The sequence below is a fragment of the Streptomyces sp. Q2 genome (assembly GCF_056820935.1).
Map to the genome: position 1 here is coordinate 12,293 of NZ_JBXEJE010000043.1, position 57,671 is coordinate 69,963.

Annotated in this window: 50 protein-coding genes (1 of these 50 cut by a window edge); 19 read left to right on the forward strand and 31 right to left on the reverse strand. The window is 70.5% G+C overall.

All coding sequences use genetic code 11. The annotated features are described in order from the left end of the window. Positions 1-11: 11 nt before the first annotated feature. The 4 genes from ACWBNA_RS37360 to ACWBNA_RS37375 all read right to left on the reverse strand — a co-directional run bounded on the left by ACWBNA_RS37360 (position 12) and on the right by ACWBNA_RS37375 (position 7,197). Positions 12-2,018, reverse strand: coding sequence for an ATP-dependent DNA helicase (locus ACWBNA_RS37360; protein WP_482708989.1), 2,007 nt, complete (start codon positions 2,016-2,018; stop codon positions 12-14). A 355-nt stretch (positions 2,019-2,373) separates the two neighbouring features. Next, positions 2,374-3,210, reverse strand: a complete 837-nt coding sequence (locus ACWBNA_RS37365) for a GNAT family N-acetyltransferase (RefSeq protein WP_482708991.1) — start codon at positions 3,208-3,210, stop codon at positions 2,374-2,376. A gap of 153 nt (positions 3,211-3,363) precedes the next feature. Then, on the reverse strand, positions 3,364-5,427 hold the full coding sequence (locus ACWBNA_RS37370) for an IucA/IucC family protein (RefSeq protein ID WP_482708992.1): 2,064 nt from the start codon (positions 5,425-5,427) through the stop codon (positions 3,364-3,366). Positions 5,428-5,622: 195 nt separating this feature from the next. Further along, on the reverse strand, positions 5,623-7,197 hold the full coding sequence (locus tag ACWBNA_RS37375) for an aminotransferase class III-fold pyridoxal phosphate-dependent enzyme (RefSeq protein ID WP_482708993.1): 1,575 nt from the start codon (positions 7,195-7,197) through the stop codon (positions 5,623-5,625). 1,213 nt (positions 7,198-8,410) lie between these two features. Here ACWBNA_RS37375 and ACWBNA_RS37380 point away from each other — a divergent pair. After that, on the forward strand, positions 8,411-9,640 hold the full coding sequence (locus ACWBNA_RS37380) for a trypsin-like serine peptidase (protein ID WP_482708994.1): 1,230 nt from the start codon (positions 8,411-8,413) through the stop codon (positions 9,638-9,640). A 279-nt stretch (positions 9,641-9,919) separates the two neighbouring features. Then, positions 9,920-11,122 (forward strand): trypsin-like serine peptidase, encoded by a 1,203-nt coding sequence (locus ACWBNA_RS37385; protein WP_482708995.1) that lies wholly within the window; start codon positions 9,920-9,922, stop codon positions 11,120-11,122. A 71-nt stretch (positions 11,123-11,193) separates the two neighbouring features. Here the strand turns inward: ACWBNA_RS37385 and hflX are convergent, their stop codons facing one another. The 6 genes from hflX to miaA all read right to left on the reverse strand — a co-directional run bounded on the left by hflX (position 11,194) and on the right by miaA (position 19,386). Further along, entirely contained in the window at positions 11,194-12,687 is a 1,494-nt protein-coding gene (gene hflX, locus ACWBNA_RS37390) for a GTPase HflX (protein WP_383866431.1), read from the reverse strand. A gap of 168 nt (positions 12,688-12,855) precedes the next feature. Continuing rightward, positions 12,856-14,358 (reverse strand): M1 family metallopeptidase, encoded by a 1,503-nt coding sequence (locus tag ACWBNA_RS37395; RefSeq protein ID WP_482708996.1) that lies wholly within the window; start codon positions 14,356-14,358, stop codon positions 12,856-12,858. Between the two features lie 138 nt (positions 14,359-14,496). After that, the gene (locus ACWBNA_RS37400) at positions 14,497-16,683 is read right to left on the reverse strand and encodes a RelA/SpoT family protein (protein WP_482708997.1); all 2,187 of its coding nucleotides are present in this window, start codon (positions 16,681-16,683) and stop codon (positions 14,497-14,499) included. Positions 16,684-16,890: 207 nt separating this feature from the next. Continuing rightward, a complete protein-coding gene (dapF, locus tag ACWBNA_RS37405; RefSeq protein WP_482708998.1) occupies positions 16,891-17,760 on the reverse strand; it encodes a diaminopimelate epimerase in 870 nt (289 codons plus the stop codon). Positions 17,761-17,835: 75 nt separating this feature from the next. Beyond that, a complete protein-coding gene (locus ACWBNA_RS37410; protein ID WP_482709038.1) occupies positions 17,836-18,339 on the reverse strand; it encodes a hypothetical protein in 504 nt (167 codons plus the stop codon). Positions 18,340-18,447: 108 nt separating this feature from the next. After that, positions 18,448-19,386, reverse strand: a complete 939-nt coding sequence (miaA, locus tag ACWBNA_RS37415; protein WP_482708999.1) for a tRNA (adenosine(37)-N6)-dimethylallyltransferase MiaA — start codon at positions 19,384-19,386, stop codon at positions 18,448-18,450. A gap of 183 nt (positions 19,387-19,569) precedes the next feature. Between miaA and ACWBNA_RS37420 the strand changes: the two genes are divergently transcribed. The 3 genes from ACWBNA_RS37420 (at position 19,570) to ACWBNA_RS37430 (ending at position 21,398) form a co-directional block, all read left to right on the forward strand. After that, the gene (locus ACWBNA_RS37420) at positions 19,570-19,908 is read left to right on the forward strand and encodes a hypothetical protein (protein ID WP_482709000.1); all 339 of its coding nucleotides are present in this window, start codon (positions 19,570-19,572) and stop codon (positions 19,906-19,908) included. A 24-nt stretch (positions 19,909-19,932) separates the two neighbouring features. Further along, positions 19,933-20,202, forward strand: coding sequence for an antitoxin (locus tag ACWBNA_RS37425; protein ID WP_482709001.1), 270 nt, complete (start codon positions 19,933-19,935; stop codon positions 20,200-20,202). Between the two features lie 107 nt (positions 20,203-20,309). Next, positions 20,310-21,398: a hypothetical protein gene (locus ACWBNA_RS37430; protein ID WP_482709002.1), complete on the forward strand. Its 1,089-nt coding sequence runs from the start codon at positions 20,310-20,312 to the stop codon at positions 21,396-21,398. Here the strand turns inward: ACWBNA_RS37430 and ACWBNA_RS37435 are convergent. From ACWBNA_RS37435 to ACWBNA_RS37450, 4 genes are all read right to left on the reverse strand, one after another. Then, positions 21,362-22,075 carry a class III extradiol dioxygenase subunit B-like domain-containing protein gene (locus ACWBNA_RS37435; protein WP_482709003.1) on the reverse strand — a complete coding sequence of 238 codons (714 nt, stop codon included), beginning with the start codon at positions 22,073-22,075 and terminating at the stop codon, positions 21,362-21,364. The two genes, ACWBNA_RS37430 and ACWBNA_RS37435, sit on opposite strands and share 37 nt — an antisense overlap. A gap of 192 nt (positions 22,076-22,267) precedes the next feature. Next, positions 22,268-23,785: a tRNA (N6-isopentenyl adenosine(37)-C2)-methylthiotransferase MiaB gene (gene miaB, locus ACWBNA_RS37440; RefSeq protein ID WP_482709004.1), complete on the reverse strand. Its 1,518-nt coding sequence runs from the start codon at positions 23,783-23,785 to the stop codon at positions 22,268-22,270. 405 nt (positions 23,786-24,190) lie between these two features. Further along, the gene (locus ACWBNA_RS37445; protein WP_482709005.1) at positions 24,191-24,862 is read right to left on the reverse strand and encodes a response regulator; all 672 of its coding nucleotides are present in this window, start codon (positions 24,860-24,862) and stop codon (positions 24,191-24,193) included. Further along, positions 24,862-25,812, reverse strand: a complete 951-nt coding sequence (locus ACWBNA_RS37450) for a HAMP domain-containing sensor histidine kinase (RefSeq protein ID WP_482709006.1) — start codon at positions 25,810-25,812, stop codon at positions 24,862-24,864. Before ACWBNA_RS37450 ends, ACWBNA_RS37445 begins: the two co-directional genes overlap by 1 nt. 197 nt (positions 25,813-26,009) lie before the next feature. On the opposite strand from ACWBNA_RS37450, the gene ACWBNA_RS37455 reads away from it, so the two are divergent. Both ACWBNA_RS37455 and ACWBNA_RS37460 read left to right on the forward strand, forming a co-directional pair. After that, positions 26,010-26,495 (forward strand): cation:proton antiporter regulatory subunit, encoded by a 486-nt coding sequence (locus ACWBNA_RS37455; protein ID WP_482709007.1) that lies wholly within the window; start codon positions 26,010-26,012, stop codon positions 26,493-26,495. A 4-nt stretch (positions 26,496-26,499) separates the two neighbouring features. Beyond that, positions 26,500-27,738 carry a cation:proton antiporter gene (locus ACWBNA_RS37460; protein WP_482709008.1) on the forward strand — a complete coding sequence of 413 codons (1,239 nt, stop codon included), beginning with the start codon at positions 26,500-26,502 and terminating at the stop codon, positions 27,736-27,738. 57 nt (positions 27,739-27,795) lie between these two features. Here ACWBNA_RS37460 and ACWBNA_RS37465 read toward each other — a convergent pair whose 3' ends face one another. Continuing rightward, positions 27,796-28,239 carry a pyrophosphohydrolase domain-containing protein gene (locus tag ACWBNA_RS37465; protein ID WP_482709009.1) on the reverse strand — a complete coding sequence of 148 codons (444 nt, stop codon included), beginning with the start codon at positions 28,237-28,239 and terminating at the stop codon, positions 27,796-27,798. 174 nt (positions 28,240-28,413) lie between these two features. On the opposite strand from ACWBNA_RS37465, the gene ACWBNA_RS37470 reads away from it, so the two are divergent. Then, the gene (locus ACWBNA_RS37470; RefSeq protein ID WP_482709010.1) at positions 28,414-29,403 is read left to right on the forward strand and encodes a TAXI family TRAP transporter solute-binding subunit; all 990 of its coding nucleotides are present in this window, start codon (positions 28,414-28,416) and stop codon (positions 29,401-29,403) included. 216 nt (positions 29,404-29,619) lie between these two features. On the opposite strand, the gene ACWBNA_RS37475 is transcribed toward ACWBNA_RS37470, so the two are convergent. Continuing rightward, positions 29,620-31,011, reverse strand: coding sequence for a sensor histidine kinase (locus ACWBNA_RS37475; protein ID WP_482709011.1), 1,392 nt, complete (start codon positions 31,009-31,011; stop codon positions 29,620-29,622). Positions 31,012-31,020: 9 nt separating this feature from the next. Then, positions 31,021-31,707, reverse strand: coding sequence for a response regulator transcription factor (locus tag ACWBNA_RS37480; protein WP_482709012.1), 687 nt, complete (start codon positions 31,705-31,707; stop codon positions 31,021-31,023). Positions 31,708-31,995: 288 nt separating this feature from the next. Here ACWBNA_RS37480 and ACWBNA_RS37485 point away from each other — a divergent pair, with 288 nt between their 5' ends. The 7 genes from ACWBNA_RS37485 (at position 31,996) to ACWBNA_RS37515 (ending at position 38,013) form a co-directional block, all read left to right on the forward strand. After that, the gene (locus ACWBNA_RS37485) at positions 31,996-32,772 is read left to right on the forward strand and encodes an amino acid ABC transporter ATP-binding protein (RefSeq protein WP_482709013.1); all 777 of its coding nucleotides are present in this window, start codon (positions 31,996-31,998) and stop codon (positions 32,770-32,772) included. Between the two features lie 91 nt (positions 32,773-32,863). Next, positions 32,864-33,709 carry a glutamate ABC transporter substrate-binding protein gene (locus tag ACWBNA_RS37490; RefSeq protein ID WP_482709014.1) on the forward strand — a complete coding sequence of 282 codons (846 nt, stop codon included), beginning with the start codon at positions 32,864-32,866 and terminating at the stop codon, positions 33,707-33,709. 93 nt (positions 33,710-33,802) lie between these two features. Further along, a complete protein-coding gene (locus ACWBNA_RS37495; RefSeq protein ID WP_482709015.1) occupies positions 33,803-34,477 on the forward strand; it encodes an amino acid ABC transporter permease in 675 nt (224 codons plus the stop codon). Further along, positions 34,474-35,382 carry an amino acid ABC transporter permease gene (locus ACWBNA_RS37500; protein ID WP_482709016.1) on the forward strand — a complete coding sequence of 303 codons (909 nt, stop codon included), beginning with the start codon at positions 34,474-34,476 and terminating at the stop codon, positions 35,380-35,382. Before ACWBNA_RS37495 ends, ACWBNA_RS37500 begins: the two co-directional genes overlap by 4 nt. Before the next feature lie 176 nt (positions 35,383-35,558). Next, the gene (locus ACWBNA_RS37505; RefSeq protein WP_482709017.1) at positions 35,559-37,187 is read left to right on the forward strand and encodes an FAD-dependent monooxygenase; all 1,629 of its coding nucleotides are present in this window, start codon (positions 35,559-35,561) and stop codon (positions 37,185-37,187) included. Between the two features lie 97 nt (positions 37,188-37,284). Next, complete coding sequence (locus ACWBNA_RS37510) at positions 37,285-37,356, forward strand: putative leader peptide (RefSeq protein WP_323186205.1); 72 nt, start codon at positions 37,285-37,287, stop codon at positions 37,354-37,356. 81 nt (positions 37,357-37,437) lie between these two features. Then, positions 37,438-38,013: a cupin domain-containing protein gene (locus ACWBNA_RS37515; protein WP_482709018.1), complete on the forward strand. Its 576-nt coding sequence runs from the start codon at positions 37,438-37,440 to the stop codon at positions 38,011-38,013. A gap of 115 nt (positions 38,014-38,128) precedes the next feature. On the opposite strand, the gene recX is transcribed toward ACWBNA_RS37515, so the two are convergent. From recX to ACWBNA_RS37535, 4 genes are all read right to left on the reverse strand, one after another. After that, complete coding sequence (gene recX, locus ACWBNA_RS37520) at positions 38,129-39,025, reverse strand: recombination regulator RecX (protein WP_482709019.1); 897 nt, start codon at positions 39,023-39,025, stop codon at positions 38,129-38,131. Positions 39,026-39,028: 3 nt separating this feature from the next. Then, on the reverse strand, positions 39,029-40,156 hold the full coding sequence (gene recA, locus ACWBNA_RS37525) for a recombinase RecA (protein ID WP_482709020.1): 1,128 nt from the start codon (positions 40,154-40,156) through the stop codon (positions 39,029-39,031). Between the two features lie 435 nt (positions 40,157-40,591). Then, a complete protein-coding gene (locus tag ACWBNA_RS37530) occupies positions 40,592-41,845 on the reverse strand; it encodes an AI-2E family transporter (protein WP_482709021.1) in 1,254 nt (417 codons plus the stop codon). Between the two features lie 60 nt (positions 41,846-41,905). Further along, positions 41,906-42,100, reverse strand: coding sequence for a DUF3046 domain-containing protein (locus ACWBNA_RS37535; RefSeq protein WP_482709022.1), 195 nt, complete (start codon positions 42,098-42,100; stop codon positions 41,906-41,908). A gap of 80 nt (positions 42,101-42,180) precedes the next feature. On the opposite strand from ACWBNA_RS37535, the gene ACWBNA_RS37540 reads away from it, so the two are divergent. Further along, positions 42,181-43,125 carry a hypothetical protein gene (locus ACWBNA_RS37540; protein WP_482709023.1) on the forward strand — a complete coding sequence of 315 codons (945 nt, stop codon included), beginning with the start codon at positions 42,181-42,183 and terminating at the stop codon, positions 43,123-43,125. A 123-nt stretch (positions 43,126-43,248) separates the two neighbouring features. Here ACWBNA_RS37540 and ACWBNA_RS37545 read toward each other — a convergent pair whose 3' ends face one another. The 3 genes from ACWBNA_RS37545 to ACWBNA_RS37555 are packed head-to-tail and all read right to left on the reverse strand — an operon-like array spanning position 43,249 to position 45,169. Continuing rightward, the gene (locus ACWBNA_RS37545; RefSeq protein WP_482709024.1) at positions 43,249-43,557 is read right to left on the reverse strand and encodes an AzlD domain-containing protein; all 309 of its coding nucleotides are present in this window, start codon (positions 43,555-43,557) and stop codon (positions 43,249-43,251) included. Continuing rightward, on the reverse strand, positions 43,554-44,279 hold the full coding sequence (locus ACWBNA_RS37550) for an AzlC family ABC transporter permease (RefSeq protein WP_482709039.1): 726 nt from the start codon (positions 44,277-44,279) through the stop codon (positions 43,554-43,556). The genes ACWBNA_RS37545 and ACWBNA_RS37550 overlap by 4 nt, the downstream gene beginning before the upstream one ends. An 11-nt stretch (positions 44,280-44,290) precedes the next feature. Continuing rightward, on the reverse strand, positions 44,291-45,169 hold the full coding sequence (locus ACWBNA_RS37555; protein WP_482709025.1) for an AraC family transcriptional regulator: 879 nt from the start codon (positions 45,167-45,169) through the stop codon (positions 44,291-44,293). Positions 45,170-45,503: 334 nt separating this feature from the next. Between ACWBNA_RS37555 and ACWBNA_RS37560 the strand changes: the two genes are divergently transcribed. The 3 genes from ACWBNA_RS37560 (at position 45,504) to ACWBNA_RS37570 (ending at position 52,244) form a co-directional block, all read left to right on the forward strand. Beyond that, positions 45,504-50,456, forward strand: a complete 4,953-nt coding sequence (locus tag ACWBNA_RS37560; RefSeq protein WP_482709026.1) for an ATP-dependent helicase — start codon at positions 45,504-45,506, stop codon at positions 50,454-50,456. A gap of 153 nt (positions 50,457-50,609) precedes the next feature. Beyond that, on the forward strand, positions 50,610-51,446 hold the full coding sequence (locus ACWBNA_RS37565) for an Fpg/Nei family DNA glycosylase (RefSeq protein ID WP_482709027.1): 837 nt from the start codon (positions 50,610-50,612) through the stop codon (positions 51,444-51,446). Between the two features lie 33 nt (positions 51,447-51,479). Further along, entirely contained in the window at positions 51,480-52,244 is a 765-nt protein-coding gene (locus ACWBNA_RS37570; RefSeq protein WP_482709028.1) for an SDR family NAD(P)-dependent oxidoreductase, read from the forward strand. On the opposite strand, the gene ACWBNA_RS37575 is transcribed toward ACWBNA_RS37570, so the two are convergent. From ACWBNA_RS37575 to ACWBNA_RS37605, 7 genes are all read right to left on the reverse strand, one after another. Beyond that, positions 52,192-52,470, reverse strand: a complete 279-nt coding sequence (locus ACWBNA_RS37575; protein ID WP_482709029.1) for a hypothetical protein — start codon at positions 52,468-52,470, stop codon at positions 52,192-52,194. The genes ACWBNA_RS37570 and ACWBNA_RS37575 overlap by 53 nt on opposite strands. Before the next feature lie 557 nt (positions 52,471-53,027). Then, on the reverse strand, positions 53,028-53,408 hold the full coding sequence (locus ACWBNA_RS37580; protein ID WP_030044087.1) for a helix-turn-helix domain-containing protein: 381 nt from the start codon (positions 53,406-53,408) through the stop codon (positions 53,028-53,030). A 109-nt stretch (positions 53,409-53,517) separates the two neighbouring features. Beyond that, positions 53,518-54,075, reverse strand: a complete 558-nt coding sequence (locus ACWBNA_RS37585) for a CinA family protein (RefSeq protein WP_482709030.1) — start codon at positions 54,073-54,075, stop codon at positions 53,518-53,520. After that, positions 54,072-54,896, reverse strand: coding sequence for a CDP-diacylglycerol--glycerol-3-phosphate 3-phosphatidyltransferase (gene pgsA / locus ACWBNA_RS37590; protein ID WP_482709031.1), 825 nt, complete (start codon positions 54,894-54,896; stop codon positions 54,072-54,074). The genes ACWBNA_RS37585 and pgsA overlap by 4 nt, the downstream gene beginning before the upstream one ends. Beyond that, a complete protein-coding gene (gene rimO / locus ACWBNA_RS37595; RefSeq protein WP_482709032.1) occupies positions 54,893-56,365 on the reverse strand; it encodes a 30S ribosomal protein S12 methylthiotransferase RimO in 1,473 nt (490 codons plus the stop codon). Before rimO ends, pgsA begins: the two co-directional genes overlap by 4 nt. 85 nt (positions 56,366-56,450) lie before the next feature. Then, complete coding sequence (locus ACWBNA_RS37600) at positions 56,451-57,293, reverse strand: helix-turn-helix domain-containing protein (protein ID WP_482709033.1); 843 nt, start codon at positions 57,291-57,293, stop codon at positions 56,451-56,453. A gap of 235 nt (positions 57,294-57,528) precedes the next feature. Further along, positions 57,529-57,671: the 3' end of a DNA translocase FtsK gene (locus ACWBNA_RS37605; protein WP_482709034.1), read on the reverse strand. 2,578 nt of this gene lie beyond the right edge of the window; only the last 143 of its 2,721 coding nucleotides appear in the window; its start codon lies beyond the right edge, outside the window; its stop codon occupies positions 57,529-57,531.

Genomic DNA, 57,671 nt, shown 5'->3' on the forward strand with positions numbered 1-57,671 from the left:
GCCACCCCCGGTCACTTAGCCTTGGCTTCAGCTTCAGCTGGCGCTTCCGATTCCGCCTTCTTCGCCGCCGCATCGATCGCGGCCAGCGACCTGCGGACCTGATCACGGTCCGTCGTGTACCAGAAGTCGGGCAGTGAAGCCTTCAGGTAGCTCCCGTACCGCGCCGTCGCGAGGCGCTGGTCCAGCACGGCGACCACACCGCGGTCCCCGGAAGCCCGTACGAGGCGACCGGCGCCCTGTGCCATGAGGAGGGCCGCGTGGGTGGCGGCGACCGCCATGAAGCCGTTACCGCCCGCTTCCTCCACCGCCTTCTGGCGGGCACTCATCAACGGGTCGTCCGGCCTCGGAAACGGGATCTTGTCCATGACGACCAGCTGACAACTGGGGCCGGGGACGTCGACGCCCTGCCAGAGCGACAGCGTGCCGAAGAGGCACGTCTGGGGATCGGCGGCGAAGTTCTTGATCAATTCGCCGAGCGTCTCCTCGCCCTGAAGGAGAATGGGGAACTCGGGGATGCGGGAGCGCAGCTCCTCCGCTGCCAGCTGGGCCGCCCTCATCGAGGAGAACAGGCCCAGGGTGCGCCCGCCGGCCGACCGGATCAGCTCGGTGAGTTCGTCAAGCATGTCCGAGCGGTCGCCGTCCCGCGCGGGACGCGCCAGGTGCTTGGCGACGTACAGGATGCCCTGCCTGGGGTAGTCGAAGGGCGAGCCGACATCGACGCCCTTCCACTGCGGAACGTCCTCGCCCTCTGTGCCCTCGGGGGCGAGGCCCAGGGAGGCACCGACGCCGTTGAAGTCGCCGCCCAGCTTCAGGGTCGCCGACGTCAGGACCACCGAACGGTCAGCGAAGAGCTTCTCCCTCAGCAGGCCCGAGACCGACATGGGGGCGACCCGCAGAGAGGCGCCGAAGCGGTCATGGCGCTCGTACCACACGACGTCCCACTCGGAGCCGTTCGTGATGCGCTCCGCCACGTCGTGCACGCTCTCCACCGAGGCCAGCGCCTGCTTGCGGACCGCGTCCTCGTCCTGGACGGACTTGTCCCGGGTCGCACCGATCCCGGAGATCACAGTGCGGCAGGCGTCACGCAAGGCCATCAGTGCGTAGCCGAGGTCCTCCGGAACCTCCTCCAGGCGGCCCGGGAGGGCGAGTTCCATCAACCGCTCGAAGCCCTCGGCAGCGGTCTGGAGCTGGTCGGCGGCCTTCTCGTTGACGAGCTTCGCCGCACGCCGGACCGCACGATTCACCTGGCCGGGGGTGAGCTCGCCGGTGGCCACGCCGGTGACCCTGGAGACCAGCTCGTGTGCCTCGTCGACGATCAGCACCTCGTGCTGCGGGAGGACCGGGGCGCCCTGGATGGCGTCGATGGCCAGCAGCGCGTGGTTGGTGACGACGACGTCGGAAAGCTTGGCTCGCTCGCGGGCCATCTCGGCGAAGCACTCGGCCCCGTACGCGCACTTCGAGGCACCCAGGCACTCCCGCGACGAAACGGAGATCTGTGCCCAGGCACGGTCGGAGACGCCGGGGGTGAGGTCGTCGCGGTCACCGGTCTCGGTGTCGTCCGCCCAGTCACGCATACGCAGCAGGTCCTGGCCCAGTTTGCTGGTGGGCGCGGCCGCCTCGAACTGGTCGAAGAGGCCCTCTTCCTCGTCCTGCGGGACGCCCTCGTGGAGCCGGTGCAGACACAGGTAGTTCGACCTGCCCTTGAGCATCGCGAACTCGGGGCGGCGGCGCAGCAGTGGGTGCAGTGCATCGACAGTGCGCGGCAGGTCCCGCTCCACGAGCTGGCGCTGCAGTGCGAGGGTGGCGGTCGCGACGACGACGCGCTCCCCGTGCGCGAGCGCGGGCACGAGATAGCCCAGCGACTTTCCGGTGCCGGTACCGGCTTGCACCAGAAGATGGGAGCCGTCGTCGATCGCGTCCGCGACGGCTTCGGCCATGGTCACCTGGCCTGGGCGCTCCGTGCCGCCGACGGCAGTGACGGCAGCATGCAGGAGTTCGGAGAGTGAGGGCTTCGTCATAGCGCGACCACCCTACGGCCCGGCACTGACAAACGGGTGATCAAGGCGGTGGCGAGGGGCGGGATCAAGACCTGGTGGTCCTCTGACGTGGATCGGAACGGACAGGTAGGGGCCAGGGTGGGCGCGTTCGGGTTCGGAGTGGCTCGCTCGTGGGACCGGATCGCTTCGGTTCTGGTCGATGCCAGGGCTGCGGCCTTTGGTGTCGGTCGGGGTGCCGGCGGAAATCGAGCCTGGTTACGGCGCACATCGGATCCGGATACGGCGGAGACCGACGCGGCTGGAAATCCGTGTGCCGGGAGTGGGAACCGGATCGGCGCGGGCGGTGTACCAAAAGTGATGACGCTGCGACGTGGCGTCACAGGAGATGGCGGAGGGACCGGTCTCGGACCATGAGGGCGGCTTGCTTGGTGGGCAGGTCGATCTCGGCGGCGAAGCCGAAGCCCGCGCGCAGAAAGGCGGCGATGGAGGGGATGTTGCGAAGGTCGGGTTCCGCGACCACGCGGGTACAGAGGAACCGCCTGTCGAGCACGAGATCGGCTACGGCTTTCAGCAGGGTGCTGCCAAGACGCCTCCCCCGGTCCGCGGCACCGCCGATAAGCAGGTGGATGCCGGTGTCGTGAGGTTGAGCGGGGTAGTGGCGTGCCAGTGGATCGAGGTCTGCCCGGTAGATCTCCCAGTAGCTCATCGGAACGCCCTCCAGCATCCCGAGGCACGGAATGCTGCGTCCGTCGCCGGAGAGCTGGGCTGCCAGGTGGTTCTCCGTGACGGACTCCGGTCCTGCCAAGTCCCAGAACCGTGCGACGGCGGGGTCGTTCATCCAGCGGCTGACAAGCGACAGGTCCCGCTCGATGCGTACGGGGACGAGGTGGAACACGCCTACGGAGGTGGCGGTCAGCCCCCACTCCCCGACCTGGTCGAGCAGGTCATCGGATGCTGATGGGACACCGGCGGGTCGGGCCACGCCCTCATGCCGGTCAAGGGCCGGCGCGACGTTGGTCCTCTTCCCCTCCTCCTCCCAGAGTTCGATGAGTCCGTCGGGCAGGCGCAGTTCCAGCGTGTCCTCGCTGTCCGGTGCCATGGGGACGCTCGCGTCGGTGCGGCGAGGGCCGACGGCAGGACTCGTGGCGGTGCCGATGTCAGCGAAAGGCGCGGTGCCGGCGGCGGCACTGGCAGTGGCGTCGGCCGGAGGCACGACGGTGCTCCTCTCAGGAGGGGGACGGTCATGTTCCTTGGGAGAATGGGGAGTTGGCGGTGTTCGCGCGTTCGTTCAGGGATGCGAGAAGGGGGCGGGGCTCACAGGCGGCAGTCAGGGGTGAAGGGGGTTGGCGATGGTCCCAGGCGGTCGTCAGCAACGAAGGGGGTTGGCGATGGTGACGTAGACGGACTGGGTGTCCACCGGGCCGACGAGTTCGTCGAGGCCGTGAAGGCGAGTGAGCAGGTTGGCCTTGCAGCGAAGGTCAGGGGAGTCGAGCAGACGGGAGGGCAGCGTGGTGCGTAGGCGGGCGGGCCCCGAGGCTACGTCGATGAGGAAGCCTCGGAAGGCAGCGAGTAGGAGCCGTTCGTCAGCGAGGCGCTGGGAACCGAACGCTCCGATGAGGCCGAGGACGTTGTTGATCGCGAGGTAGTACGCGAATCGTTCGTCGGTGACCTCGTCGGAGACGAAGGTCTCGCTGCGTTCGCCGATGCCGGGCAGGCGGGCGTCGAGTTCCGCGCGCCGGGACTCGCGGAAGTAGTAGCCCTGGTTGTCGCGGTAGCGGCCCCCGACGGGCCAGCCCTCGGCGTCGAGCAGGAGCAGCGTGTTCTGCTGATGCGCTTCCAGGGCGATTCCCGCTTCCCCATCAAGCCACAGCACCGGGCGGACGACCTGTTCGAGGTAGCGCAGGAACCACTCGGCGGCGACGGCCCCTCGGGGCCGGCCGGTCCGGTCTGCGAGGCGTGTGACGAGCTCTGCCAGTCGGGAAGACAGGACCGGTCGGTCGGCGTGACCATCACCTTCGCCGGCGCCGGGAGGCGCCTGGGGTCGGAGCGAGACGAGTCCGGCGACGCAGGAGGCATCGTCGTCGGGACTGAACGGGTTGTGCCGGATCACCACGTCGAGCCCGGGCAGGGGGTTGCCGTCCGGCCCGTCGACGGCGATCCAGGCGGGGTCGCGGACGATGTCGAACCCCGGATGGGCGGCCTGCCACTGCCTGGACAGGCCGCAGCGGAGCAGCCTGTGGACCTCTACTCCGCGGTGGAGTTCCTTGCGGAGGTTTTCGCGACGGGAGTTGGTGATGCGCAGGCCCAGCGACAGCTTGAGCATGGCTGGGGAGCTGGATCGGTGAACGGTTCGTACGGAGGAGGTGGGGTGCCACGGGGAACCGTGCGCGCCGAGGTTTCGGAGCAGTCCTGCTTGCAGCAGAGCCGCCGTCTCGGGGCGGTGCAGGACCTCGCGCAGTTGCCACGGGTGCAGGGGCAGGGCCGTGTGGCCGTCGGGTAGCGGGAGCCCTGCTCCGGCGAGCCGGGCGGTGAGCTGGGGTGCGGAGACCGGGCGACCGCGTTCGGTCCAGGCCGAGTCGGTGGCCAGTACGGAAGGAGCTACAGCCATCCAGTGGAGTGGGAAGGAGCCGCGCGACTCGGGTGAATACAACTGCGCTTCGGCCTCGGAGAGACCTTCACGGCTCTTCGGAGTCGGGTGCAGTGGATGTCCGAGCACGAGTGCCTGCTCGGCGGTGAGGAAGCGGTCGGGTTCGTCGGCAAGGTGCCTTCGACGCTCGGTGATGAAGGCGGTGGTTCGGCGAACGGAGTCGGCCACTCGGGCGACGAGATCGGCACCGGCGCCGACCGGAGCGAGCGCAGGATGCGTCTTGACCGGAGGGTGGCTTGGAAAGACCGGAGCGCTGTCGGTGGGCTTCTGCGCGCTGAGGATCTCCCGTGTGAGCAAGGCGGCGACTGTGATCGCGTCGGCGGCCGGGGCGTGCTCCGGGGCGTCTGCGAGGTACGGGAGGCCGAAGCGGTGCCAGCCTGTCGAGGACCAGTAGCGGACGGAAGCGAGGAGCGCCGTGCCGCTGGCGGGGAGGGGGATACGGAGGGTGCCGTTGTCGGGCGCGGCGAGGTCGGTCTCGCGTACCCAGCAGCGCAGGAGGTTCTCGACGGCGGCGGCGTCGGCTGCCGCATGAGGGTCGGGATGCTCCAGTGCGTCGGCGTCGGCCTCGGGGACCCCTTCGTCCTCGCGGCGCCCTCCCCGGGCGGGGACCTTCTCCTCCGACACCTCGGCAGTCGCCTCGTCCCGCTCCGCAGAAGCCACTCCCCACTGGCGGACGGCCGGAGTGGCGGTCGGCGCACGTCGTGGTTGTGGGGAGGTTTGGTCGCCGGAGGGCCTTTGGGTGTGTGGGTGGGCACGGCTGTCGGGTGCGGGGGTGGTGTTCAAGGGTGTGTTCCTCGCGGGGGGGCCTCGTGCCGCGGACGGGAAGCGGCTTCGTGCTGCGGTACGGGGTGCGCAGGGGCTTGGGTGTTCAGGAGGTCGTGCGATGAGAGGGATGGAGGTCAGGGATGTCAGGGGCGAGCTCGGCGGTTGAGGGTTGGGGAAGGAGACGTGCGGGCGTAACGACGCGCGAGGTCACGGTCACTGGGCTACCCCGCCCGCTCGGCGGGGTGGCCGGGCCGGCCCGTCGGTCGGTCGGTGGTGTGGGTGCTCTGGGTGCTGTGGATTTGTCTGGTCTCCACGAGTGTGGTCGTGGGCCACTGCCTCCACCGCGTCGGCCAGTCGGTCCAGTACCGCGGCCGCTTGCTCGTCGCTGATCGTCAGCGGTGGGAGCAGCCGTACGACACTCGCGTGACGCCCGCCCAGTCCGACGATCAGTCCGCGGCGCAGGCACTCCCTCTGCACGGCGGCCGCGAGTTCGGGAGCCGCGGGGCGAGGGCTTCGGACAAGGTCACTTACTCCGGCAAGTGCGCTCCCGAAGTCGGTCGAAGGCGTCCGACCACGACCGGCAGGCCCCGCTCCCGCTCGGGCGCCAGCTCCGGCCAAGGAGCCCATACCAGCACCAGCTACGATCCCCGGCCGGTGCCCGGCGCCAGTCACCGCCATAGCAGCGTCGGGACTTCCCCCAGTCTCGACCAGCTCGATCCCGAGCATCAGCCCTCGCCCCCGGACATCGCCAATGATGGGGAACCGCCGAGCAAGGGCCTGAAGTTGCCCGAGCAAGCGTGCGCCCAGAGTTCCGGCCCGTTCCGCGAGACGGTTTTCGCGGACGTAGGACAGGGTCGCCGTGCCTGCGGCCATGGCCAGTTGGTTGCCGGGGAACGTGTCGGCGGGGGTACCGGGTCCCCAGGCATCGAGGTCGTCTCGGTACACCAGAACGGCCAGGGGAAGACTGCCGCCGATGGCATGGGAGAGGATCATCACGTCGGGGGTGATGCCACTGTGGTCGACCGCCCAGAAGGCGCCCGTGCGCCCGGCTCCCGTCTGGACCTCGTCAGCGATCAGCGGTACGGACCGGGCGGCAGTGATCTGTCGCATGCGCCTCATCCACTCATCGGGGGCGGGGATCACACCGCCCTCGCTCTGTACGGGTTCGAGGATCATTCCGGCAGGCAGCGGCAACCCGGGCCGGGGGCCGTCGAGGACCGACTCGGCCCATCCGGCGGCGAGTTCGGCGCCGCGCACGCCGCCGACGCCGAAGGAGCAGCGGTAGTCCTGCGGATAGGGGAGGCGAATGACCCGCGGGTCGACGCTGTCTGCAGCCGAGCCGAAGGCCCCGTCGGTCGCCCCGCGGTGGGCGCCCGTGAAGGCGAGCAGGCCGCTGCGTCCGGTCGCGGCCCGAACGAGTTGGAACGCGGCTTCCACCGCGTCCGTGCCGGCCGGTCCGCAGAACCGCACTCGCGCGCGGTCGGCGAGTCCGGACGGCAGGGTGCGGAACAGTTCGGTGACGAAGGCGTCCTTGACGGGCGTGGCGAGGTCGAGGGCGTCCAGCGGGGCGCCGGAGTCGAGGACCTTGCGGATCGCCTCCAGCACGACGGGGTGATTGTGCCCGAGGGCCAGGGTGCCCGCGCCCGAGAAGCAGTCCAGGTAGCGGCGGCCGTCCGCGCCCTCGATGGTCAGCCCGCGGGCCCGCACCGGCACGATCGGCAGGGCGCGGGGGTAGGTACGCGCCGCCGACTCTCGCACCGACTGACGCCGCAGAACCCCCTCGTACACAAAGCGTCCGTCACCGGACGCCTCCCCGGCAGTAGACCCCTCCGCTACCCCCTCAAACGCCCTCACACCAGCCTCGCGAGCCCCGGTCACAACGACCTCCCGGCCCCGACACCGACTGTCTCTCCCCGCACAGGCCCGACGGTCCGTCCAACCCCGGACGAAGCGGCATCTCCAGCCCCGGCCATGACGGCACCCCCATCGCACTCAGCCCATGCCGCCATCCCCATCGCGCTCCACTTCACAGCCACGGCTCCCCGCTCTCCCGCAGTCCAGGGCAAGCCGCTCCTCGCCACCTCACCCGACTCGACATACGAAACCCCGCGAGCGTTCACTCGAAAACTCTCAAGGCTCACGGGAATTGGGCACAGGAACCGGGCCGGTCGTATCGGGGCCGGACCATCGGTACTGCGCTCCGTCGCTACCAACCCTGGAACGCTCAGCGGGTTACGGGCCGCATCAAGATCCTTTGCGGTCTGTCCCAGCCGCTGCGTTCGGCTCGCGCCCCACGGGCTTCAGGGAGACACGGGCTCGGTCCACGGCCCGGCGGCGCGGCGGGAGTCAGATGCATCGGGGACGTATGGGATTTCGCCCAGGAGGACCGCTTGGCACGAGCCTGGTCCAGCGGCCCCTCCCAGCTGGCCACCGCCAGGGTGGCGACCCCGTTGCCGACGAGGTCGCCACCGGCATCGGCGTCGCCCTCGCCCCATCCTGGCGTTGGAACGGATCGGCGGCGGCGTCCGCCTGCTGCCGCTGCAACCCCCCGGCCCGGTACGCCGCATCCTCATCGTCCGCATGTACGACCCCGCCCTCACCCCGCCGCCCAGCCTTCGCCGGCTTCCTCCGCGACAGCACCGCGTACCGCACGCCGTGAAGGTCGGCGTGAAGATCGGCGTGCGTAGCAGAACTCCGATGATTGCCAGGTCAGACAGCTCGTAGCGAAACCGTTGCCGTACAGCGGGAAGTCCCCCACAGCGAGCGCATAGTGTGTGGTGCCGTTCCCACACTCCGTGAGTTCAGCGCGCGAGCAAACCGATTGGACTCGGATCGCCCCGGATCAGCCCAGGTCGATCCGAACCAATCCGGATCGATCCGAATCAGCCTGATTCGATCCGGGTCGGTCGGCCCGAGTCGATCGGATCGCTCCATGTCGACCCGTCCGCGCCGGAGTTCACGGCTCAGCACCCAGTTCGTTCACCTCAGGGGGAGTCACACCATGCGACCCATACGGCCGTCCTTCACCGCTCGCCGAGGAAGGAACGCGCGCCGCGGAACCTCCCCTGCGCTGGCCGCCGTTGCCCTCGCCTCGGCGCTCGTGCTCACCGCCACCGCCTGCGACTCGGGCGCCGCCGAGGCCGGTGGTGACGCCTCCGCCTCCGCCGCAGCCCCGACCGCGGGCGACGACAAGATCACGATCCCGGACGACATCAAGGACAAGCTCAAAGAGCATGGGATCGACCTCGACAAGTGGAAGAACGGCGCTTGGAAGGACTGGAGCAAGGACGACTGGCTGCGCGAGGCCGACGAGTACATCAACCCGATCATCCAGGGCTTGTGGGATCCGGACCGGATGCGGGACGCCGAGGACCCCGACAACGCCGTCGACGACAGTGACCTCTCCGGTGACCAGGGCGTGACCGACCCGGAGCCCGCTCCGGTGGACGCCAAGGCCGTCACGCCTACCTACCATGCCAACGCCCCCGAGGCGGGCAAGGTGTTCTTCGACTCCCCCGAGGGCACGATGGTCTGCTCGGCGACGGTCGTGCAGGACCCGGCCCACCCCGGCAAGTCCAACCTGGTGTGGACGGCGGGCCACTGCGTGCACGCCGGCAAGGACGGTGGCTGGTTCCGCAACATCGCGTTCGTGCCGTCCTACAACAACGAGGGCCTGGCGACCGCGGCCTTGGAGAGCGCCACAAAGGAAGAGGTCACTCCGTACGGCGTGTGGTGGGGCGACTGGGCGCAGACCTCGGACCAGTGGATCGAGCAGGGCGGGGAAACAGGGGGTGACGGCGCCTCGTACGACTTCGCCGTCATCCATGTGACCCCGGAGGAGGGCAGTGGCGGCAAGTCGCTGGAGGAGACCGTCGGTTCGGCTCTGCCCGTGAACTTCAAGGCGCCGGCCGTCACGAAGGTCGCGAGCATCACGGCGACCGGTTACCCGGCCGCGGCGCCGTTCGACGGTCAGACCATGTACCAGTGCCAGGACAAGCCGGGCCGGCTGTCGATCAGCGCCCCGGACCCGACGATGTACCGCATCGGCTGCACGATGACGGGTGGTTCGTCGGGCGGCGGCTGGGTCGCGACCGGTTCGGACGGCAAGCCGGCACTGGTCTCCAACACCTCGATCGGCCCGGTGACCGCGGGCTGGCTGGCGGGTCCGCGGCTGGGTGAGGTGGCCAAGGGCGTGTACGACTCGGTGAGCAAGAAGTTCGTCGGCCAGTGACGACCTGCTGAGCAGGAACGGCGGTGCGGTGTCCCGGGAAACCTTCACCACCTCACCGCCGTTCACCCCCAACTCCACGGGCATAGTGGGGTGTCGCCCGCAAGGGAGATCCACAGAGGTCCCAGGTGATCCACGGGACCAAGGTGATCCACGGGATCCAAAAGATCGTCGGACCCACAAGACCCATCGGACCCGGGAATCATGAGGATCCGCGGAGCACCACCTCCTCACCCTGACAAGCACATGACATTCGTTCGTTCCCACGGGGGTTACCGCACCATGCGTTCCACACGTACGCCCGCAGCACCACGCCCCGGGCGGCGCACCCACACGTTCCTCACCGCCACCGGGCTCGTCGCAGCCCTCGCACTGACCGCGACCGCCTGCGGCGGCTCGGGCGAGGACACCGGCGGTGACAAGCCCGGCGCCACGACGTCCCAGGCCGCCGACGGCAAGGTCAAGATCCCCGCGGGCATCGCCGACAAGCTCAAGGAGCACGGCATCGATGCCGATGCCTGGGCGGCCGGAGGCTGGAAGGACTGGGACAAGGACAAGTGGCTCAGTGAGGCCAAGGACTTCGTCAACCCGGTGATCGAGGGGCTCTGGAAGCCCGAGCGGATGCAGTCCGCGAAAGAGGCCGACAAGACGGTCTCGACGAAGGACGCCGCCGCCGACCAGGGCGTCAGCGACCCCGAGCCGGCACCCGTCGAGGCCACGGCCGAGAAGACGCCGTACCACCAGAACGCGGCCCCGGTCGGCAAGATCTTCTTCGACTCCCCCGACGGTCCGATGGTCTGCTCGGGCACGGTCGTCAAGGACGTGAACCACCCCGGCAAGTCCAACCTGGTGTGGACGGCGGGCCACTGCGTGCACGCCGGCGGCAGCGGCGGCTGGTACCGCAACATCGTCTTCGTCCCGGCGTACAACGACCTCGGCAAGTCCGAGGCGCAGCTCGGCAAGGCCACGGCCTCGGAGATCGCGCCGTACGGCAACTGGTGGGCCGACTGGGCCTCGACGTCGAACGGGTGGATGCAGGGCGGTTCGGAGACCGGCGGCGCGGGTGCCGCGTACGACTACGCCGTGCTCCATGTGAACCCCGAGTCGGGCTCCAAGTCGCTGGAGGAGACCACCGGCGCCCTGGACGTCGACTTCTCCGCCCCGTCGGCGAGGGAGGTCGCCACGATGGGCGCCTGGGGCTACCCGGCCGCGCCGCCGTACAACGGTCTGCAGATGTTCAAGTGCCTCGACCGGCCCGGCCGGCTCTCGCTCAGCACGAGCCTGCCGACGATGTACCGCATAGGGTGCACCATGACGGGCGGCTCGTCCGGCGGCGGCTGGTTCCGAGTGCTGGCCGGTGAGACCAAGCTGGTCTCGAACACGTCGATCGGTCCGACCGACAACACCTGGCTCGCGGGCCCGCAGCTCGGCCAGGACGCCGAGGCGCTCTACGAGAACATGAGCAAGACGTACGGCGGCCAGTGATCCGCACACGCTGAAGGCCCGCCACCTGCGACGAGCAGGCGGCGGGCCTTCAGGCTGTCCGGGACGGACGGTCAGGCAAGCGGCGCCGGAACGTACGGCGCGAGATCCGCCGCCAGTTCCTCGTGCACCCGTGCCTTGAGCAGGGTGCCCTCCGGGGTGTGCTCCGCGGAGATCACCTCACCCTCGTCGTGGGCGCGGGCAACCAGCTTGCCGTGCGTGTACGGCACGAGCGCCTCGATCTCGACCGACGGCCGCGGCAGCTCGTTGTCGATCAGCGCGAGCAGTTCCTCGATGCCCTGGCCGGTGCGCGCCGACACCGGGATCGAACGCTTCTCGATCCGCATGAGGCGCTGAAGCGTCAGCGGATCGGCCGCGTCCGCCTTGTTGATCACGACGATCTCGGGTACGCCGGTGGCGCCGACGTCCCTGATCACCTCGCGTACGGCGGCCAACTGCTCCTCCGGGTTCGGGTGCGAGCCGTCCACCACGTGCAGGATCAGGTCGGACTCGCCGACCTCCTCCATGGTGGAGCGGAACGCCTCGACCAGGTGGTGCGGCAGGTGTCGGACGAAGCCGACGGTGTCCGCCAGCGTGTACAGACGGCCGCTGGGCGTCTCCGCCCGGCGCACGGTCGGGTCGAGGGTCGCGAACAGGGCGTTCTCGACCAGTACGCCCGCGCCCGTGAGGCGATTGAGCAGCGAGGACTTGCCCGCGTTGGTGTAGCCGGCGATGGCGACCGACGGCACCTTGTGACGCTTGCGCTCCTGGCGCTTGATCTCGCGGCCGGTCTTCATGTCCGCGATCTCCCGGCGCATCTTCGCCATCTTCTCGCGGATCCGACGCCGGTCCGTTTCGATCTTCGTCTCACCGGGACCACGGGTGGCGAGGCCGCCGCCCTTGCCGCCGCCCATCTGACGGGACAGCGACTGACCCCAGCCGCGCAGCCTGGGCAGCATGTACTGCATCTGCGCGAGCGCTACCTGCGCCTTGCCCTCTCGAGACTTGGCGTGCTGGGCGAAGATGTCGAGGATCAGGGCCGTACGGTCGATGACCTTGACCTTGACGACGTCTTCGAGATGGATGAGCTGGCCCGGGCTGAGCTCACCGTCGCAGATGACGGTGTCCGCGCCCGTCTCGAGCACGATGTCGCGCAGCTCTTCGGCCTTGCCGGAACCGATGTAGGTGGCCGCGTCGGGCTTGTCGCGGCGCTGGATCACGCCGTCGAGCACGAGTGCGCCCGCGGTTTCCGCGAGGGCGGCGAGCTCGGCGAGGGAGTTGTCCGCGTCCTGCGCGGTCCCCGAGGTCCAGACGCCGACGAGCACGACCCGCTCCAGGCGGAGCTGGCGGTACTCGACCTCGGTGACATCCTCGAGCTCGGTGGAGAGGCCCGCGACGCGGCGTAGGGCCGCGCGCTCGGAGCGGTCGAACTGGTCGCCGTCCCGGTCTCCGTCGATCTCGTGGCTCCAGGCGACGTCCTCTTCCATCAGGGCATCGGCCCGAAGACCTTCGGGGTAGGCATGCGCGAAGCGCTCAGTGTCCTGGGAAGAAGATGAAGAGGAGGTCATTGGGTCCTTACGTCGATGAGGAATGCGATAAAGCGGCGACAGAGCCGAAGCCGAACTTCTGAGCCGGCCGTCACTGCTCACAACGCACGAGAACCCCGGGAGATTCCCGTGTCCCGTGCCGCTCCGACCTGAGGATGGTCGCACGACACGGCCCGTCTCGTCACCGTCTTATTTCACGGCGGCAGGCTGCGGGGCGGCCGACTTCCACTCCGGGTGGCCGGGCATCGGCGGCGTCTTCTCGCCGTAGAGCCAGCCCTCGAAGAACCCGCCCAGCTCGCGGCCGGAGATCTTCTCGGCGAGCCCGACGAAGTCCGCGGTCGTGGCGACGCCGTCCTGGTGGCGGGTCACCCAGGCCCTCTCCAGGCGCTCGAAGGCGGGGCGGCCGATCTCCTGTTGCAGGGCGTACAGGGCCAGCGCGGCGCCGTCGTAGACGTTCGGCCGGAAGATGCTGATCTTCTGGCCGGGGTCGGGCGTCTTGGGGGCGGCGGGCGGTCCGCCGGCCGCCCGCCAGCGGTCGGAGGCGCCGTACGCCGCCTTCATCCGCACCTCCATGGGGCGGTCCGCCTTCTCCTCCGCGTACAGGGCTTCGTACCAGGTGGCGTGCCCCTCGTTCAGCCACAGGTCGGACCAGGTGCGAGGGCTCACGCTGTCGCCGAACCACTGGTGGGCGAGCTCGTGCACCATGATCGACTCGACGTACCACTTCGGGTAGCCGGGCTCGGTGAACAGGTCCAGCTCGAAGAGCGAGAGGGTCTGCGTCTCCAGTTCGAAACCGGTGTCGGCCTCGGCCATGAGCACGCCGTACGTCTCGAAGGGGTACCGCCCGACCTTGCCCTCCATCCAGGCGATCTGGTCGGGGGTCTTCTTCAACCACGGCTCCAGCCGCTCGCGGTCCTTGGTCGGCACGACGTCCCGTACGGGAAGCCCGTGCGGGCCGCTGCGGCGCAGCACGGTGGAGCGGCCGATGGACACCTGGGCGAGCTCGGTGGCCATGGGGTGCAGGGTCCGGTACGTCCAGGTCGTCGCCCGGCCAGCCCGGTCCACGCCGGTCGACAGACCGTTGGCCACGGCCGTGTAGCCACTCGGTGCGGTCACCCTGATGGTGAACATCGCCTTGTCGGAGGGGTGGTCGTTGCAGGGGAACACCAGGTGGGCGACGTCGGCCTGGTTGGCCATGGCGAGTCCGTCCGCGGTCCGCACCCAGCCGCCGTCCCGGTCCTCGGCGGACACGGGGTCGCTGGTGTGCCGCACGGTGACCCGCATCCAGCTGCCCTCGGACAGCGGATCCTCGGGCGTGACCACCAGATCCTCGCCGGCGCTCGTGAATGTCGCGGGCTCGCCGTCGACCTCTACCGAGTCGACCTTGCCGTGCGCGAAGTCGAGGTTCACGCGGTCCAGCGAGGCCGTCGTCCAGGCGTCGATCGTGGTGACCGCCTGGAGCGGCTTGCTGTTGGTGCCCGGATAGGTGAAGGAGAGGTCGTACGCCGCCACGTCGTACCCCGGGTTGCCCAGGTACGGGAAGAGACGGTCACCGACGCCCAGCGGGGTGGCCGGCGCGCTCGCGGCGAGGAGGCAGACGGAGACGGCGGAGGCGAGCAGGGCGGCGGCCCTTCGGCGCCGAGAGGGCATGACGCGGGCTCGGGGAGCCCAGGTTCGGGGGGTGAGCAGCATGCACCACGGCTATCAGCGGGCCCGTGCGGCATGGCGGCGGCGCGCGATCGGCCCACTCGAACGGGTAGATCGGCGGGACGACGGGTTGGTCGCACGCAAGAGCGCCCCACGCGCGCGTGCCGTCGCCGGCGGGCTTCCTCAGGCCCCCGGCATCTGCTCCCGGCTCACGTCGTACACCCCCGGCACATTCCGCATCGCCCGCATCAGAGCGGGCAGGTGTGCCGCGTCGGGGAGTTGGACCGTGTAGGTGTGGCGTACGCGTTGCTGGCTGGGCGGCTCGACGGTCGCGGAAACGATCTCGGCCCCCTCCGAGGCCATCGCTTCGGTGAGGTCCGCGAGCAGATGCGGACGGCCGAACGATTCGGCGAAGAGGGTGACCCGGCATCCGCTGGTGTCCCCCCAGCGCACACCGACCTCAGCACGCCCCGCGCTCTTCATACGCGCCACCGCGGCGCACTCCACGCGATGGACGGTCACCGCTCCCCCGCGAACGGCGAAGCCGATCACCTCGTCGGGCGGTACGGGCGTGCAGCAACCGGCCATCCGTACGCTCGCCCCGGGCTGGTCGACGACGGCGTTCGCGGTGGCGGGCCGGTCGGCAGGCGGGGAGGCGAGGCCTTCGGAGGCAGCCGCACCCTTCCCGGCGGCGGGCGGCCGGGGCGATGCCTCGCCGGCCTGGAGAGTCGGTACCGGCCCCGCCTCCTGCGCCTCGGCGGACGCCGGATGCGTCGTGAGCCACCGCTGGATGGCGATCCGGGCGGTGGGCGTGTGGGCGTGCTCCAGCCACTCCCTGGAGGGCTCGGAGGCGGGGTCCTGGCCCATGAGGAGTTGGACGGTGTCGCCGTCCTTCAGGACCGTGCTCAGGGTCGCCAGGCGGCCGTTGACGCGAGCTCCGATGCACGCGTGCGCGTCCTCGCCGTACTGCGCGTAGGCGGCGTCCACACAGGTCGCCCCCGCGGGCAGGCCCAGCCTGCCGCCGTCGGGTCGGAAGACGGTGATCTCGCGGTCCTGGGCGAGGTCCTCGCGCAGGGTGGACCAGAACGTGTCGGAGTCGGAGGCGGCCTCCTGCCAGTCGAGGAGGCGGGAGAGCCAGCCGGGGCGGGTCGGGTCGGCGCGCTCACCGTCACTCGAAACGGTCTGCTCCTCCGAAGGAGGAGCGTAGGGATTGCCCAGCGCGACGACGCCGGCCTCCGCGACCTTGTGCATCTGGTGGGTGCGGATGAGGACTTCGGTGACCTGGCCGTCCTCGCGGGCCACGGCGGTGTGCAGCGACTGGTACAGGTTGAACTTGGGGACAGCGATGAAGTCCTTGAACTCCGAGACGACGGGCGTCATACAGGTGTGGAGTTCACCCAGTACGGCGTAACAGTCGGCGTCCTCGTTCACCAGCACCAGCAGACGGCCGAAGTCGGCGCCGCGCAGCCGGCCGCGTTTGCGGGCGACGCGGTGCACGGAGACGAAGTGCCGGGGCCGGATGAGGACTTCGGCCGGGATGTCGGCGTCCCGCAGGACCGTGCGCATCTCGTCGGCCATCTCGGCGAGCGGGTCGTCCGCGCGGGAGGCGTTGTCGACGATCAGCTCGCGGGTGTGCTCGTACTCCTCGGGGTGGAGGATCGCGAAGACCATGTCCTCCAGTTCGGTCTTGAGCGCCTGGACGCCGAGCCGTTCCGCGAGGGGGATGAGGACGTCCCGGGTGACCTTGGCGATGCGGGCCTGTTTCTCGGGTCGCATCACGCCGAGGGTGCGCATGTTGTGCAGCCGGTCGGCGAGTTTGATCGACATCACGCGGACGTCGTTGCCGGTGGCGACGAGCATCTTGCGGAAGGTCTCGGGCTCGGCGGCGGCCCCGTAGTCGACCTTCTCCAGTTTCGTGACACCGTCGACGAGGAAGCGCACCTCCTCGCCGAACTGCTCACGGACCTGATCGAGCGTCACGTCCGTGTCCTCGACGGTGTCGTGCAGCAGAGACGCCGTCAGAGTGGTCGTCTCGGCGCCCAGTTCGGCAAGGATCAGGGTCACGGCGAGCGGGTGTGTGATGTATGGCTCACCGCTCTTGCGCATCTGACCGCGATGCGAGGACTCGGCCAAGACGTAGGCGCGGCGCAGCGGTTCGATATCGGCGTCGGGATGGTGGGCGCGGTGGGCCTCGACCACGTGGCCGATGGCGTCCGGCAGCCGGTCGCGGGCGGCGGGCCCGAGCAGCGCGGCCCGGCCGAGGCGGCGCAGGTCGATCCGGGGGCGGGCCTTCCTGCGTGGCACTGTCGGCAGGACCGGGCCTGCCGTGACCGGGCCTGGGCTCGCGGGATTCGTGGCCTCCGCACTCATGGGCACCTCCGGCTGCGTGGACCGGCGGACGGGGTGCCCCAGGGCGGACACGGCTCGGGGGATGGCATCAGTCCCCCGTCCGGGCCGGTGCTTGATGCTACCGAGCCCATCACGTGCGCCTCACCGCCTCTCGCCGAGCGTGAAAAGGATCACCCATTCGAGCGACGGTTTGCAGGTTTAGGTTCACATCCTGTGACCTGCGCTCGGTCAGCAAACGGAGCGTTCCAGCCACTCGGCGTCGATTTCCCCCTCGGCGACGATCACCGCGGGCCCGGTCATCTCGATCTCGCCGTCGGGCCGCTCGGTGATCACCAGGGTGCCGCCGGGCACGTCGACGGTGTACGTCACCGGGGTTCCGGTGACGGTCGGGTCGGCGCCGTCCCGGCGGGCTGTGGCCACGGCGACAGCGCACGCGCCCGTGCCGCACGAACGGGTCTCGCCGGAGCCGCGCTCGTGCACGCGTAGGGCTACGTGCCGGGGGCCTCGGTCGACCACGAACTCGACGTTCACGCCGTCGGGATAGGCGGCGGCCGGGCTGAAGGGCGGCGGGGAGTACAGGTCGCCCGCGTGCGCGAGGTCGTCCACGAAGGCGACGGCGTGCGGGTTGCCCATGTTCACGTTCCGCGCGGGCCAGCTGCGCTCGCCGACGCTCACCGTGACGTCCCCCTCAGGGAGCAGCGCCCTGCCCATGCCGACGGTGATGTCGCCGCCCTGGGAGAGGTGCACCGTCTTCACGCCCCCGCGCGTGGCGATCGCGAGGTCGCCCTCGTCGACATGTCCGGCGCGCTGGAGGTAGTGCGCGAACACGCGCACGCCGTTGCCGCACATCTCCGCGATCGAGCCGTCGCCGTTGCGGTAGTCCATGAACCACTCCGCCTCGGCCGCCATGTCCTTGGCGTCGGGGTGCGCCTCGGACCGCACCACGTGCAGCAGGCCGTCACCGCCGATGCCGGCACGGCGGTCGCACAGGGCGGCGACGGCGGCCGGGGGCAGGTCGATGGTGTTCTCGGGGTCCGGGACGATCACGAAGTCGTTCTCGGTGCCGTGCCCCTTGAGGAAGGCGATCCGCGTGCTCATTCCTCGATCGTACGGGGTGGGTCCGACAACCCACGCTCGCCTGGAGGCCGGCGCAGTCGACCGCTTCGGCGCTGCTCAGCGCAGCCGGGCCACACGCCACACGGCCAGCACGACCACCGCGGCGACCATCACGGCGTACGCGATCACGACCCGCCAGTCCGGACGGCGGCCGGAGCCCCGCTGCGGCAGCCCGGGCCACGTGTAACCAACGCGACGAGCGGCCATCATGCCCCAGCCGGCCGCACAGAAGCAGATCAGCAGGCCCAGCATGGCGATCACCGCCCCGCTGTCGCCGAAGTCGAAGGCGAGCGGGAACGCGAACATCAGGGAGCCGACCGTGGCCAGGCTCACGATGGGAGCGAGCTGCCAGATGCGCATCCGGCGCTGCGGGCGCAGCTCGACCTCGACCTCCGGGCCGCCCACGAACATCTCCTCGGGCTCCGGCCCGTCGGCGGTCACGCCGTCCTGCGTCTCGTCGGGCCCGTCGGGGCGCAGACGATCGCCGTCCTGCTCCGCTTCACCGCTGTCAGCGGTGAGGGGCTCGGTACCATGTGCGGTGTCGCGAGGGCCGGCCTCCATCGCCACGCGCCCTCCCAACTCGGACTCCACTTGGTCGATCGAAGCTCGATGATGGCACGGTGCCGAACGCCGCGATGACGGCCGGAGCGTCCCGATGCCAGGACGTGATCAGGCTGTAACCGGTCGTTCGACCAATGCCAGTGCAAGCTGCGGAAGTTCTGTGACATCCGCCGCAGCCCCACTCAGCCAATGCACCCGCGGGTCGCGCCTGAACCACGAATCCTGACGGCGCGCGAAGCGCTTGGTGGCTCGTACGGTCTCGACCCGCGCATCTTCGTCCGTGCACTCCCCTGCGAGCGCCGCAAGCACCTGCTGGTAGCCGAGCGCGCGCGAGGCCGTACGCCCCTCGCGCAACCCCTGCGCCTCCAGTGCGCGCACTTCTTCCACCAGCCCGGCCTCCCACATCCGGTCGACCCGGCGCGCGATGCGCTCGTCGAGCTCGGGCCGCGCCACGTCGACGCCGATCTGCAGGGTGTCGTAGACCGAGTCGTGGCCAGGAAGGTTGGCAGTGAAGGGCTTACCGGTGATCTCGATCACTTCGAGGGCCCGGACGATACGGCGGCCGTTGCTGGGGAGGATGGCGTGCCCGGCCTCGGGGTCGGCGGCGGCCAGGCGCGCGTGCAGCGCCCCCGAACCGCGCAGGGTGAGCTCCTCCTCGAGCCGGGCCCTGACCTCGGGGTCGGTGCCGGGGAACTCCAGGTTGTCGACGGCCCCGCGGACGTACAGGCCGGATCCACCGACCAGAATCGGCCAGCGGCCGTCCGCGAGCAGTGCGTCGATCCTGGTGCGGGCCAGTTTCTGGTATTCGGCGACGGAGGCGGTGACCGTGACGTCCCAGATGTCCAGGAGGTGGTGCGGGACGCCATCCCGTTCGTCGGGCGTCAGCTTGGCGGTGCCGATGTCCATCCCTCGGTAGAGCTGCATGGAGTCGGCGTTGACGACCTCGCCGCCGAGACGCCGGGCCAGAAAGACGCCCAGATCGGACTTACCGGCCGCGGTCGGTCCGACGACGGCGATGACTCGGGGGGCGGGGGGTGCGCTGCTCACTGCCCCAGTCTCGCAAACCTCGCGACCGCGCCTCGAACGAGTTACGTGACGGTACGCGCGCGGGGTCGTTGCCAGTTGCGAGGTTTTCCGCCGCCTGATCGCGGAGACGGCGACCCGGGCGGCGCAAACGGACGCACCGGACGACGCGGGGTTTCGCCCGCACGAGTAACATATGGAGTGGGTATGGGCGTTTTCGCACGACTTCTTCGCAGGTCAAAGACCACGGAAGAGGCGTCAACCTCCGAGGCGCAGGCCGATACGGCGACGGCCGAGCTTGCAGCTGAGGAGGCGGTGGAGGCGAAGGGGTCGGTCGAGGCCGAGGCTGGGACCGAAACCGGTACGACGTCCGAGCCGAAGGCTGACGCGAAGGCAGAGGCCAAGGTCGACGACGCGGGGGAGGAGACGGCGGCTGAGACGGCCGCCGATGACGGCTCCGGCTCCGGCGAAAGCGTCGAGATCCCCAAGCAGCAGTCCGCCGAAGAGGCTGCCGACAGCGAGGCCGGCGAAGGCGCTCGCACGTAACTGCCCCGCGAGGGAAGGTGGACCATGGGTCTCCTGCACAATTTGAAGGCCAAACTCAACCCGGCCAAGGACAAGGTCTCCGGCCTCGCCCAGCAGCACGGGGACAAGATCGAGCACGGCCTCGACAAGGCCGCCAGGGTCGTCGACGAGAAGACCAAGGGCAGGTACAGCGACAAGATCCAGTCGGGGACGGGCAAGGCCAAGGGAGCCATGGACCGGATCGCGCACAAGGACGGCACGGACCCGGACGGCGACATCGGTACGCCGCCGGCCTCCCCGCCGCCGACTTCCTGAACGACACGGCACACCGACGGACGGCCGCGGAGCACGACGCTCCCGGCCGTCCGTCGTTTCCGTCGGCTCCCTCGTAGCGCCGTTTTCGCGGTGGCGCCGTTTTCGCGGTGGCGCCGTTTTCGCGGTGGCGCCGTTTTCGCGGTGGCGCCGTTTTCGCGGTGGCGCCGTTTTCGCGGTGGCGCCGTTTTCGCGGTGGCGCCGTTTTCGCGGTGGCGCCGTTTTCGCGGTGGCGCCGTTTTCGCGGTGGCGCCGTTTTCGCGGTGGCGCCGTTTTCGCGGTGGCGCCGTTTTCGCGGTGGCGCCGTTTTCGCGGTGGCGCCGTTTTCGCGGTGGCGCCGTTTTCGCGGTGGCGCCGTTTTCGCGGTGGCGCCGTTTTCGCGGTGGCGCCGTTTTCGCGGTGGCGCCGTTTTCGCGGTGGCGCCGTTTTCGCGGTGGCGCCGTTTTCGCGGTGGCGCCGTTTTCGCGGTGGCGCCGTTTTCGCGGTGGCGCCGTTTTCGCGGTGGCGCCGTTTTCGCGGTGGCGCCGTTTTCGCGGTGGCGCCGTTTTCGCGGTGGCGCCGTTTTCGCGGTGGCGCCGTTTTCGCGGTGGCGCCGTTTTCGCGGTGGCGCCGTTTTCGCGGTGGCGCCGTTTTCGCGGTGGCGCCGTTTTCGCGGTGGCGCCGTTTTCGCGGTGGCGCCGTTTTCGCGGTGGCGCCGTTTTCGCGGTGGCGCCGTTTTCGCGGTGGCGCCGTTTTCGCGGTGGCGCCGTTTTCGCGGTGGCGCCGTTTTCGCGGTGGCGCCGTTTTCGCGGTGGCGCCGTTTTCGCGGTGGCGCCGTTTTCGCGGTGGCGCCGTTTTCGCGGTGGCGCCGTTTTCGCGGTGGCGCCGTTTTCGCGGTGGCGCCGTTTTCGCGGTGGCGCCGTTTTCGCGGTGGCGCCGTTTTCGCGGTGGCGCCGTTTTCGCGGTGGCGCCGTTTTCGCGGTGGCGCCGTTTTCGCGGTGGCGCCGTTTTCGCGGTGGCGCCGTTTTCGCGGTGGCGCCGTTTTCGCGGTGGCGCCGTTTTCGCGGTGGCGCCGTTTTCGCGGTGGCGCCGTTTTCGCGGTGGCGCCGTTTTCGCGGTGGCGCCGTTTCCGTCGTTGCACCGTTTCCGTCGTTGCCGTCCGCCTCCTCCGTGCGACGAGGGGCTACGACCAGGCCGCGACCACGTACCCCACCCCGTAGGGCGCGCCCTGGTACAGCAGCGTGCCGCCGAGGTCCGTGCCCTCCGCGGCGCCTGCCAGCACCTGCCAAGGGGCCCTGCCCGAGGCCTTCAGCTCGTACGCCAGGTCCGCGTCCAGCGCCTTGAGAGCCGCCACGTCCGCCGCGCCCAGCGCACGCGTGACCTCCGCGTCGAAGGGTGCGGCCCGCTCGTCGAGATAGCCGGGTGCCTTGAGCGTGCGGCACGCGCTGGCGTCGCCCATCACCAGCAGCGCCATCCGTTCGGCCCGGGCGGCGATTTCCCCTCCGACTTCAATACACCGCTCAGCCGCGAGAGGTTCCCCCACACCGAGTCCCTCGATCGGGGCATCCGCCCACCCGGCACGCTCCAACAGCCACGCGGCCACCGCCAGCGAGGGCGGGAGCGGGCGCTCGGTCCCTGTGCCCCGGTCCACGCCCAGGCGTACCTCGAGGTTCACACCGAAGCCGCGAAACGAGCCCCGGGTGCCCTCAGGATGCGTCCCGCGTCCGCTCTGTTCGGCCGGGCCGACGACCACGAGCCGGTCGGGCCGGGCCGCGGCGAGGACACCGAGCGCGTCCGTGCACGCGGCACGCGCGGCGTCCAGCTCGGGTGCGGCACCCGCGGCGACCTCGGGCACGAGCAGAGGCGGGCAGGGGCAGACTGCGACGGCGACAAGCATGATCGGCAGGGTAACCCTGACGAGCGGCATGACGGGAGCCGAGAACTGGGGAACGGCCGTACGCCTCCGCGGACCGTCGCCGCGATTCACCCGTATCCCCGTCAGGTCCCGTCAGGCCCATCCACAAGCCCGTCAATGCCCTCAAGCCAGCCCTCGAGCTCTCAAGCCCTCAAGCCTCACCCCCGCAAGGCGTCAGTCGCAGCCGCAGCCGCTGCCCGTCGTGGCCGGGAGCGGCTCTGGGACGCCGATCTTCGGGAGACCGAGCATGACGCCGGCCGGCGCGGCGGCCTTCTCGGCGTTGCGCTTCTCCCAGGCGTCTCCCGCGCGCGTGGGGCGCACGGCGAGGGTGGGTCCCTCGGCGAGGAGGTGGTGCGGGGCGGCGTACGTGACCTCGACGGTCACCACGTCGCCGGGGCGGACTTGCTGCTCCGGCTTGGTGAAGTGGACGAGGCGGTTGTCGGGGGCGCGGCCGGAGAGGCGGTGGGTGGCGCCGTCCTTGCGGCCCTCGCCCTCGGCGACCATGAGGTCGAGCGTGCGGCCGACCTGCTTCTTGTTCTCCTCCCAGGAGATCTCCTCCTGGAGGGCGACGAGACGCTCGTAGCGCGCTTGGACGACCTCCTTGGGGATCTGGTTCTCCATGGTCGCGGCCGGGGTGCCGGGACGCTTGGAGTACTGGAAGGTGAAGGCCTGCGCGAACCGTGCCTCGCGGACGACGTGCAGCGTCTCCTCGAAGTCCTCCTCGGTCTCGCCGGGGAAGCCCACGATGATGTCGGTGGTGATCGCCGCGTGCGGGATGGCGGCGCGCACGTTCTCGATGATCCCGAGGTAGCGCTCCTGGCGGTAGGAACGGCGCATCGCCTTGAGGACCGTGTCCGAGCCGGACTGCAGGGGCATGTGCAGCTGCGGCATCACGTTCGGCGTCTCGGCCATGGCCGCGATCACGTCGTCGGTGAAGTCACGCGGGTGCGGGGAGGTGAAGCGGACACGCTCCAGGCCCTCGATGGCGCCACAGGCCCGCAGCAGCTTGCTGAAGGCCTCGCGGTCGCCGATGTCGGAACCGTACGCGTTGACGTTCTGGCCGAGCAGCGTGATCTCGGATACGCCTTCGGCGACCAGGGCCTCGATCTCGGCCAGGATGTCGCCGGTCCTGCGGTCCTTCTCCTTGCCGCGCAGGGCGGGGACGATGCAGAAGGTGCAGGTGTTGTTGCAGCCGACGGAGATGGAGACCCAGGCCGCGTAAGCGCTCTCGCGCCGCGTCGGCAGCGTGGAGGGGAACGCTTCGAGCGACTCGGCGATCTCGACCTGCGCCTCTTCCTGGACGCGGGCGCGCTCCAGGAGGACGGGCAGCTTGCCGATGTTGTGCGTGCCGAAGACGACGTCCACCCAGGGCGCCTTCTTCACGATCGTGTCGCGGTCCTTCTGCGCGAGGCAGCCGCCGACCGCGATCTGCATCCCGGGACGACTCGCCTTCCTCGGGGCGAGGCGGCCGAGGTTGCCGTACAGCCGGTTGTCGGCGTTCTCGCGCACCGCGCAGGTGTTGAAGACGACGACGTCCGCGTCCCCGTCCGACCCCTCGGGCGCGCGCACGTACCCGGCGTCTTCGAGCAGCCCGGACAATCGCTCGGAATCGTGGACGTTCATCTGGCACCCGTAGGTGCGCACCTCGTATGTCTTCACGCCCACTGCCAGGCCCCGGTCGCTGCTGCTCATGCGACAAGGGTAGGCGGTGCGGGGAGTACGCCCTGCCCCTGCACTGCCGACGAGGGATCCGTCGCGGGCATGACCGGACGAAATCGCGCCCTCGCCCGTTCGGCCCCAGCGGGGCCGCGGGGGCCGGCCCGCGAGCCGGCGGTGAACACCGATCCGAAGGCGGGCAGGCCGAGAGCAGTACGTTGGCCGGCTTCGGGTCGCGATGGACGATCCCGTGCCGGTGGGATGTCACGCAGGGTTTCCTCCGACTGCCTGGCGGGCGGGCGAGGTGCGAGGGCGGCCACGGCCAGGGGGCGGTTGGAGCGCACGCGCGCGGAGCGACTCGCCGAGCACTTACTTGGTGGCGGCCAGGGCGGATCGCCGTCCCGCCCGCACCTGGCCGGAAGCCGACGTCCGCTGGTCGGCTCAGGGATCGATGAGGCCCGCCCGGATCGCGTACCGGGTCAGTTCCAGGCGGTCGCGCATGCCCAGCTTCTGGAGGAGGTTCGCGCGGTGGCGTTCGACCGTCTTGGCGCTGATGAAGAGGAGTTCGCCGATCTTCTTCGAGGTGTGGCCCTCGGCGACGAGTTTGAGGATCTCCTCCTCGCGCTCGGTGATGGCCCGCTCGGGCAGACCGTCGCCACGGTGGAGTCGTTCGAGGTAAGAGCGGACGAGGGCCCGTTCGGCCCCCGGGTAGATGAACGGCTCGTCCCGTACGGCCGCCCGGCACGCCTGGACGAGGTCGCGGTCGGCGACGGACTTCAGGACGAAGCCCCCGGCGCCGGCCTTGAGGGCCTCGAAGAAGTACTGCTCGTTGTCGTACATCGTGAGGATGAGGATGCGCAGGTCCGGCAGGCGGCGGGAGAGTTCGCGGGCCGCCTGGAGACCGGTCATCCGGGGCATCGCGACATCGAGGACCGCCAGATCGACATCACGCGCGCGTGCCAGAGCGACCGCCTCCGCCCCGTCGCCGGCCTCGGCCACGACGGTGAGGTCCGGCTCATTCTCGAGGATGAGACGTACGCCTCTGCGTACGAGTGTGTGGTCGTCGGCGAGCAGGACGCGGATCGGGGTCTTCAACGGCGGCCGGGGCGCCATCAGCGGTTCGTCCCGGTCGCCGCCGGAATGCGCAGCCTTATGTCCGTACCCTGCCCCGGGGCCGGTTCCAAGGAGAGAGCGGCGCCTATGAGGAGGGCGCGTTCGCGCATGCCGCTGATGCCCGAGCCCTCCGGGGCGCCGCCGAGGCCCTTGCCGTTGTCGCGTACGAGGAGTTCGACGCCGTCGGTGACCGGCCGCAGCCGGACTTCCGCGCGGTCGGCGGCGGCGTGCCGCGCGGTGTTGGTCAGACCCTCCTGGGCGACGCGGTAGACCACGAGTTCGGACTCCTCGGTCAGCCGCGGCAGATCGCCGGGGACGTGGTGACGCACCGTCAGTCCGTGCGTGGTGAACTCGGCCGCCAGGGAGCGCAGGGCGCTCGGCAGCCCGAGCTCGTCCAGGACGCCGGGGCGCAGCCGGCGGGCGATGCGGCGGATCTCGTCGAGGCCGGCGCGGGTGGCTTCCTGGGCCTGGCTCACCTCCTCGCGCAGTTCGCCGGGCACCCGGTCGGCGACGCGCTTGAGCTGGAGGAGGACAGCGGTCAGGGTCTGGCCGACCTCGTCGTGGAGTTCGCGGGCGATGCGGTGGCGTTCGCGTTCCTGGGCGGAGAGCGCGCGGGCGGCGCCGGTGGCGCGTTCGGCCTCCAGACGGCCGAGCATCGTGTTGTACGTCGTGATCAGCGCGGCCGTCTCCGCGGGGCCGGCGACGGGGGCACGGGCCCCGGGACGCAGCAGGTCGGCCGTCGCCATGGCCCGCCCCAGCCGTTGGAGCGGGGCGAGGCCGATGCGCAGCACGAGTGCGTTGGCGGCGAGCAGTGCGGCGAGGCCCGCCACGACGGCCAATGCCTCGCCCGGCAATACGGGGGTGGACACGGTGACCGGGCCCAACAGCAGGGCGGCGGCCGCGAACAGGCCGACGGCGTTGAGCGAGAAGATCCGCCAGAACAGCGACACGGTTCTGTTCCCGCTCCTTCCCGTCCTCGCGTGCGGCCCGTGGGTACCCGCGTACGGCACCGTCGCGGCCAGCCTCGCCGCGCGCCTTCGGCCTCGTATATCCGTGACGACACCCATGTCGTCACCGTACGGGTCGATGACAGCATGCGAACTTGGCAACCGCGAACACCGCATCACGACGAGCAAGGGGAAGAAACGTGTCTGCTCCGCGCCTGAGGGCGACGCCGCTACCGGGAATCGGGGTCCAGTACGACCTCGTCACCCGGGAAGACCGTCATCTGTCCGTGGTGGCACACCGCGACGGCGCCCGCACGGTGAGCGTGTACGAGGCCGACGATCCGGACTCCTGCGCCCAGTCGCTGCGGCTGACCGGTTCCGAGGCGGGCGCCCTGATCGACGCGCTGAAGCCGTCCCACCACAGCGCGAGCCTGCTCTACACCACGGACCTGGGGCTGGTCGCCGAGCGCGTCGAGGTCGCCGCCGGTTCGCGGTGGAACGGGCGGGTGCTGGGCGAGACCCGGATGCGGACCGAGACGGGCGCGTCCGTCGTGGCGGTGCTGCGGCGGGCCGAGGCGATTCCCTCGCCGGCGCCGGACTTCCGGCTCGTCGGCGGGGACACCCTCATCGTGATCGGCACCCGTGAGGGCGTCGACGCCGCCGCTGCGATACTCGGGCGGGAGTGATCCGGTGCACTCCGCGGTCCTGCTGATCGAGTTCGGTTCCATCATCCTCGCCCTCGGCCTGCTCGGCCGGTTCGCCGCCCACTTCCGGCTCTCCCCCATCCCGCTGTACCTGCTCGCCGGACTGGCCTTCGGTGAGGGCGGGCTGCTGCCGCTCGGGGCGAGCGAGGAGTTCGTCGCCACCGGCGCCGAGATCGGCGTCATCCTGCTGCTGTTGATGCTCGGCCTGGAGTACTCGGCCGGCGACCTGATCACCAACCTCAAGTCCCACTACCCGTCCGGTCTCGTCGACTGTGCGCTCAACGCCCTGCCGGGTGCGGCGGCGGCGCTGCTGCTGGGCTGGGGGCCGGTGGCCGCGGTCGTGCTGGCCGGCGTCACCTGGATCTCGTCGTCCGGCGTGATCGCGAAGGTGCTCGGCGACCTGGGCCGGGTGGGCAACCGGGAGACGCCGGTGATCCTCAGCGTCCTCGTCCTGGAGGACCTGGCGATGGCGGTGTACCTGCCCATCGTCACCGCGCTGGTGGCCGGCGCCGGGCTGCTGGCCGGGAGCGTGACCCTGGCGATCGCGCTGGGTGCGGCGGGTCTCGTGCTGTTCGTGGCGGTGCGTTACGGCCGGCTGATCTCCCGGTTCGTCTCCAGCGACGATCCGGAGAAGCTGCTGCTGGTCGTGCTGGGACTGACGATCCTGGTGGCGGGGGTCGCCCAGCAGCTCCAGGTGTCCGCCGCGGTGGGCGCGTTCCTGGTCGGCATCGCGCTGTCCGGCGAGGTCGCCGAGGGCGCGCACACGCTGCTCAGCCCCTTGCGGGACCTGTTCGCCGCCGTCTTCTTCGTCTTCTTCGGGCTGCACACCGACCCGGCCAGCATCCCGCCCGTACTGCTGCCCGCCCTCGCGCTGGCGGTCCTCACGGCCGCGACGAAGATCGCCACCGGGTACTGGGCGGCCCGGCGCGCAGGGATCTCCGTCAAGGGACGCTGGCGCACGGGCGGCGCGCTGGTGGCCCGCGGCGAGTTCTCGATCGTCATCGCGGGGCTCGCCGTGAGCGCCGGCATCGAACCGTCCCTCGGCCCCCTGGCAACGGCGTACGTCCTCATCCTGGTCGTCCTCGGCCCCCTCACCGCCCGCTACACGGAGCCGCTGGCGTCCTGGTGGACCCGCCGCGCCGAGGACCGCCGGGAAACCCGGGAAGCCTCGTCGCAAGCAGCGGCCGAGACGGAGGCGGGGGCGTCGGTGGGCAGCGGCGACTGAGCGACGGGCCGCGCCGCCGCCCTGGTGGGGCACGGACGGCAGCGGGGCGAGGCGGTCTCAGTCGGCGGCAGCCGATCCCCCGGCACCGGGACGCCCCGCCACTCCGCCCGGCACCCACCCCTGGCGGCGCAGCACGCCCGAGACGTCCGGTGCCTCGTAGTGGTCGCCCTTGAGGACCTTGCCGTCGGCGCGGCGGGCGACGCGGCCGTCCGGGCCCCGCTTGGTCATGTTGGAGCGGTGGATCTCGGCGATCACCGCGTCAAGGTCGATGCCGTGGACCAGGGCCGTGCCGTAGGCGACATAGACGACGTCGGCGAGCTCGTGCGCGAGCCGGTCCAGCGGGCCGGTGACGGAGACGTCGGCGACCTCCGCGGCTTCCTCGGCGAGCAGCTCACCGCGATGGGCGGCCAGTTCGGGCGAGACCTCGGTGGGCGTACTGCGGGCGGCGAGCCCGACGGCGAGGTGGAATGCACGGACCAGGTCGACGGGCGAGGAGCTCATAACGGCGACTCTAGCGACCGCCACGGACAACGCCGACGGCGAATACGGCAACGTCGGCGCCCCTCCAGGCCCCGCTCCGGCACCCCGCCAAGACCCGAGCCGGAATCCTCACGCCCCGCCCCCGGTGACGCCGCCCCTGGTCAGCACCGCGCCCCGGCTGGCAGGATCGCCCGCATGTCCAGAGTGCTCCCCCGTATCGGCAGGCGCAGGGCCCTGCAGGGCGCGACCGCCGGATTCGTCGCGCTCGGGCTGCTGCTGTGGTGGCTGCTGCCTCTGGGCGAGGCACCTCCGAGCGGGACGATCACGTTCAGCACGGGGACGAAGGCCGGCGTCTACCAGGAGTACGGGTGGCGGCTGCGCAAGGAGCTGGACAAGGACATGCCGAATCTCAAGGTGCGGCTGCTGACCAGTGACGGCTCGCAGGAGAACGTCGCGCGCGTGGCGACCGGCCAGGCCGACTTCACCATCGCGGCGGCCGACGCCGTGGAGACGTACACCGGCGCCGGCGCCGACGGGCTGCGCGGTGTCGCCCGCCTGTACGACGACTACGTACAGCTCGTCGTACCGAGCGACTCGAACGTCCGGTCGGTCGCGGACCTGAAGGGCAAGCGGGTCGCCATAGGGCTGCCCCACTCCGGCGTGCGGCTGATCGCCAACCGGGTGCTCAAGGCGGCGGGCATCGACGCGAAAAAGGACATCACACCGCTGTCCGACGGGATCGACACCGGTCCGGCCCGGCTCAAGCGGGGCGAAATCGACGCGTTCTTCTGGTCGAGCGGGCTGCCGACGGCGGGTCTGAAGAAGCTGTCCACCACCTACGCCTTCCGGTTCGTGCCGATCGGCACCGACCTCGTCGCCAAGCTGCACCAACAAGGCGGTGCGTCCCGCTACTACCGCGCCACGAACATGCCGGAGTCGGCCTATCCCCCGATCCAGAAGGGGGCCACGGTGGCGACGATCGCGGTGTCCAACCTGCTGATGACACGCAAGGACGTGGACCCGAGGCTCACCGAGTGGCTGACCCGGACCGTGCTCAGGAGCAGGGACGGCATCGGAGAGCGCGTCCACTCCGCCCAACTGGTCGACGTACGCACGGCGATCTACACGGACCCGTTGACCCTGCACGACGGTGCGCGGCGCTACTACCGCTCGGTCAAACCGTGAACGCCGTGAACGCGTTGAACGCGTTGAACGCGTTGAACGCCACAGACGCCGTAGACCCCATAGACGAGGCCACGCGCGCGTCGTAGGAGATGCCGCGCACGCGCCCTACGAACGTCTCGTGGGTTGTCGCAGGAAGCCGCACCGCGCGATCCGGGCACGCACCCCTCGAGGAAGCGGTGCGCCTCAGCCATCCGCCGTAGCCCGCCGTACCGAACCTCACGCAGTGGGACCCGACCGGGGCACTCGTACCGTCACCGTCAGCCCGTGCGGCTCGTGGTGGTCGTACATGATCGAGCCACCGCCCGCGGCGAGCAGGGCGCGGGAGATGGACAGGCCGAGGCCGGAGCCCTTGATGTTCTGGTGGCGGCCGCTGCGCCAGAAGCGGTCGCCGACGCGGGTGAGTTCCTCGTCGGTCAGGCCGGGGCCGTTGTCGGTGACCACGACGGTGGAGGTGTTGCCGTCGGAGGCCACCGTGACCTCGACGGTCTCGTCCTTCGGCGTGAACTTCACCGCGTTGTCGATCACCGCGTCCAGGGCGCTGGAGAGGGTCACCGGGTCGACCCACGCGGTGGTGGGCGGGCAGGTGCCCACCAGTCGTACGCCCTTGGCCTGGGCGGTCGGTGTCCAGGCCGCGACGCGCTCGGTGGTGAGAGCACCGATGTCGGTGATCCTGAGGTCCGCCTCGGTGTGTTCGGCCAGGGCCAGGTCGAGCAGGTCGTCCAGGACCTGTGCCAGACGCTTGCCCTCGGCCTGGACGGAGGCGATCTCCTCATTGCCCTCCGGGAGTTCGAAGGCCAGCAGTTCGATGCGCAGCAGAAGCGCCGCGAGGGGGTTGCGCAGCTGGTGCGAGGCGTCGGCGACGAAGGCACGCTGCTGCTCGAGGACATCCTCGACGTTGTCCGCCATCTCGTTGAACGACCGGGCCAGGCGCCTGAGTTCCGGCGGTCCGCCGGCGACCGCGACCCGCGACTTCATGACCCCGCTCGTGATCGCGTGGGTGGTGGCGTCCAGGACGCGCACAGGCCTGAGGACCCAGCCCGTCAGCCGTAGCGCGGCACCCACGGCCAGGAGCATCGCGGCGATCTCACCCGCCCCGATGACCAGCCAGCCGTGCAGGATCCGCGAACGCATCTGGCCGGTGGGCGAGTCCGTGACGACGACCGCGACGACATCGCCGTCCCGGATGACCGGCGAGGCCACGACCAGGCGGTGCCGCTGCCAGGGCCACACCTGCTTCGGATCGTGGCTGCGCCGGCTGAGCAGCGCCTCACCGAACGCCTCGCGGACCTCACCCTCCTTGGGGAGGACGAAGGTGGAGGGCGCCTTGGCCATGGGAGTGGCATTGCGGTAGAAGACGCCCGCCCGGATGCCGTAGACGTCGCGGTAGCTGGCGAGTTCGATCCCCAGTGTGTCCTTGCGCTCGTTCGTCTCGCCGGGCGGGTCGGTCACGTACTGGGCGAGTGCCGCGAAGCGTGCCGTGTCGTCGATCCTGTCGACGATCACGTCCTGCTGCTGGGCCGCGGCCACGCTGATGGCCAGCGGGACACCGAGAGCAAGCAGTACGGCCGCCATCAGGACGATGAGCAGCGGGAGCAGACGTGTGCGCACCCGGCCCCGCTACGCGCCCGGGGCGACGAGCCGGTAGCCCACGCCGCGTACGGTCTCGATGAGTGCCGGCATCCGCAGCTTGGCGCGCAGGGACGCCACGTGCACCTCCAGGGTGCGCCCGGTCCCCTCCCAGCTGGTGCGCCACACCTCGCTGATGATCTGCTCCCGGCGGAAGACCACACCGGGGCGCTGGGCCAGCAGGGCGAGGAGGTCGAACTCCTTGCGGGTCAGCTGGACGACCGAACCGTCCACGCTGACCTGGCGGGTGGGCAGTTCGATGTGCACCGGGCCGAGGCGCAGCCCGGTCTCGCTCGCCCCCGAGGTCTCGTCGTGGGCGGTGCGCCGGGCGACGGCATGGATGCGGGCCAGCAGCTCTCCGGTGTCGTACGGCTTCACCACGTAGTCGTCGGCGCCGAGGTTGAGGCCGTGGATGCGGGAGCGGACGTCGGAACGCGCGGTCACCATGATCACCGGGGTGCTGGTGCGCTTGCGGATCTTGCCGCAGACCTCGTAGCCGTCCTGGTCGGGCAGGCCCAGGTCGAGAAGGACGACTCCGAAGCCGTCGACTTCCGGGACCAGGGCCTGCAGGGCCTCCTCGCCACTGCGGGCGTGGGTGACGTCGAAACCGTGCCTCGCCAGGACCGCGGCCAGGGCGGCCGCCACATGGTTGTCGTCCTCGACGAGGAGCAGTCTCATCCGGGCCCCCTTCGGTTCATCGGACGTACGATCAGGATGTGTACAAAAACGTGGGCACGCGCGCGCGTGCACATGGCAGTCACGCTGATGGATGAGGACGACGTCAAGAGGGTTCCGGTTGCGCGCAGCTTCCGTTACCCGGCCGATACGCGCCCAGCTCGCAAGTGCTACGACACGTGTCCGATTGCTATCGGATCGTGATGCTCAGATTCCCCTCAGATGTAATGACGCTGGTCGCGAGTGGTTACTACTGTCCTCCGAAACCGAGGAGGACGGAGCCCTAAAGCGATGACCGAAGTATCGGTGGCCAAGGAAGATGCGGCCGCGACCGGAGAACTGGTCGTCCTGAAGAGCGTCAACAAGCACTTCGGCGCGTTGCACGTGCTCCAGGACATCGACCTGACGATCGCCCGCGGCGAGGTCGTCGTGGTCATCGGACCCTCCGGGTCCGGGAAGTCCACCCTGTGCCGCGCCATCAACCGCCTGGAGACGATCGACTCCGGCACGATCGCCATCGACGGCAAGCCGCTGCCCCAGGAGGGCAAGGCGCTCGCCCGGCTGCGCGCAGACGTGGGAATGGTCTTCCAGTCCTTCAACCTGTTCGCGCACAAGACCGTGCTCGAGAACGTGATGCTGGGCCAGGTCAAGGTCCGCAGGACCGACAAGAAGGCGGCCGAGGAGAAGGCCCGCTCGCTGCTCGACCGAGTGGGTGTCGCCAACCAGGCGGACAAGTACCCCGCACAGCTGTCCGGTGGCCAGCAGCAGCGTGTCGCCATCGCGCGCGCCCTGGCCATGGGCCCCAAGGTCATGCTGTTCGACGAGCCCACCTCCGCGCTCGACCCGGAGATGATCAACGAGGTGCTGGAGGTCATGCAGCAGCTCGCCCGCGACGGCATGACCATGATCGTCGTCACCCACGAGATGGGCTTCGCCCGTTCGGCCGCCAACCGGGTGGTGTTCATGGCGGACGGTCGGATCGTCGAAGAAGCTGTGCCGGACCAGTTCTTCAGCAACCCGCGCAGCGACCGCGCCAAGGACTTCCTGTCGAAGATCCTGCACCACTGACGAATCCGCACCCGGCCGCGACCGCGCCACCGACGGCCCGCGCCACCCGCAACGACGGCATTCTCCTCACCACACAAAAAGGATGTTCACCATGAAGCTCAGCAAGGTCTCCGCCGCGGCGGCCACCGCGCTCGTCCTCGCCCTGACCGCCACCGCCTGCGGCAGCGACGACGGCGACAGTGACAGCGGCTCGGGCTCCAGCGGAGGCTCCAAGATCAAGGTCGGCATCAAGTACGACCAGCCCGGTCTGGGCCTGAAGGAGGCGGGCGGCTCCTTCTCCGGCTTCGACGTGGACGTGGCGACGTACGTCGCCAAGGAGCTCGGCTACAAGCCCGACCAGATCGAGTTCGTCGAGACCAAGAGCGCCGACCGCGAGAACGCGCTCGCCCGCGGCGACGTCAAGTTCATCGCGGCCACCTACTCGATCAACGACGAGCGCGCCAAGAAGGTCGACTTCGCCGGCCCGTACCTGCTGGCCCATCAGGACCTGCTGGTCAAGGCCGACTCGGACATCACCAAGGCCACCGACCTCAACGGCAAGAACCTGTGCTCGGTGACCGGCTCCACCTCGGCGCAGAACGTCCACGACACGATCGCCCCGAAGGCGAACCTGAAGGAGTACAGCGGCTACTCGGAGTGCATCTCCGGTCTGCAGAGCGGCTCCGTGGACGCGGTGACCACGGACGACTCGATCCTCGCGGGCTTCGCCGCGCAGGAGCAGTACAAGGGCCAGTTCAAGCTCGCCGGCCTCAAGCTCAGCAACGAGAACTACGGCATCGGCGTGAAGAAGGGCGACACCGCGACCGTGGACAAGATCAACGCCGCTCTCGAGAAGATGGTCAGCGACGGCGCGTGGGACAAGGCGGTTGCGGACAACTTCGGTCCGGCCAACTACAAGAACGAGCCGGCGCCGAAGATCGGCAACATCGTCAAGTAGCACGGTTCCCCGGCGTGCCGTCGCCGATTGCGATCAAGGCGGCGGCACGCGGTGCTGTCCACGTAAGCCACCCACCCGGAAGCGCGGGAGATCGTGTTCGACTTTCTTTCAGACTATGACGACCCGAGCATTTGGGGCGCGTTCTGGATGACGGTGAAGCTCACCGCCCTCTCCGGCGTCGGCTCCCTGGTCTGGGGCACTCTCCTGGCCGCGATGCGGGTCAGCCCGGTCCCGCTCATGCGCGGGTTCGGCACCGCCTACGTCAACATCGTCCGGAACATCCCCCTGACGGTCATCATCCTCTTCACCTCGCTCGGTCTCGCCGACATCTTCGGCGTGACCATGGGTGCCTCCGATTTCAAGATCCAGGGCTTCCGGCTGGCCGTGCTCGGTTTCGTCGCCTACACCGCGGCGTTCGTCTGCGAGGCGATCCGCTCCGGCATCAACACCGTGCCACTCGGTCAGGCCGAGGCAGCACGTGCCATCGGCCTGAGCTTCAGTCAGACCCTGTCGCTGATCGTCCTGCCGCAGGCCTTCCGCTCGGTCATCGGCCCGCTGGCCAACGTGCTGATCGCGTTGACCAAGAACACCACCGTGGCCGCCGCGATCGGCGTGGCCGAAGCCGCCTACCTGATGAAGGAAATGATCGAGAACGAGGCCCAGACGTTGCTCATCGGTGCCGTCTTCGCCTTCGGGTTCCTGGTCCTGACCCTCCCGACCGGCCTTATCCTGGGCTGGCTGAGCAAGCGCCTGGCGGTGAAGCGATGACCTCCGTCCTCTACGACACTCCGGGGCCCAGCGCCAAACGGCGCAACGTCCTCTTCTCGGTCGTCTTCTTCGTCCTGCTGGCCCTGCTGCTGTGGTGGATCTGGCAGACCATGGACGACAAGAACCAACTCCGGTGGGCCCTGTGGAAGCCGTTCACCGAGTCGGATGCCTGGACGACGTATCTGCTGCCGGGACTGGCCGACACGCTGAAGGCGGCAGGTCTGTCCATGGTGATCGCCCTTCCGCTGGGCGCGATTTTCGGCATCGCCCGCCTCTCCGACCATCGTTGGGTGAGGGTTCCGGCCGGTGCGGTGGTCGAGTTCTTCCGGGCCATCCCGGTGCTGCTGCTGATGCTGTTCGCCAACGAGTTCTACGCCCGCTCCACAGGTGTCAGCACCGAGGACCGGCCTCTGTACGCGGTCGTCACCGGCCTCGTCCTCTACAACGCGGCCGTCCTCGCCGAGATCGTGCGGGCCGGCATCCTCTCCCTGCCCAAGGGCCAGTCGGAGGCCGCCATGGCGGTCGGGCTGCGCAAGGGGCAGACGATGTCCAGCATCCTGCTGCCGCAGGCCGTCACCGCGATGCTGCCGGCCATCGTCAGCCAGCTCGTGGTCATCGTGAAGGACACCGCTCTGGGCGGCGTGATGATCGGCTTCACCGAGCTGCTCAACACGCGCACCGCGCTCGCGGCCTACTACGCCACCGTCGTCCCCAGCTTCATCGTGGTGGCGCTGATCTACATCGTGCTCAACTTCATCCTCACCACCTTCGCGGGCTGGCTGGAGCGCAGACTGCGGCGCAGCAAGAAGAGCACGGGCGCCGTCCTGGGCAGGGACGACGTGGAGGAGCTCAACGCCGCCGAGGTGGGTGGCTCCTTCGGAACCGGTGCCGGCGGCAGCATCTGATGATCAGTCAAGTGACATGAGTCTGCACGGAGGCAGTGGCATGATCGCCACTGCCTCCGTCACTTGACGCAAGCACCGGCAATGGGTTGCATACGTTCTGTGATCGTGCACCCTGCTCAAACTTCCTGTTCACCCACGTCTCTCGGGACACCGCTGCGGGCAGGGGGCGCCGCGTCGTGGACCCGGTGATCATCGTCGGCGCGGGGCCCGTCGGGCTCACGCTGGCCCTGGCTCTGGCCCGTCAGGAAGTACCGTCCGTCGTCCTCGACGAAGGGCCGGGCAAGGACGAACCGCGCCTCGCGCGCACCGTCGTACTGCGCGAGGACACCGCCGCCCTCATGGAGCGGCTGACCGGCGTGCCGCTCGCCGAGGCAGGCGCCCACTGGGCCGGATGGCGGTCGATGCGGCGCAAGCAGGTGATGCGCGAGGTCACGTTCGGGGGCGACATCCAGGCCGAGGACGATGCCGGTCCCGCTCCCTTGCACATCGCCCAGCACGTGCTGACCGGCGCCCTGCGCGCCGCCCTCGCCGGCGAGCGTCTCGTCAAGATCGCCGTGGACAGCCGCCTCGACGCCATCGAGCAGGAACCCTCGGGCGTCACGGCACACACCCGTGGCCCCAAGGGCACCTGGTGGCGCGGCAGTTACCTGGTCGGCTGCGACGGCACCCGCTCCACGGTGCGCAAACTCCAGGACATCCGCTTCCCGGGCCGTACGGCGGTCGAACGACACGCCGTGGCGGCACTGCGCACGGAACTTCCCTGGCCCGACCAGGCCCTGCTCCACCGGATGCCGCCGTGGCGCACGACCGGCCCCTCGGCCGCCGAGGTCACCGGGCGCCCCCTGCCGGACGGAGTATGGCGTCTCGACTGGCTGCTGCCGCCGGGCAAGGACCTGGTCACGCCCGAACTGCTGGTGGCCCGTGTCCGGGAGACCCTGGCGGGCTGGACCGGCGGCCCGACACCGCCGTACGAGCTCCTGGACACCGGCGTCCACACCGTCCATCACCGCCTGGCCCGTCGCTGGCGTGCCGGTCGGGTCTTCCTCGCCGGGGACGCCGCGCACCTCCTCGGCGCGCTCGGCACGCAGGGCCTCGACGAAGGGCTTGAGGACGCCGACAACCTCGCCTGGAAGCTGGCGCTGGCCTGGCACCACGGGCCGCACGAGGCGCTGCTCGACAGCTACCAGGCGGAGCGGCGCGCGGTCGTCGCCGCCCGGCTGCGCGCCGCCGACCAGGCCCTGCCGCTGCTGCGCGGCGCCGGCAACCTGCGCGCCTACGTCCCCGGCTCGGCCCGCGGCCACGACGCGCTGCTCACGGACGGCCACTTGGGGCGCGGCGCACTCGGTGCGCCGGGGGCGTACGCCGATTCACCGCTCGCGCCCCGGCGCCTCGAAGGAGAGGCCCTCGTCGCCACGGAGCCCGGTGCTCCGGTCACCGACGTGCGGGTGACGGCGGAGGACGGCTCCTTCGTACGACTGCGGGACCGCCTCGGCCGCGGCGCGCTGCTCGTCGTACTGATCGCGCCGGGCACCGGCGTGTGGGAGCGCAAGCACTGGGTGACCGCCGGGATCATGCCCCGGCTGGCGGCGGCGGTGAGCGCGCTGCCGCACACCGCCGAGCTGCTCGTCGCCGAGGAGTACCCGGGCGCGGCCCCGCACACCGTCCTTCTCGTACGGCCCGACGGTCACCTCGTCACGGCGCTGGCCGGGGTCCGGCCGGCCGACCTGTACGCGGCGGCCGAGGCGGCACTGGGCGGGCCTGCACGGCCGGCAGCCGAAGCCAAGGCGGGCGCCGCCTCACGGTGATCTACTGGTGCTCACTGTCACTGTGCGTCCACATCGTGACAGCGAGTTGACCGGTCTGCACCGTCGTGGTGTACTCCGGATCGTGACTGACACCTGCGTGCACCTGTGGCGGAAGGTCCATGTGGACCTGGTCCGCTACGCGGGCTGCATGTGTCGCCCGTCCTGCTGAATTCGCATTCCTCTTCACCTTGGCGCGCGCCGCTTCTGCGTTGACGCGCGCCCCACGCGAACGCTCTTCAGGACGGTGCCCGTGTCTGTCTCCCCTGCTGTCTCCTCCGGTTCCGCTGTCGACTCTCGATCCGCCGTCGCCTCTGGTTCCGCCGTCTCCGTGCCCACGCCCACTCAGGCGGATCTCCTCGAATTCGTACGGCGTACGGCTGCCGACGCCGAGCTGATCGACTCACTCCCCCTCCATCCGGAGGGCCGCACCTGGGTGCGGCTGGAAGGGCCGGGCGGCAGTGAGGCCTGGCTGATCGGCTGGCCGCCCGGCAGCGGCACCGGCTGGCACGACCACGCCGAGTCGGTCGGCGCCTTCCTGACCGCGTCCGGTGAGCTCAAGGAGCACTCGCTCGCCGCCCGGCTGCCCTCCGACGGCTGGAAGACGCTGGAACTCAGCGAAGGTGTGGACCGAGAGCGCCGACTGACCGCCGGGCAGGGCCGCGCCTTCGGCCGGCACCACGTCCACGAGGTCCTCAACGAGTCCACCGAACACCACGCGATCTCCGTCCACGCCTACTACCCGCCCCTGCCGCAGATCCGCCGCTACAGCCGCAGCGGACCGATCCTGCGCCTGGAGCACGTGGAGCGTCCGGAGGACTGGCAGTGAGGTCGGCCGTCACATCGGAGGCGGGCCGCCCGGTCTGACCCACTCACCCGAACGCGGTGGCGCCCCTGCGCGTCCACGCGGGCGGGGCGTGAGCCACCCCACCCCGGAGAACCGTTCAGAACCCCTCGTCTCCGAGGAACTCGGTGTCCTCGCCCTCCTCCTCCAGCGCCTCCCGGACCACCCTCAGGGCCAGGCCCTGGGAGTAACCCTTGCGGGCGAGCATGCCGGCGAGGCGTCGCAGCCGTTTGTCGCGGTCGAGGCCGCGGGTGGAGCGCAGTTTGCGGGCGACGAGCTCGCGCGCGGTCGCCTCCTCCTGCTCGGAGTCGAGTTGTGCGACGGCTTCGTCGATCAGCGTGGAATCGACGCCCTTGGTCCGCAGTTCCTGGGCGAGCGCCCGCCGGGCGAGCCCTCGTCCGTGGTGCCGGGACTCCACCCAGGCCTCCGCGAACGCGCTGTCGTTGATCAGCCCGACCTCCTCGAACCTCGACAGCACCTCCTCGGCGGCGTCATCCGGAATCTCCCGCTTGCGCAGGGCGTCCGCGAGCTGTTTCCGCGTGCGCGGGGTCCCGGTGAGCAGACGCAGACAGATCGCCCGTGCCTGCTCGACCGGATCCCTCGGGGGCTCTTCCTTCGCGTCCTTCGACGAGAAGGAGGCGCCCCCGCCCTCTCCGGGCGACTCCGCGCGGCCGCGCCGGCGACGCCCACGTGAGCCACTCGGACCCCGTGACCCGCCGCTCCGGCGCGAACCGCCCGCGGGCGAATCCGCGCCGAACGCCGAAGAGCCGCCATCCGCCCCGTCCCCGAGAACCCCGTCAGGCCACTGTCCCCCGCCCGGCTCGTCGTCGTACGACCCCCTCGTGCCGTACGACGCCGTGCGGGCGTAGTCCCCCTGCGTGTCATGGACCGCGTCGTCGCCGCTCATACCGGCGAAGCCCCCGTCGCCTCCGCCACCCCGCTCACGCGGAGCGTCCGCGTGGGCGGCGTACTCGGTCCAGTCGGTTCGCCGTGTCACGGATCAGCTCTTGGCCGCCGCGGCCTTGGTCTTGGCTGCCTTGGCCACCACCGGAGCGGGCACCGCCTTCCCGGCGTCGTCCGTGGCGGTGGAGACCACCGCGTCCGCGCCCGGCTCGGCGGCCGGATCCACGGGCCGGACCCCGACGCCCAGCTTGTCCTTGATCTTCTTCTCGATCTCGTTGGCCAGGTCGGGGTTGTCCTTCAGGAAGTTGCGCGCGTTCTCCTTGCCCTGGCCGAGCTGGTCGCCCTCGTACGTGTACCAGGCGCCCGCCTTGCGGACGAAGCCGTTCTCCACGCCCATGTCGATCAGGCCGCCCTCGCGGCTGATGCCCTGCCCGTAGAGGATGTCGAACTCGGCCTGCTTGAAGGGCGGAGCGCACTTGTTCTTGACGACCTTGACGCGGGTGCGGTTGCCGACCGCGTCGGTGCCGTCCTTCAGCGTCTCGATACGTCGGATGTCGAGCCGCACCGAGGCGTAGAACTTCAGCGCCCGGCCACCGGTCGTGGTCTCCGGCGAGCCGAACATCACGCCGATCTTCTCGCGGAGCTGGTTGATGAAGATCGCGGTGGTCTTGGACTGGTTGAGCGCGCTGGTGATCTTCCGCAGGGCCTGGCTCATCAGACGGGCCTGGAGACCGACGTGACTGTCACCCATCTCGCCCTCGATCTCCGCGCGCGGGACGAGTGCGGCGACGGAGTCGATCACGATCAGGTCGAGGGCGCCGGAGCGGACCAGCATGTCCACGATCTCCAGGGCCTGCTCGCCGTTGTCGGGCTGGGACAGGATCAGGTTGTCGATGTCCACGCCGAGCTTCTTCGCGTACTCGGGGTCGAGGGCGTGCTCCGCGTCCACGAACGCGACCTGGCCGCCGGCCTTCTGAGCGTTGGCCACGGCGTGCAGGGTCAGGGTCGTCTTACCGGAGGACTCCGGCCCGTACACCTCCACGACACGGCCGCGCGGCAGGCCACCGACGCCGAGGGCGACGTCGAGTGCGGTCGACCCTGTGGGGATGACCTCGATGGGCTCGTTCGGCCGCTCGCCCAGGCGCATGACTGCGCCCTTGCCGAATTGCCGTTCAATCTGTGCGAGTGCGGCGTCGAGCGCCTTCTCGCGGTCGGTTCCTGCCATGGGTTCCACCCGGTTTGCTTGAGTCGATCGCTTCACGTCAAAGACGCTAACGCCTGCCACTGACAATGCGCCTCGACGCCCGTCCGGCCTGTGGATAACTCGGGCACTTCTCCACCAAAACCGGGCCGAAAGCCCCGTCGAGAGTCTCGCCGGAGCCCCCATAAGAATGGATGTTCGATTTTTGTGTCAAGCGCACCACGCGGCACCTCCGAGGCTACGTCTGGGTGATTGCCGCCGGGCTACCGACCGCCGGTGGGCGGTGGTTTCGGGTGTCTTCGTGACCCAGTCGAGCGGACCACACTGGCGCGGGACCGCACTGGCGCCGGTCCGCACGGGCGCCGCTCCCCTGTCACTGGGCGAAGAAGCGGTCCGTGAGCGGTGAGGATCTGAGCTCCTGGCCCGGCCTCGACCTGTACGCCGCCCTTGGCCCCGCGATCAGGAGGAGCCGTCGCGGGAGTCCTCCGGCCCCGGTCGCCGTGTCCACAGCGCACGCAGGCGCGTGAACGGGCTGACCCCCGCCCCGCGTCTGCGGTGCCCGTGGACCCGGGGGTCGTCCGTGACGGCGTACCGCTTCACGTATGCCCCGAGGAAGGCCTGCAGTGTGGCGATCGCCGGGATGGCGATCAGCGCGCCGACTGCGCCAAGGAGGGCGGTGCCGGCGATGACGGACCCGAAGGCGACCGCGGGGTGGATGTCGACGGTCTTCGAAGTCAGCTTCGGCTGCAGCACGTAGTTCTCGAACTGCTGGTAGACCACGACGAAGATCAGCACCCACAGCGCGTACCAGGGGTCGACGGTGAAGGCGATCAGCATGGGCAGGGCGCCCGCGAGATACGTACCGATCGTGGGGATGAACTGCGAGACCAGCCCCACCCACACGGCGAGGACGGGCGCGTACGGCACGCTCAGCGCCTCGAGCAGGATGTAGTGCGCGACGCCGGAAATGAGGGCCATCAGGCCGCGTGAGTAGATGTAACCGCCGGTCTTGTTCACGGCGATCTCCCACGCGCGCAGAACCTCGGCCTGCTTGGCGGGCGGCAGGACGGAGCAGAGCGCGCGGCGCAGCCGCGGGCCGTCGGCGGCGAAGTAGAACGAGAACAGCGTGATCGTCAGCAGCTGGAACAGTCCGCCGAGGACCTGGGCGGACACGTCCAGCACGCCGGTGGCGCTGTTCTGCACGTAGTTGCGCAGCCAGTCGGACCGGAGCAGGCCCTCCTGGACGTCCACGCGCTTCAGCTCGGTGTTGAAGTGCGTGTTGATCCAGTTGATGACGGAGTCGAGGTACTGGGGGAAGTCCTCGACGATCTTGATGATCTGGCCCGCCAGCATGGAGCCGAGCAGCGTGACGAAACCGGCCGCCGTGATCATCACGCCGAGGAAAACGACGGCAGTGGCCAGTCCGCGGCGCAGCCCGCGCGAGGCCATCCAGCTCACCGCCGGCTCGATGGCCAGAGCCAGGAAGAACGCGATGAGGATGTTGATCAGCAGGTTGGTGAGCTGGTGGAAGGCCCAACTGCCCAGCTGGAACACGGCGATGAGGGTGAGCGCGAGCACCATGGCGCGGGGAAGCCAGCGTGGCATGCGGGCGTTCGGCCCGGTGGCGCCGGGGGCCGGGGGCCGGTTGGGCGGCGTCGTGCCGAACGGGGATGCCTGCTCGGTGACCTGGTCGGACTCGTCAGTTGGTGCCACGGTGCAAGTCTCGCCCACTCGACTGACAATCGTTTGCCGTCGTGCGATCTTCGTGACCGATCAGTGCTTCTCCCACGGAACGTTCATGACCGTGCAGACCACACGCCACACGTCCTTGGCGTCCCAGCCGGCGTCCAGCGCCTCGTGCACCGTGCGCCCGCCGAGCTCCGTCATCACGTGATCACGCGCGAAGGTGTCGGCGTAGCCCGGCCCGAAGTGGTCCGTCATCCGCTCCCAGAAAACCGTCAACCGCATGACTTCAGTATCCCGCCCCTGAGAGTGGGCCTGAGCCGGGACCGCTTGCCGAGACCGCTTTCCGCCCTACGGTCTGACGCATGGCCGAAACAGGAGCTTCCCCACTCCCCCCGACGCCCTCGGCGCACTCCGCACTCACGCGCGCCGAGCACTTCGTCTGGCTCACCGCACGTGTGCTGGAGCAGCGCCTCTTCGCGTACCACTTCTCGAAAGGAAGCGCCGACCCGGTGGAGACGGCGCTGGACGCCTACCGCAACGAGGACGGCGGATACGGCCACGCGCTGGAACCCGATCTGCGGGGCCCGGTCAGCCAGCCGCTGCACACCGGGCACGCCCTGCGGGTCCTGGACGCCATCGGGCGCTGCGGCGGGCAGCGCGTGGAGCGCGTGTGCCGTTACCTGACCTCAGTGACCACGCCGGACGGCGCACTGCCGGCGATCCATCCCAGCCAGCGCGGCTACCCGGCGGCCCCTTTCCTCCCGATCCTGGACGATCCGCCGAGCGAACTTCTCGCCACCGGACCAGTCGTGGGCCTCCTGCACCGCAACGAGGTGTGGCACGCCTGGCTCTTCCGGGCCACGGACTTCTGCTGGCAGGCGGTCGAGTCCCTGGAGCAGTCCCACCCGTACGAGATCCAGGGCGCCGTTGCCTTCCTGGATTCCGCCCCCGACCGCCCGCGCGCGGAGGCGGTCGCCGACCGCCTCGGCCGTCTGGTGCGCGAACACCGCCTCGCGGCACTGGACCCCGATCGACTCGACGCGTACCCGGTCGCCCCGGGCTACGCCCCTGGGGAGCACCACTTCCCGCACGACTACGCGAAGACGCCGACCTCTTTGGCGCGCGCGTGGTTCACGGACGACGAGATGGCCCGCTCCCTGGACTTCCTCGAGGCCGAACAGCGGGAGGACGGCGGCTGGCCGATCCGCTGGCGCCGGTGGGCTCCGGGCACAGCCCTGGAAGCCCGCCCCATGGTGACGCTCGACGCGCTGCGCACCCTACGGGCGTACGGCCGCCCCCTGGGCTGAGACAGCGACTGCCCTCGCATCCCCACAGCGGGACCAGCCCGGGCAGGGCGCACGCGCGCGTGAAGAGCCCTCCGACTCCGATCAGAGCCGTCTCCCGCCGGGACACGCGACGTCTACGGCAGATCACGCACCCATCGCCCGCACTCCTGCGGTCACCAGCACAGCGGCCGCGACGACAAGCAGGAAGGGGGCGCGCAGAACCAGCGCCACTGCAGCCGCGGCGAGCCCCGCGGCCCGCGCGTCCAGCACCAGAGCCTGCCCGTCGGCAAAGGCCTGCTGGGCCGTGAGCGCAGCCAGGAGAGCCACGGGCAGCAGGGCGGCGAGACGCCTCACGAGAGGCCTCGCAAGGGCACCGGCGGGCACGAGAAGCCCGGTGAGCTTGACGGCGTAGCACCCGAGGGCTGTCGCGCCGATCGCGATCCAGGTGTTCAACGGTCTCCCCCCTCCACGCCGTCACGCTGTACGCCGTCAGGGCCCCTACGACGGCCCTCCGCCCACAACACGACCGGCGCCGCGAGCGCGGCCACCAGAACGGGCACCCCGGCGGGCAGCACAGGCAGCAGCCCGAGCCCCAGCAGGACCGCGAGGCCGGCGACGGCCCGCTCGACCGCTGTCTTCATCATGGGCGCCAGCAACGCCAGGAAGACCGCGGGACCCGCCGCGTCCAGCCCCCAGGCGTCGGTGTCCTCGATGGCCCCGGCCCCCAGTGCGCCCAACAGTGTGGTGAGGTTCCACAGCACATACAGGCTGAGCCCCGTCACGCCGAACCCGATCCGCGCACCGCGCCGCGTGGGCTGCGCCAGCGCCACGGCCGCCGTCTCGTCGATGACCCACTGCGCGGCGAACGGACGCACCGCGCGCGGGAGGGCCAGCAACTGCGACAGCCGCAAGCCGTAGAACGCGTTGCGCACCCCCAGGAAGAACGCTCCCGCAGCCGCCGTCAGCGGATTGCCGCCCGCCGCGAGCGCCCCGACCAGCGCGAACTGCGAGGCACCCGTGAAGACCAACAGGCTGAGCGCACAGCTCTGCAACACCGTGAGCCCGCTCCCTGCCGAGGTCACCCCGAAGGCGAACCCGGACAGCCCGACGGCGACCCCAACCCCCAGGGCGTCCCTCACAACGGCGGAGTCGGGCTTCGCTCCGCCACCGCTCATGTCCTTGAGACCTATCTGCTCTGCCACCCGTCAGACGGTAGAAGCAGCCGGCCCCGCTCGTCTTGTACGTTCTTGCGCTCGCGCCGGTACGCCCCCGGAGGCACGCCCACGATCCGCGTGAAGTGCCGATTCAGATGCGGCTGGTCCGTGAACCCCACCGCGACGGCCGCCTCGGCCGGAGTCGTACCGGCATCCAGCAGCCGCCGCGCCCGGCGCACCCGCGCATCGGTCAGCCAGGCGTGTGGCGGCATCCCGTGCGCATCCCGAAACGCCCGCAACAACGCGAACGGGCCCGTCCCCAGCTCACCGGCCAGCCTTTCCAGCGTCGGCGGCTCGACCATCCGCTCCTCCAGGACGGCACGCGCGCGTTCCGCGACCCGGGCACCGGCTGTCCGTACGTCCCGCTGGGGCAGCTCCCCGCCGTTCAGCCGGAGCAGCCGAGTCACGGCAACCCGCAGCAAGGTGTCGGCGGCCAGCGCGTTCCCCTCCTCCGCGGCTCGCAACACCTGGTGCACCAGCCCGACGGCATACGGGTCGTCCAGCACCGGCCGGACGAACCCCGGCGTCCCTCGGATCACGGTGGTCTCGGCAGCGATCTCCGCCACCACCTCCGGCGACGGATACACGGCCCCGTACCGCCACCCGCCGGGAACCCCGGCTCGCCCCGTATGGGCCGTGTCCGGATTGACCAGAGCCAGCGCCCCCGCCCCCGCGTACTGGTCGGCCCCGCGATGATGAAAGACCTCGACCCCGTCAGCGATGGCGGCGATGACGAAGTGCTCGTGCGTATGCCGCACGAACGTCTTCCGGATATACCGAGCCCGCAGCAGGTCGACCCCCGGCAGCTCGGCGTACCGCCAGTGCCGCGCCCTCTCACCCGAACCCGCCATGCCCTCATTTTCCACCACGCAGGCAACCACCCCGCCCCGCCCACCTGCGAGAGCGCTCCCGCACCCGCGTACGGCGACAAGGGGACGTGTCGGGGGGGTGTGTCCGCCCGCAGCGGTTGGCGCGTCAACGCCGGCACCTCTCCAGGCAACCGATTCCGCGCCGTTCCGAGGATGGACACCCCCCGACACGGCCCCGCCCCCCCACGCATCCAAAGGCGCAACGCGCACCCCCAAGCACCCGCACAGGCGCCACAGGCATAACGGCCCAAGCCCGACGCACGCACCATCCCCCCAGGTCAGCCGCATTGTCAGTCCCCGGGTGCAGGATGGACACATGGTCAGCTCCGCACACCAGGCCCTCAAAGCCTTCTCCCCCGCGACCCGCGGCTGGTTCACGGGCGCCTTCGACGCGCCCACCGCCGCCCAGGCAGGCGCGTGGCAGGCCATCGCAGAGGGCTCGGACGTGCTGGTCGTCGCCCCCACCGGTTCCGGCAAGACCTTGGCCGCCTTCCTCGCCGCACTGGACCAGCTCGCCTCCACACCCCCACCCGCCGACCCCAAAAAACGCTGCCGGGTCCTGTACGTGTCCCCGCTCAAGGCCCTCGCGGTGGACGTGGAGCGCAACCTCCGCAGCCCTCTGACCGGCATCCGCCAGGAGTCCGTCCGCCTGGGCCTGCCCGAACCGGAGGTCAAGGTCGGCATCCGTTCCGGCGACACGCCGCCCGCCGAGCGCCGCGCCCTGTCCACCCGCCCCCCGGACATCCTGATCACCACCCCGGAGTCCCTGTTCCTGATGCTGACATCGGCCACGCGCGACGCGCTGGCGGGCATCGAGACGGTGATCCTGGACGAGGTCCACGCCGTCGCCGGCACCAAGCGCGGTGCCCACCTCGCCCTCTCCCTGGAGCGCCTGGACGAACTCCTCCCCAAGCCCGCCCGTCGCATCGGCCTCTCGGCCACGGTCCGTCCGGTCGACGAGGTCGCCCGCTACCTCTCCCCGCACCGCAAGGTGGAGATCGTCCAGCCGAAGTCCGGCAAGGAGTTCGATCTCTCAGTCGTCGTCCCGGTCGAAAACCTGGGCGAACTGGGCGGCTCCCCGGTCGCCGACGGCTCCGAGGGCGCGGAACGCCCCTCGATCTGGCCGCACGTCGAGGAGCGCATCGCCGACCTCGTGCAGGCCCACCGCTCGACGATCGTGTTCGCCAACTCCCGCCGCCTGGCGGAACGCCTCTGCAACAGGCTCAACGAGATCGCGTACGAACGAGCCACCGGCGAACCTCTGGACGAACACCACGCCCCCGCCGAACTCATGGGGGGTTCCGGCGCGGCCCAGGGCGCCCCGCCGGTGATCGCCCGCGCCCACCACGGCTCGGTGTCCAAGGAACAGCGTGCCCTCGTCGAGGAGGACCTCAAGGCCGGCCGCCTCCCGGCCGTGGTGGCCACCTCCAGCCTCGAACTGGGCATCGACATGGGGGCCGTGGACCTCGTCATCCAGGTCGAGTCGCCGCCCTCGGTGGCCTCCGGCCTCCAGCGGGTCGGTCGCGCCGGCCACCAGGTGGGCGCGGTTTCCACCGGGGTGGTCTTCCCGAAGTACCGCGGTGACCTGGTCCAGGCGGCGGTCGTCACGGAACGCATGCGCACCGGCTCCATCGAGTCCCTGAGGGTCCCCGCCAACCCGCTGGACGTCCTGGCCCAGCAGGTCGTCGCCATGACCGCGATGGACACCTGGCAGCTCGACGACCTGCTCGCGATCGTCCGCCGTGCCGCGCCCTTCGCCGCTCTCCCCGAATCGGCGTTCACAGCGGTCCTCGACATGCTCGCCGGCCGCTACCCGTCCGACGCCTTCGCGGAGCTGCGGCCGCGCGTGGTCTGGGACCGCGTCGCCGGCACGATCACCGGCCGCCCCGGCGCCCAGCGCCTCGCCGTCACCTCCGGCGGCACAATCCCCGACCGCGGCCTCTTCGGGGTCTTCCTCGCCGGTTCCGATCCCAAGAAGGGCGGCGGCCGGGTCGGGGAGCTCGACGAGGAGATGGTCTACGAGTCCCGGGTCGGCGACGTCTTCACGCTCGGCACCAGCTCCTGGCGCATCGAGGACATCACCCGGGACCGCGTCCTGGTCTCCCCCGCGCCGGGCGTCCCCGGCCGGCTTCCCTTCTGGAAGGGCGACCAGCTGGGCCGTCCGCTCGAACTGGGCCGCGCGGTGGGGGCGTTCCTGCGCGAGGTCGGCTCGCTGACCAAGGAGGACGCCCGCCTACGCCTCCTCGCCGCGGGCCTGGACGCCTGGGCGGCGGAGAACGTGTTGGCCTATCTGGAAGAGCAGCGCGAGGCCTGCGGCCACGTCCCCGACGACCGTACGATCGTCGTGGAGCGCTTCCGTGACGAGCTCGGTGACTGGCGGGTCGTCGTGCACTCCCCCTTCGGCGCACAGGTGCACGCCCCGTGGGCGCTCGCGCTCGGCGCCAAGCTCTCCGAGCGGTACGGCATGGACGCCCAGGTCATGCACGCCGACGACGGAATCGTCCTACGGTTGCCCGACGCTGACGTGATGAGCTTGGATTTGCTCGACCAGGAGCCCATGAGGGCGGGCACGGAATACGACGCCGAACAGGCGCCCGTCGCGGCGGCGGACGTCGTCTTCGACAAGGGCGAGGTCGACCAGCTCGTCACCGACCAGGTGGGCAGCTCGGCCCTCTTCGCGGCCCGCTTCCGCGAGTGCGCCGCCCGCGCACTGCTGCTGCCGCGCCGCAACCCGGGCAAGCGCACCCCGTTGTGGCAGCAGCGCCAGCGCGCCTCCCAACTGCTCCAGGTGGCAAGCGAGTTCGGTTCGTTCCCGATCGTCCTGGAGGCGGTCCGCGAATGCCTGCAGGACGTCTTCGACGTCCCCGGCCTGGTCGAACTGATGGGCGACCTGGAGTCGCGCAAGGTGCGCCTCGTCGAGGTCACCACCCCCGAGCCCTCCCCCTTCGCCCGCTCCCTCCTCTTCGGGTACGTCGCCCAGTTCCTGTACGAGGGAGACTCACCGCTCGCCGAGCGCCGCGCCGCCGCCCTCTCCCTCGACTCACGCCTGCTGGCCGAACTCCTCGGCCAGGCGGAACTGCGGGAACTGCTCGACGCCGAGGTGCTGACGGAGCTGGAACAAGAACTCCAGTGGCTCACCGAGGACCGTCGCGTCAAGGACGCCGAAGGCGTGGCCGATCTGCTGCGGCTGCTCGGCCCGCTCAAGGAGGCCGAGCTGACCGCGCGGGGCGCCGAGCCGCAGTGGGCCCAGGAGTTGGCCGGAGCCCGCCGCGCGATCCGGGTCCGCGTCGCCGGCGCCGATCACTGGGCGGCGATCGAGGACGCGGGCCGCCTGCGCGACGCTCTCGGCACGGCACTGCCGGTGGGCGTCCCGGAAGCCTTCATGGAGCCTGTCAAGGACCCGCTGGGCGACCTCCTCGCGCGCTATGCCCGCACCCACGGCCCGTTCACCTCGGCCACGGCGGCGGCCCGCTTCGGCCTGGGAGTGGCGGTCACCGAGGGCGCGCTGCAGCGGCTCGGGGCGACGGGCAGGGTCGTGCAGGGCGAGTTCCACCCGGCCGGGATCGGCCAGGAATGGTGCGACGCCACCGTCCTGCGCCGCCTCCGCCGCCGCTCCCTCGCCGCCCTGCGCCACGAACTGGAACCGGTGCCGCCGCCCGCGCTCGCCCAGTTCCTCCCCCAGTGGCAGCACATCGGCAAGGGTCACGGCCTGCGCGGCATCGACGGACTGGTGCGTGCCGTGGAGCAGCTGCAGGGCGCGTCCGTGCCCGCGTCCGCCCTGGAGAAACTCGTCCTCCCGTCCCGCGTCGCGAACTACACCCCCGCGATGCTCGACGAGCTCACCGCGGCCGGAGAGATCGTCTGGGCCGGCGCGGGAGCCCTCCCGGGCAAGGACGGCTGGGTCTCCCTCTACGTGGCGGACGCGGCCCCCCTGCTCCTCCCGCCACCCCACCCCCTGGAGCTGACGGCGCTCCACCAGTCCGTTCTGGACACCCTCTCCGGGGGCTACGGCCTGTTCTTCCGGCAGATCGCCGACCAGGTCCGCGCCACCACCCATCCCGAGGCCACCGATCCCCAACTGGCGGACGTCGTCTGGGACCTGGCATGGTCCGGGCGGCTCACGAACGACACGCTCACCCCCATGCGCTCCCTCCTGGGCTCGGGCCGCACCGCCGGTTCCACGGCCCACCGCGCCAAGCGGACCGTCCCGCGCGGTCGCTACGGCTCCCTCACGGCCGCCGCCCGCCCCGCGTCCCGCACCGGTCCGCCGACCGTCGCCGGCCGTTGGTCCCTGCTCCCGGACCGCGAGGCCGACCTCACCGTGCGCGCTCACGCCCTGGCCCGTGTCCTACTCGACCGGCACGGCGTGGTGACCCGCGGAGCCGTCTCCGCGGAGGGCGTCGAGGGCGGATTCTCCGCGGTGTACCGGATCCTGTCCGCCTTCGAGGACAGCGGCCAGGCACGGCGTGGCTACGTGGTGGAAGGACTCGGCGCCGCGCAGTTCGCCATGGACGGCGCGGTCGACCGCCTCCGCGCGGTGGCCAATGCCCGCGACCGGGGCGAAGCCCTGCCACTCCCGGCCGCTCCCGACGCTCAAGACGGCTTCGGCCCGCACACGCCCTTCGCGCCAACCGCCTTCGACTCGGCCTCCGACCCCTTCGCGTCACCCGCCCCCCAGACACCCGACGGTCCGAACCCGGCCGATGGCCACACAGACCAAAGGCCCCCTGCCCTCGGCCCCGGCTTCACCGAGGACTGGCCGCCCTTCCCCGCCCCCACCTCGCGGAGCGAGTGGACCTCCCCCCGCGACTTCCCTCCACCGGCCGGCCCCGCCTACGGCCCGTACGCCTCCTCCTCCGCAACCCGCCGCACCCCAGACGCCCGAGCCGTCGTCCTCGCCGCCGCCGACCCCGCGAACGCCTACGGCGCGGCTCTCCCCTGGCCCGATCCCCCGACCGACGCCGGTCACAAGCCGGGCCGCAAGGCGGGCTCCCTGGTAGTCCTCGTCGACGGTGAGCTGACGCTCTACATGGAGCGGGGCGGCAAGACCCTGCTGGCCTGGCCCTCCGACCCGGCCGGCACGGCCACCGACGATCCGCGTCTCCAGGAGGCGGCCCAGGCCCTCGCCACCGCGGCCAAGGCAGGCTCCCTGGGCACCGTCACCGTGGAGCGCGTCAACGGCGCCTCAGCCCTGACGTCCCCCATCGGCACCCTGCTGGAAGGAGCGGGCTTCATCGCCACCCCCCGCGGCCTGCGCCTTCGCGCCTGACGGCAAAGCCACCACAGCCCACCCCCGCGACCCCACCCCCGCAAACCCCACGGCCCACCACCGCACCCCACAAACCACCCCGCGACCCGCACCACCCCGCCCCCACCTCCGCACGACGCACCCCCCACCCCCACCCCGTGCCACCCTTGACCCATGCCCGAAGGAGACACGGTCTGGCAGGCCGCGAGGCGGCTGCACGGCGCCCTCGCCGGCAAGGTGCTGACCCGCAGCGACCTCCGCGTGCCGAAGTTCGCCACGGCCGACCTCACGGGACGCACCGTCCTGGAGGTCACTCCGCGCGGCAAGCACCTCCTGACCCGCGTCGAGGGCGGCCTCACCCTCCACTCGCACCTGCGGATGGACGGCTCCTGGAAGGTGTACGCCAACAACCAGCGCTGGACCGGCGGCCCGACCCATCAGATCCGCGCGATCCTGGGTACCGCCGACCGCACGGCCGTCGGCTACCGCCTCCCCGTACTCGAACTCCTGCGCACCACCGACGAACACCGCGCCGTCGGCCACCTCGGCCCCGACCTCCTGGGCCCTGGCTGGAACCCGGACCAGGCCCTGGCCAACCTCCTCGCCGACCCCGCCCGCCCGCTCGGCGAGGCCCTGCTCGACCAGCGCAACCTCGCCGGCATCGGCAATGTCTACAAGAGCGAGCTCTGCTTCCTCCTCGGCGTCACCCCCTGGCTGCCCGTCGGCGCCCTCCCCGCCGACCGCGCCGCTCAGCTGCCGGCACTGGCCAAGAAGCTCCTGGAAGCCAACCGCGACCGCCCGATCCGCACCACGACGGGCCGCAGAGGCCAGGACCTGTTCGTGTACGGCCGCGCACCCCGCCCCTGCCTCCGCTGCCACACCCCCGTCCGGGTGGCCGACCAGGGCGACGGCTCCCGCGAACGCCCCACGTACTGGTGCCCGACCTGCCAGGCAGGACCGGCGCCGACCAGCACCCCGCACGGCAGAACACCGCGCCCTACGACCAATTGACGATCCGTCAGAAACCCTCGTACCGTCCCTTTCATGCCCTTCAAGGCGTACGACCTCACCGGCCGCACCGCATTCGTCACCGGCGCCGCCAGTGGCATAGGCCGCGCGTCGGCCCTGCTGCTCGCCGCGGCCGGCGCCACCGTGCACTGCGCGGACCTGGACGCACCGGGCCTCGACGAGACCGCGAGAGCCGTCAAGGCCACCGGCGGCATGGCCCGCATCCACCACCTGGACGTCACCGATCGCGAGCAGCTCCACGAGGCCGTCGCCTCCTGTGAGCGGCTGGACGTGATGGCCGCCGTCGCCGGCATCATGCACAGCAGCCCGGTCCTCGAGACCCGCGACGAGGACCTCGACCGGGTACTGAACGTCAACTTCAAGGGAGTCCTGTACGCCTGCCAGGAGGCGGCCCGTCTGATGCTCGCCCGGCACACCAGGGGCAGCATCGTCACGATGGCCTCGGGCGCCGTGGACACCGGCGGCCCCGGTCTGCTCTGCTACGGCGCGGCCAAGGCGGCCGTCGTCCAGCTGACGAAGACACTCGCGACCGAGGTCGGCCGGCACGGCATTCGGGTCAACGCGGTCGCGCCGGGCTGGATCCGCACTCCCATGACCGACCGGCGCGACGCCGAAGCGCAGGCGCACACCGAGTCGCTCATGGCCCGGAGGTCACCACTGGGCCGGGTGGGCGAACCGGAGGACGTCGCCCAGGCGGTGCTCTACCTGGCCTCCGACGCCTCGTCCTTCACGACGGGCCAGATCCTGCGTCCGAACGGCGGTGTGGCGATGCCGTGGTAGACCGCGTCACCCGCCAGGCCGCCGCCCACCGCCCCGAAGCCACGGCCCCCGCGGCCCGGTCCTTGGGCACACAGTGCACCGGCAGCAGACTCAGCCCCCATCCACCAGCCGCCACCGCCCCCTCCAGCACCCCCGCGTCCGGCGCCAGCGCGAGCCGCAGCACGGCCCACCACCACAGCGCCCCGAGCCCGAGAAGCGCCCCCCAGCGCACTATCGGCCCCGCCATGGACGTCACCTCCAGCCCGACCAGTCCCGACGCTAGGCCGCCGTCTCACCCACGGGGAGGGCGCACCGGCGGCACACAGGAGCACCGCCCGTCACTCGATCCCGGCCAGGCACAACCCAGCTCCACCATGACCGCCCCGCACCCCACCGGCAAACGGACCCGAGACAGCGAATCCCGAAGCGGACGAGGCCCCGAACCAGGCGAGGACGACCGCCGGGGAGCCGGTACCCGAACCGGAACGCGCCCCCGACCGGCAACGCGGGCGACTGGCGCGAGAGCGTGCTGAGAAACGCCACCGACAAACTCCCGGACGACCTCGAAGACGCCCACCGGAAGCTGGTCACGCCCCGACTGGCCGTGCACAAGGGGGAAGTGGCCCGTCGAGCGACCCTCCGCCACCTCCCCCTGGCCGTCGTCAGGGTGCACGCCGACCCGCACCGCGACTACTACGTCTACCCCTCCCGCACCGGCATCGAGGTCGNCCGGGGCCTCACACACGTTCTCAGCGCAGTCGCACGCGATCAACGCACGTCAGCACAGGCACACCCGCGTGAATGTCACGCGGCGACCACGTCCACCGCTTCGGCGGGCGCCTTGATCGTCACCCGTTCCGGTGGCACACCGGCCACCGAGACGGAACCCAGCATCGGGCGAACCGGCGTCGGCACAGGTTCGCTGGGGGTGGCCGCAGCAGACTGGGCCAGCTCGGCGAGGGCGAGCTCGTCGCTCACTTCCCGCATGAGCTCGGACATCCGTACGTCCAGCGCGTCGCAGATGGCGGAGAGCAGCTCGGAGGAAGCCTCCTTCTGCCCCCGCTCCACCTCGGAGAGATAGCCGAGTGAGACTCGGGCGGACGAGGAGACTTCGCGCAGAGTACGGCCCTGGCGCTGGCGCTGCCGACGCAGCACGTCACCCAGCAGGCGACGGAGCAGAATCATCGGTGGCTCCCTCCTCGGACCGCGTAGCCGCATCCTTCTCGCCCCACCGTACCGCCTTGCGCCGCGGCCGTGCGGGGAGCGATGTCGTGTTCACTCAGGGCTGCAAACATCAAAACCCCCCGTTCCGTTCCGTATCCTGTGCCCGTTCATTCCCGGTCTGTTGGCTCGCAAGCCCCTCCAGGAGCAGTGCGAGTACGCTCCGTACACTCTCCATACGAATTTCCGCACGGTCGCCGTTCAACCGCAGTGCGGTCACTTTCCCGCCATCAATCGCGCCGGAAGACCCCGCGAGGGGCCCGTCGACGGCCACGAAAACCGTCCCGACGGGTTTGCCGTCCTGCGGTTCCGGACCGGCGACTCCGGTGGTCGCGATACCCCAGTCGGCGCCGAGTGCCTTGCGCACTCCGGCCGCCATCAGACCCGCGACCTGCGGATCCACCGCTCCGTGCGCCGCCAGCAGAGCGGCGTCGACGCCCAGCAGTTCATGCTTCAGCTCGGTGGCGTAGGCGGTCACCGACCCCCTGAAGGCCTTGGAGGCCCCGGGGACCGCTGTGATTTCCGCCGCCACCAGCCCGCCCGTGAGCGACTCGGCGACGGCGAGCGTCTCACCCTTCACCGTGAGTAGTCGTACCACTTCTACGGCCACGTCCGCGGCCGGGGAACTCACGCTTCCGTCTCCTCCAACGCCGCCTTGCGCTCGGCGATTCCCTGCCGGCGCAGCACAATGGCCTGTCTCACATAGTCCAGCCCGGTCACGACGGTCAGCACGACCGCGGCCGCCATCACCCAGAACCTCAGGGTGGCCAGCCATCCCGTCAGCGCCAGGACGTACATCCCCACCGCGACGCCCTGCGTGAGGGTCTTCACCTTGCCGCCGCGGCTCGCGGGAATGACGCCGTACCGGATGACCAGGAAGCGCAGCAGCGTGATCCCGAGTTCCCGGCCGAGGATGACGGCCGTCACCCACCACGGCAGGTCGCCGAGTGCGGACAGACAGATCAGCGCCGCCCCCATGATCGCCTTGTCGGCGATGGGGTCGGCGATCTTCCCGAAGTCGGTGACGAGGTCGTACGTGCGGGCCAGATGCCCGTCGAAAAGGTCCGTGATCATGGCGACGGCGAACGCCGCCCAGGCGAACGAACGCCACGCCGGGTCGTCGCCGCCGTCGGCGAGCATCAGCGCGACGAAGCCGGGGACGAGGAGCAGCCGGAGCATGGTCAGCAGATTGGCGATGTTCCAGACGCTGGCCTGGTTGACGGCGGCCGCCGCCAGCTTCCCGCCACGCGCGCTCTTCGATCCGGAATCAGCACCCGAGGCAGACGAGGCCGGCGAGACGGGCGAGACCGACGAGGCGGCAGAAGCGGCGGGGGCAGCCGCGGCACCGGAGACGGCACCGGACGCGGAGACGGCACCCGAAGCCGCCGTGCCCGCGGCCGCGCCCTTCGCGGCGGAGGAGCCACCCGCAGCGGACGCCGGGACTCCGGTCATCTCCCCCCCTCCTCACTACCTGCGAGCGAGCCCTGCAGCGGCTCGGCGATGAGGTCGACACCTTCCGTGCCGACCACCTTCGCCTCGACCATACGACCGACACTCAGGCCCTCGCCGCTCGTGAGCAGCACTTGGCCGTCGGTCTCGGGCGCCTGGTGCTCCCCACGGCCGTACACACCCTCGACGGGGTCCACCGACTCCACGAGCACCTGCACGGTCTCGCCCACGCGCTCCTCGGCCCGCTGCGAGACGAGTTCCTCCGCCAGCCGGGACACCCGGGCAAGCCGCTCGGCGACGACGTCCACGTCGAGCTTGTTCTCGTACGTCGCCGCTTCGGTGCCCTCCTCGTCGGAGTACCCGAAGACGCCGATGGCGTCCAGCCTCGCGCCGTTCAGGAAGCGCTCCAGCTCGGCGAGGTCGGCCTCGCTCTCGCCCGGGAAGCCCACGATGAAGTTGGAGCGCACACCGGCCTGGGGTGCCTTGCTCCGGATGGTGTCGAGGAGCTCCAGGAAGCGGTCGGTGTCGCCGAAGCGGCGCATCGCGCGCAGCACGTCGGGCGCGGAGTGCTGGAAGGACAGGTCGAAGTAGGGCACGACCTTGGGCGTGGAGGTCAGCACGTCGATCAGGCCGGGCCGCATCTCGGCCGGCTGGAGGTAGCTGACGCGCACCCGCTCGATGCCGTCGACCTCGGCGAGCTCGGGCAGCAGGGACTCCAGCAGGCGGATGTCGCCCAGGTCCTTGCCGTACGACGTGTTGTTCTCGGAGACCAGCATGATCTCCTTGACGCCCTGCTCGCCCAGCCACCGCGTCTCGTTCAGCACATCGCTGGGGCGGCGCGAGATGAAGGAGCCGCGGAAGGACGGGATGGCGCAGAAGGAGCAGCGCCGGTCGCAGCCGGAGGCGAGCTTCACCGAGGCGACCGGAGAACCGTCGAGGCGGCGACGCAGGGGCGCACGGGGGCCGGAGGCCGGAGCGAGGCCCTCCGGCAGGTCGGACGCGGCGCCGTGCCCGGGCAGCGCGACGTCGGAGACCGACTGCCGCTCGGCAGGGCTGATCGGCAGCAGCTTGCGCCGGTCGCGCGGGGTGTGGGAGGCGTGGATTCCGCCGTTCAGGATGGTCTGCAGCCGGTCGGAGATGTCGGCGTAGTCGTCGAAGCCGAGCACGCCGTCCGCCTCGGGGAGAGCCTCGGCGAGGTCCTTGCCGTACCGCTCGGCCATGCAGCCCACCGCCACGACGGCCTGGGTTCTGCCGTGTCCCTTGAGGTCGTTGGCCTCCAGGAGGGCGTCGACGGAGTCCTTCTTGGCGGCGTCGACGAAGCCGCACGTGTTGACGACGGCCACGTCAGCGTCCGAGGCGTCCTCCACGAGGGCCCAGCCGTCCGCCTCCAAGCGGCCTGCGAGCTCCTCCGAGTCCACCTCGTTACGGGCGCAGCCAAGAGTGACGAGTGCGACGGTACGGCGTTCAGGCATGGGCTCAAGACTACTTCGTCCCACTGACACCCCACGTCGACGGGGTTGGCCGATCTTGGCCAACCCCGTCCGTACCCGTCCGGTCCTAACCGACCTGGGGGTCACCCTTCGTATACGTGAGCCGCTCCACGGCCCCCGGCTGCCAGTCGTCGTCGATCTTCTTGCCGTTCACAAACAGCTGAATCGCCCCGGCGTCACCGAGGACGAGGTTGACCTTCTGGCTGTCCTGGAAGGTCTTGGACTCGCCCTGCTTGAGCAGCCCGTCGAACAGGGTCCGCCCGTTGTGGTCCTTGGCCAGGATCCAGCTCTTGCCGTCGGCGGCGCTGACCTGGACGGTCACCTTGTCCTGGGGCGCGGCGGCGATGGCGCTGTCCGAGGGTTCCGGCTTCGTGTCCTCGGACTTGTCGTTCTTCGGCGTGGGCGAGGCGGCCTTGCTGGTCGCCGGCTTGGAGCCGTCGGCGACCTGCGTGGTCGCACCCCCGTCGTCGTCACCGCCCTCGAACGCGGTGAACCCGACGAAGCCGACCACGGCGACGATCGCGGCGACCATGGCCGCGGTCCAGTTGGGCCCGCGCCGCTCGGGACGGATGCGTTCCGCCTCGAACAGCGGAGCCGCCGGGGTCGGCGCCGGACGCCCGCCGTGATCGTCGTCGTACTGGGCGAGCAGCGGTGCGGGATCGAGATGGACAGCCTTGGCCAGGGTCCGGAGGTGCCCGCGGGCGTAGACGTCACCGCCGCAGGGCGCGAAGTCGTCCGCCTCGATGGCGTGCACGATGGCGATGCGGACCCGGGTGGCGGAACTGACGTCGTCGACGGTCAGTCCGGCCGCGATACGCGCCTGCTGGAGGGCACGACCGATCGAGGGGCGGGCTTCCTCACGGTCGTCTTCGAACGGACGCTCGTCTTCAGGGGAGTTGCCGAGGGACACGGGGGCGCCTTTCGAGCGTTTTAGCCGCCTGTGCTGGAGGTTCAGTCTAGGGGGGGTAAGAAAGGGTGGGGCAACCGGGCGGTGGCACTTTGTACGCCATCGGAATGGCCGGACACGCCGATGGCGGGGCAGCATCTTTCTTGCTTCCCCCAACTTGACGTACGCCGAAGGGAAACGGTTGCTCAATGATCCCTTACGAGTGAGTCACGATCGAACAGCGGCCTTGGGACTCCCTTTAAGCCTCCCCGCGGATCACCGCGAGCACTCCGTCCAGCTCGTCAGCCTTCACAAGAACGTCACGAGCCTTCGAACCTTCGCTCGGCCCGACGATCCCCCGGGACTCCATGAGGTCCATAAGCCGTCCCGCCTTGGCGAAGC

Coding starts and splice junctions, on each gene's coding strand:
- ACWBNA_RS37550 (WP_482709039.1), bottom strand. CDS start 44,279: ATGAGCGGTGGCGGAGCGAAGCCCGACTCCGCCGTTGTGAGGGACGCC.
- ACWBNA_RS37395 (WP_482708996.1), bottom strand. CDS start 14,358: ATGCTGCTCACCCCCCGAACCTGGGCTCCCCGAGCCCGCGTCATGCCC.
- ACWBNA_RS37470 (WP_482709010.1), top strand. CDS start 28,414: ATGTCCAGAGTGCTCCCCCGTATCGGCAGGCGCAGGGCCCTGCAGGGC.
- ACWBNA_RS37360 (WP_482708989.1), bottom strand. CDS start 2,018: ATGACGAAGCCCTCACTCTCCGAACTCCTGCATGCTGCCGTCACTGCC.
- hflX (WP_383866431.1), bottom strand. CDS start 12,687: ATGACCTCCTCTTCATCTTCTTCCCAGGACACTGAGCGCTTCGCGCAT.
- rimO (WP_482709032.1), bottom strand. CDS start 56,365: ATGCCTGAACGCCGTACCGTCGCACTCGTCACTCTTGGCTGCGCCCGT.
- ACWBNA_RS37540 (WP_482709023.1), top strand. CDS start 42,181: ATGGCCGAAACAGGAGCTTCCCCACTCCCCCCGACGCCCTCGGCGCAC.
- ACWBNA_RS37435 (WP_482709003.1), bottom strand. CDS start 22,075: ATGCTTGTCGCCGTCGCAGTCTGCCCCTGCCCGCCTCTGCTCGTGCCC.
- ACWBNA_RS37555 (WP_482709025.1), bottom strand. CDS start 45,169: ATGGCGGGTTCGGGTGAGAGGGCGCGGCACTGGCGGTACGCCGAGCTG.
- ACWBNA_RS37560 (WP_482709026.1), top strand. CDS start 45,504: ATGGTCAGCTCCGCACACCAGGCCCTCAAAGCCTTCTCCCCCGCGACC.
- miaB (WP_482709004.1), bottom strand. CDS start 23,785: ATGAGCAGCAGCGACCGGGGCCTGGCAGTGGGCGTGAAGACATACGAG.
- ACWBNA_RS37565 (WP_482709027.1), top strand. CDS start 50,610: ATGCCCGAAGGAGACACGGTCTGGCAGGCCGCGAGGCGGCTGCACGGC.
- ACWBNA_RS37410 (WP_482709038.1), bottom strand. CDS start 18,339: ATGGAGGCCGGCCCTCGCGACACCGCACATGGTACCGAGCCCCTCACC.
- pgsA (WP_482709031.1), bottom strand. CDS start 54,896: ATGACCGGAGTCCCGGCGTCCGCTGCGGGTGGCTCCTCCGCCGCGAAG.
- ACWBNA_RS37490 (WP_482709014.1), top strand. CDS start 32,864: ATGAAGCTCAGCAAGGTCTCCGCCGCGGCGGCCACCGCGCTCGTCCTC.
- ACWBNA_RS37575 (WP_482709029.1), bottom strand. CDS start 52,470: ATGGCGGGGCCGATAGTGCGCTGGGGGGCGCTTCTCGGGCTCGGGGCG.
- ACWBNA_RS37535 (WP_482709022.1), bottom strand. CDS start 42,100: ATGCGGTTGACGGTTTTCTGGGAGCGGATGACGGACCACTTCGGGCCG.
- ACWBNA_RS37580 (WP_030044087.1), bottom strand. CDS start 53,408: ATGATTCTGCTCCGTCGCCTGCTGGGTGACGTGCTGCGTCGGCAGCGC.
- dapF (WP_482708998.1), bottom strand. CDS start 17,760: ATGAGCACGCGGATCGCCTTCCTCAAGGGGCACGGCACCGAGAACGAC.
- ACWBNA_RS37425 (WP_482709001.1), top strand. CDS start 19,933: ATGGGTCTCCTGCACAATTTGAAGGCCAAACTCAACCCGGCCAAGGAC.
- ACWBNA_RS37485 (WP_482709013.1), top strand. CDS start 31,996: ATGACCGAAGTATCGGTGGCCAAGGAAGATGCGGCCGCGACCGGAGAA.
- ACWBNA_RS37465 (WP_482709009.1), bottom strand. CDS start 28,239: ATGAGCTCCTCGCCCGTCGACCTGGTCCGTGCATTCCACCTCGCCGTC.
- recA (WP_482709020.1), bottom strand. CDS start 40,156: ATGGCAGGAACCGACCGCGAGAAGGCGCTCGACGCCGCACTCGCACAG.
- ACWBNA_RS37480 (WP_482709012.1), bottom strand. CDS start 31,707: ATGAGACTGCTCCTCGTCGAGGACGACAACCATGTGGCGGCCGCCCTG.
- ACWBNA_RS37420 (WP_482709000.1), top strand. CDS start 19,570: ATGGGCGTTTTCGCACGACTTCTTCGCAGGTCAAAGACCACGGAAGAG.
- ACWBNA_RS37570 (WP_482709028.1), top strand. CDS start 51,480: ATGCCCTTCAAGGCGTACGACCTCACCGGCCGCACCGCATTCGTCACC.
- ACWBNA_RS37400 (WP_482708997.1), bottom strand. CDS start 16,683: ATGAGTGCGGAGGCCACGAATCCCGCGAGCCCAGGCCCGGTCACGGCA.
- ACWBNA_RS37500 (WP_482709016.1), top strand. CDS start 34,474: ATGACCTCCGTCCTCTACGACACTCCGGGGCCCAGCGCCAAACGGCGC.
- ACWBNA_RS37445 (WP_482709005.1), bottom strand. CDS start 24,862: ATGGCGCCCCGGCCGCCGTTGAAGACCCCGATCCGCGTCCTGCTCGCC.
- ACWBNA_RS37385 (WP_482708995.1), top strand. CDS start 9,920: ATGCGTTCCACACGTACGCCCGCAGCACCACGCCCCGGGCGGCGCACC.
- ACWBNA_RS37380 (WP_482708994.1), top strand. CDS start 8,411: ATGCGACCCATACGGCCGTCCTTCACCGCTCGCCGAGGAAGGAACGCG.